Here is a 57671-nt window from a genome sequence, read left to right as displayed (position 1 = left end):
GCGAGCGGCATTCGACCGCGCCGTCGGCGAGCAGTTGCGCGGTGAGCCCCGGGAACAGTTCCTCGAGGATCTGCCGCCCGCGGGCCAGCAGCGCGTGGACATGTCTGCCCTGGGGGACTCCCTGCCGGTCTCCCGGGGCGGACAGATCGTCGCGTTCGATCACCACGACCTCGGCGAAGCTCTCACTGAGCACCCGGGCGGCCAGCAGGCCGCCCATACTGGCGCCCAGCACCACGGCCCGCCCGCGCCCCGGCGGTCGAGCTGCCGCATATCCGGTCATTTTCGCCTCCGACATCGTTGTCCAGCGGTCTCGGTACCTCGGGGCCAAGCCGCGGTACTGAGACTTTTTGCAAAATTAGTCTCAGTACCGGTGGTGTGGCAAGCCGGTGCGACCGCGGGGTAGAAAGGGCCATGAGTTTCTCGACCCGGTCATCGGACGCGCTGCTGGACGCCGCGGTCGAGCTGATCGGCGAGAGCGGTCTCGACGGCCTCACCCACACCGCGGTCGCCGCCCGGGCCGGTGTCTCCCGGGCCACCGCCTACCGGGAATTCGGGGACAAGGACGGGCTCGTCTCCGCGGTCGGGCGGCACGAGGTGGCGAAAATGGTCGCCGCCGCGTTCACCGAGCTCGACCTCGATGCCGGCGTCGGCGAGACAGCCCGCGCCGCCACGTTGTTCGCGCTGCGCTACCTCCGGGAACACCGCGCCTTCAACTATCTGCGGGTACACGAACCCGCCTGGTTGCTCACCGTGGCCATCGCACACGGCGGTGCGCACCTGAACCTGGTCGAATCCGTGGCCGCGGTCGCCGAACCGCTGATCGCCGGCCGCGACGACGGGCGCCTGGCGCTACCGCCGCGCCTGGCGGCCGAGGTCGTGGTCCGGACCGTGCTCTCGCACGCGCTCATCCAGGACAGCGGTCTCACCGACGCGGAAATCGCCGCGACCGTGGTCCGTGCCGTCACCCGCGCGCCGCGCTGATGGTCGCCGCTCTACTCCGGTTGCACCAGCAGTCCGACGGACGCGGCGAACGCCGGGGCGAGGTCGAGCAATTGGTCCGGGGTGACGATCGCACCGCGCAGGGCGGTGAACCCTTCGGCGACGCGCAGTGCCTGCGCCCCGCGGAAGTCCACTTTCGTCAACCGCGCGTCGCGGACCATTAGGGCCGAGATCTCCGAACCCGCGAAATCGACCTCGTTCAGTGTCGCGCCGCCGAAATCGACATGCCGGAGCACACAGTCGACGAACCGGACCTTCGTCAGGGCCGCCAGTTCCCGCGGCATGGCACCCTCACGAGATCGCAATAGACGAACGCGGTGGACCTCCGAGACACTACACCCGCGGACGCGGCCCTCAGCGCCGTGCCGCGGTCACCGCCGGCGCGTGATCGGGTCGTGCCGACGCGAAATGGCCGCGCAGTGTGCTCGATTCGTACTCGTCGCGGTACAGCCCCCGGGCACGCAGCAGCGGGATCACCTCGTCGGCGATCACCTCCAGGCTGTCGAGCAGCACATCGGGCTGCAGATTGAAACCGTCGCAGGCGTATTCGCGGTACCACTGCTCGATCCGGTCGGCCAGCTGCTCGGGGGTGCCGACGAAACCGCCGTGCCCGGACCCGGAGTAGCGCGTCTGACGCAGATACTCCCGCACGGTGGGCCGGGTCTGGCGGATCTGCTCGAGAATGGATTCGCGGAAGCCGATACTGCCGGTGAACAGCTCCGGATCCGCCGGGCCGCGCAGTACCTCGTCCGGGAACGGCTCGTCCGGGTCCAGGGCGCTCACATCGACGCCGATGGCATGGGACAGCCAGGCGGCCGCGTACACGCTCGGGCTCGACTCGTACAGCTCGTCGACCCGTCGCCGCGCCTCTTCCTCGGTGGAACCGAGGGTCAGCAGCAGACCGGGCATGATGGCGACCGCGCCGGGGTCGCGTCCGGCCCGCACCGCGCCGTCCTTCACCGTCCGATAGTGCTCGCGGGCGGTCTCCCGGGTGATCTCGGCGGTGAAGACACCGTCGGCGTACCGGGAGGCGATATCCCGGCCGCCCGGCGACCCGCCGGCCTGGAAGAGCACGGGCAGACCCTGCGGTGAGGCGGGTGCGCGGAATTCGTCGTCGTAATGGAAGTGGGTGCCGTGGTGGGTGACCCGCTGCCCGGTACCGGCCGCCGACCACAGCGCGCGGGCCAGTTCGGCGAATTCGGCACCCCGTTCGTACCGCTGGGTCCGCGGTACCACGCGGTCGAGTCCGAAGTTCGCCGCCGAACGGTCGTCGCGGGTGGTCACCAGATTCCAGCCGGCGCGCCCGTTGGAGACCTGGTCCAGGGTCAGGATGCGGGCGGCGAGGTCCACCGGATCGTTGAAGGTGGTGGAGGCGGTGGCGATGAGTCCGACGCGTTCGGTGGCCCGGGCGACGCGACCCCAGACGACGAACGGATCGAGCCGGATGGGATTGGCATCGTAGGCCGGGTCGCCGAGGCCCAGCGCGTCGGCGAGGAACACCGCGTCGAGCCGGGCCCGCTCGGCCAGCCGGCCGATCCGCTCCCAGTATTCCGGGGCCAGGAAATCCCGGGCGCCGAACAGTGGCGTCCGCCAGGCCGCCGGGATGTACCCGTAGACCAGCACATTGACACCCAGCAGGACATGGCCGGAGCGTGGTTCGGGCATCGCGTCACGCCCCCTGACCCTGCGGGCGCAGGAAGGAGTTGGACCCGCCCGGCGGCGGTGTGCCGTTGACGTAGTAGTCGCCGAGCACCCGTTCCTTGAACACCCGGGGGTTGTGCGAGGCCAGGGTGCGGGCATTGCGCCAGTGCCGGTCCAGACCCGCGGAAACGGCGGTCGCCGAGGCGCCCAGGGCGTCGAAGACGGTGGTGGTGACCTCCAGCGCGGCCTCGATCACCACCGATTGCGCCTCGTGGGTGCGCACGGTCGCGGTGACCAGCGCCTGCTGCTCTGCCTGTTCGTCGCCCCGGAGGTGGGCCCGGGCGACGGTGTCCAGGGTCGCGGACTGTTTCTCCAGGGCGGCCTCGGCCTGGAACACGCGGGTGGCGAGCAGGCCGATGCGCTGCTGGAGCAGGGCGTCCTGCGCGGGGACCTCGTCGGTGCCCAGCGGATAGTTGCGGGTGCGCCGACCCAGCGCCCGGGCGCCGTCGCGGAACGCCGCCCGGGCGATACCGACCAGCACCGACAGGAGCGCGGTCTGATAGAAGAGACCCTGGTAGGCGAAACGTTCCTCGGCCGGGAAGATTCCGTGTTCGTCGACCACCGCGTCCCGATACCGCGCGGAACCGCTCGCGGTGGTCTGCTGTCCGAAACCCTCCCAGTCGTCGACCAGGGTGACGCCCGGCTGGTCGCGCGCGACGAGCGCGGTGATCAGCCGATCGTTCTCGTCCCGGCCGATGACGTCGAGCCAGTCCGCGTAGAGGCTGCCGGTCGCGTAGTACTTCTCCCCGGTGAGCCGGGTGGTCCCGGCGGAGGTGGTGAGCCGCGTGCCGATATCGCCGAACTTGGCGTTGTTGGCCTCGGTCCACCCGCCGCCGACGAACTCACCCCGGCGGAAGCGCTCCAGCCAGATATCGGTGGCGGGATGATCCGGCGAGTTCAGCCGGTCCTCGACGAAGGCGAGATGGTTGCGGAAGATATGGGCGACGTTGGGATCGGCGGAGCCGAGTTCGGCCAGCAGCAGGAACACCTGCTGTAGTGTCGCGCCGTCACCGCCGTGCGCCCGCGGGATCCGCAGCCGGGAGAATCCCGCGTCCACGAGCAGCCGGACCTCGTCGTACGGGAACTCCCGGGCCCGCTCGCGAGCCGGGTTGCCCGCGGCGATCCGGTCGAAGAGCGGACGGTAGGTCGCGGCGAGGGTGTCGTAGTCGGCGTCGGGGTGGGCCAGCAGCGACCTCAGATCGGCCGATGTGGGGGCTGCCATGGGAATCCCTTCGATGTCGGGTGGAACGGAGGCGCGGTGGTCAGCGGTACACGCCCGGGGATGGGGCGGGAAACGCCGCGGTCGCGTCGGACAACAGGTCGCGGGGCGGCGGTAGACCGAGGGTGTCCCGCAGTGTCGTGTCGCCGGGGACCACCGCGCCGGGGAACCGCACCGCGAGGTCGGTACCCAGCAGGCGTGCGGCGGTTTCGGCGGGGGTGCCCGGACCGGTGGTGCGTAGCAGGAGCCCGTGGGCGCCTGCCCGCAGCAGCTCGGCGGCCGTCTCGAGGTCCCGGACGGAGGCCTCGGCCAGGACGGGTGCGCGCCCCGGCTGTCCGGCCGCCGACTCGACGGTCGCTCGATCGGGAAGCCCGCCCAGGACGGTGAGGTCGGTGATATCGGGGGTGTGCGCTCGGATATCGGGGCCGGTCCCGTACCACCCGAGCACCGGGGTGCCCTGCGGCGACGTGGGAATGCTCAGCGGCCCGGCGGTTCTGGTGACGCCACGGTGCCCGACGCGGCGGATGCGCTCGGAGTGCACCAGGATGCCGGACTCCTTGTCGCCGGCGATGCTGTCGAGGGGCCAGCTCTGCCACAGGCCGAGGACCGCGTGGGCGGTATCGGCGGTGGTCGCCGGGCCGAGCTCGGCGGCCGCGGCGAGACCCGCTCCACTCCAGGCGTTCCCGGTGCGTCCGCGTGGGTCGCGGCTGCCGAGCAGGAGGCCGGACCGGCCCCGGGTGAGGTGGTCCAGCGACAGCGTGCGGCGGGCGAGGTTGTAGGGGAGATCGATATGGGCGGTCGCGGCGACGACGATCGCGGGGCCGCCGTACACCGCCAGCGCCGTGGCCAGGACGCTGGGGTCGAGATCGCCTGCGGCCGGCACCGATTCGGTCGGGGCGCCCGGAAGCCGGTCGATACCGAACACGGTGAACGCGGCCCGATGGTGGGTCCACCGCCCGCGCAGCGCCGGGTCGGCGAGTACCGCGGCGGCTTCGGCGGTGGTCAGCGCCGTGGCGATGACGGGACGGCCCGGATCCGGAGAGGTCATGAACGCTGCACCTTCCTGGTGCCGAGATCGGCGTCGAGCAGAGCCCGGGTCGCGGGGGAGCGGGCGCTGTCGTAGAGGTGTTCGGTGGCGAATTCGTCGACCAGCCGGCCGTCCGACAACACTCCGATACGATCGCTCACCCATTCGACGAGACCGAGATCGTGCCCGATGAACACACAGGTGAGATTCAATCGTTCCCGCAGTTCCAGCAGCAGATCGATGATCTCGGCCTGGGTGGAGACATCGAGGGAGGAGGTCGGCTCGTCGAGGATGAGCAGCTCGGGTTCCAGCGCCAGTGCGCGCGCCATACCGACCCGCTGGGCCTGGCCGCCGGAGAGGGCGTGCGGATAGCGCTCGGCGAAACCGGCGGGCAGCCCGACGAGTTCGAGAGCCCGCGCCACCGCGTCGGCGGTCGCCTTCCGGTTCGGCGCCCGGCCGAACCGCCGCAGCGGCCGGGCGATCTGCTCGCCGATCCGGATACCGGGATTGAGGGAACCGACCGGGTCCTGGAAGACGTACTGCAACCGGGAACGCAGCGCACGCAATGCCGCGGGCCGGGCGCCGGCCAGCGATGCGCCGTCGAAGACGACCGAACCACCGGTCGCGGGCAACAGCCCGCCCATCACGCGGCCGAGCGTGGACTTCCCGGAGCCGGACGGACCGATCAGGCCGTAGATCTCGCCCGGCCGCACCGCGACCGAGATATCGTCCACCGCCAGGAGTTCGCGTTTGTCCAGCCCGGTACCGATACCTCCGACGGTGAATCGTTTGGTGACCGCCTCGAGCCGGAGCAGCGCCGCGGCGGTGTCGTCCCGGACCGGCGGTACGGACTGCTGCGGGACGGATCCGGCGGACGACAGTCGGCGCACGCCGTGCCAGTGCGGTAGCGCGGCCCGCTTGCCCAGCCGCGGTACGGCGTCGAGCAGGTCGCGGGTGTAGGGGTGCTCGGGCGTGGTGAGTACCTCGTCGCGGGGCCCCTGCTCGACGATCCGGCCCCGGGACAGCACCGCCACGGTATCGGCCATATGCGCGACCACATCGAAGTCGTGGGTGATCAGCAGGAGCGCGGACCCCGTGGCCCGGGTGATATCGCGCAGCAGGTCCAGGATCTGGCGCTGGACCACGGTATCGAGCGCGGTGGTGGGTTCGTCGGCGATGAGGACGACGGGTTCGGACAGCGCGGCCAGTGCCAGTGCCACCCGCTGGCGCATACCACCGCTGAGCTCGTGCGGGTAGGCGGCCAGCACCCGGTCCGGGGCGTCGAATCCGACCTTCGCGAGCCACTGCGCCGCCAGCTCCCGCCGCGCGGCGCGCGGGGTGTCCGGCCGGTGCCGGACGAGTACTTCGTCGAGCTGGGCGATGATCCGGTGTGCGGGATCCAGTGCGCCCAGCGGGTTCTGGAACACCATGCCGATACCCGCACCGCGGTAGGCGGCGAGCCGGCGCTCGGGGAGCTCGGTCAGATCGACCGGGGTGTCCGAACCGTGCCGGAACCGCACCGCGCCGCCGGTGATCCGGGCCGACCGGGGCAGCAGGCCGATGATCGCGGCCGCGGTGAGGCTCTTCCCCGAACCCGATTCCCCGACCAGGGCGAGGACCTCGCCGGCGGCCAGGGCGAAGGAGATACCGGAGACGGTCGGGGCGTCGGCTTCGTCGCCGGGGAAGGCGATGCTCAGGTCGACGACCTCGAGGACCGCGGCGGCCGCCGGCCGGACCTCCGCCGCGTGGGCGCTGTGCGCGGACACCGCGGTCATCGGCCGGTTCCCCGGGTGCGCGGGCTCGCCAGATCGTGCAGGGCGTCACCGAGCCAGTTGAAGGCCAGGGCCACGAGCACCACGGTGAGCCCGGGGATCACCGCCACGTACATATGCCCGGAGAGCACCACTTCGGCGCCGGAGGCGATCATCTGTCCCCAGTCGGGGGTGGGCGGCTGGACGCCGATCCCCACCGCGCTCAGGCTCGCGGAGAACACCACCATGGTCGCGACCAGTCCGGTGGCGTAGACGACGATCTGACCGGTCACATTGGGCAGTACCTCGCGCACCATCAGCGACCAGCGGGTCGCGCCCAGGGCTGTCGCGGCTTCCACGTATTCCCGCCTCGTATGTTGTTTGACCTCGGTGAAGACCACTCGGGTGACATAGGGGACGACATAGAACACGATCGCCACCACCACGACGGGAGCCCCGGGGCTCAGCACCGCGGCCAGTGCGACGGCGACCAGGATCACCGGGAACGCGAACAGCATGTCCACCAGCCGCATGACCACGCCGCTCACCCGCGGTCCGGCGAAGCCGGCCAGCAGCGCCGCGACGGATCCGACGGCGGTGGCGCCGGCCACCGAGATCACGGCCAGCAGCAGGGAGGTGCGGCCACCCCACAGCAGCCGGCTCAGCAGGTCGCGGCCCAGATCGTCGGTGCCGAGGAGATGCCCGTCGCTGCCCGGGGGCAGGAATTTGGCGGACGGGTCGGTCGCCAGCGGATCGTAGGGCGCGAGCAGGGGCGCGAACAGGGAGACGAGTACCACGCCACCGATGAGGACACCGGCCGTGACGAGCTGCGCGTGCTGCCGGCGGGGCGAGGTGTGCCCGGTGACCGAGGCGCGTGGTACGGCGAGAACCATCATGCCCCCCGTAGTCGCGGATCGAGGGCGTCCACGATCACGTCGGTGATCAGATCGACCAGCAGATAGCACAGCGCCACCAGCACGATGCCGCCCTGGATGACCGGGTAATCCTTGCCGTTGACGGCATTGACCAGCTGGGTGCCGATACCGGGCCAGTTGAACACGATCTCGACGAAGAACACGCCGGTGATCAGGGTGCCGATCTCGAGCCCGGTGACATTGACGATGCTGGGCGCGATATTGCGGAAGATATTGCGCCCGTAGATGGTGCGCAACGGCACACCCTGGGACCGGAACGTGCGCACGTAATCGGTGGCCGCTTCGCGGATCACCCCGATCCGGACGAAACGCGCCAGCACCAGCATGGAGATCAGCGCGGCCGAGACAGCGGGCAGCACCAGATGTTCGAGCAGATCGGCGAACCCGCCGCCGCCCCGCGATTGCATACCGCCGACCGGGAGCCAGCCCAGCCGCAGCGAGAACACGCTGATCAGCACGAGCCCGAACCAGTACACCGAAAGATTGCTGCCGATCTGGGCGAGCAGCATCACCGAGCGGTCGATCCAGGTGCCGTGGAAGATCCCGGCCACCGCGCCGATCAGGGTGCCGAATACCACGCAGACGAAGGCTCCCGCCACGGTGAGTATCACCGTATTGAGGAACGGCGGTACCAGCATGTCGAACACCGGCGTGCCCAGCGTCAGCGACAGTCCGCCGCCGTCGGCGACGAGATTCTGCAACCAGACGAAGTACTGCTCCCACAGCGGCCGGTCCAGACCGTAGATCGCGCGCAGTTCGTCGAGTTGTTCGGGGGTGTAGCGCGAGGCGAACTGGGACTCCACCGGATCGCCCGGAGTGAGCGCACCCAGCAGGAACGCCAGGATCGAGACGAGAACCAGGAGGGGGACCACGTTGAGGACGCGGAACCCGATATGGCGCACCTGCTTCATCGGGAACCCGACAACCAGACCGGTGCGAGGTCGTACCAGTTCGTGGACGCGTAGACGAAGCCTTCGACGTTCGGCCCGGTCGCGTAGTACCGGTTCAGATTTACCGCCGGGATCACCAGCGCGTTGGCGCGCAGCTTCGCCTCCGCCTGCTGCCACAGGCCGATCCGCGCATCCGGGTCGGCGGTACGCAGGGCCGTATCGATGGCCGCCGTCACCTCCGGGTACTTCGCCGGGTCCAGACCGCGGTTCTTCAGGCCGTTGTACCCGTTGTACAGCCATTCGGCATTCGTCTCGCCGAACTCGTCGATGCTGAGGCCGTCGCCGGGCTGCGGGTTGTACACCCGCGCCGAATAGTTGACCCGGTCCAGGCTCACGATGTCCACTTCGACTCCGATGCCCTTCAAATGGGCCTGCAGCCACTGTCCGAGGTTCTCGTTGGCCACATCGATGACGAGGTTGAACCTGAGTTCGCCCGGGTCGTAACCGGCTTCGGCGAGCAGTTTCCGGGCGAGGTCGGGATCGTAGGGGAAATCGCGGACCGCCGGATCGTAGGCCTCGTTACCAGGTGGCAGGAACGAGTACTGCGGTGAGGCGTAGCCGTTGTAGACCTCTTTCGCCAGCGCTTCCCGGTCCAGCCCGTGGATGAGCGCCTTGCGTACCCGGTCGTCCTCGAAGACGGGATTGCGGCGATTGAAGGAGAAGTACACCAGTTCCGCGGCGGTGCCCTCGGGTACGTCGAAACCGGCGTTCTCCAGCGACTCGACATCGTCGGGCGGCACATAGCCGATGAGGTCGACCTCGCCGTTGAGCAGCGAGGCCACGCGCGTCTGGTTGTTGGGAATGACGCGGAAGGTCAGCGTGTCCAGGCGGGGCCGCTGCCCCCAGTAGTCCGGGTTGCGCTGCAGCACGATCCGGTCGCCGATCGCGCGCGAGGCGAACCGGTAGGGGCCGGTGCCCTCGGGATGCCGGGCGAATTCGTTGTTGCCGTACTTCTCCCAGACCGCCGGATTGCCGACCGGGAGCGTGTACATCGACTGGGCGAGGATGCGCGGGAAGCCGAGGAACGGTTTGTCGAATTCGAAGGTGTAGGAGTGGTCGCCGGTGGGCCGGGCAGCGCGCAGGTTGCCGAACCAGACCTTCACCCGGCCGGCGCTCTCCTCGTCGAAGAACTGGTAGGAGCGGTCCCATACCCGGCGGACATTCTTGTGCAACGCGGCCGCGTCGAACGGTGAGCCGTCGTGAAAGGTCACTCCGTCACGGAGCTGGAACGTCCAGACGCGCCCGTCCTCGCTGTGGTCCCATTTCGTGGCGAGGACCGGAACCAGGGCGGGGACACCGGAGCCGGTGGTCAGATCCTCCCCGACCAGGGGCTCGAAGATATTGCGCGAGACGCGGTAGGTCTCCCAGTACACCTGCCGGTGCGGGTCCAGCCCGCGCGGTTCCAGGTACAGGCCGGTGATGAACTCGCCACCGTCGACGGGCAGACCGTTGTCGTTCCCGGATGAGCAACCGGTGAGCAGCACCATGGCGGCCATCCCGATCGCGACGATCGCACTGCGCTTGTTTCTTCGCACTTCAGTCGCACACTTTCCGTCCGGCAACGAACCCTCCGAGCACGCAACGTATCCCGGTGCGCGCCGGTGTTCACGGCATGAAATCAGCGCGATTCCTTTTCGGGACTGCGCACGCGGCGGCCCGCCGACGGCGTCCGGACGGGCGTTGCCGGAGCCGCGCTGCCCGGCCCGACCTGTTCGGCCGGGCGTTCGCCGATATTGCCGGACCTGCTCATTTCCTTATCGGAGAATGCTATTCTCCCAAGTGGGTAGTGAGGCGCCTACCGCAGGATTCCAGGCGCCGGAAGGGGTCGATCGACCTTGCCTCCGACTGTCCGCGTCTATCCTTATAAAGATTGCAATACTTATTGCGCTTGCCTGGATGGGGCGTTAGATTCCTTACAAGTCCTCGACATCGAGGCGGAACAGCGCTATCGGCCGGGTCGGTTGGGAGTCAGTCGGAATGTTGCAGCAAGAGGCGCGCTTTCAGGGCGGCCAGTCGATCGGGCTCGCGGCGGGATGGCAGCAGCGTCGCGTCACGGCGCCGAGCCGGCTGTTCGGAGCCAACGGGCTGCGCACCGGTCCCGACGGCCGGATCTATATCGCGCAGGTCACCGGTAGTCAGATCAGCGCGCTCGATATCGATACCGGCGCAATCGAAACCATCAGCGCCAAAGGCGGCGATATCGTCGCGCCCGACGACTGCGCCTTCCATCCGGACGGCACCCTCTACGCCACCGAGGTGATGGATGGCCGGGTCAGCGCCCGGCACACCGATGGCACCACCCGGCTGCTGCGCGCAGATCTGCCCAGTGCCAACGGCATCACCGTCCATCAGGGCAGATTGTTCGTCAACGAATGCCGGCCGGGTGGCCGGTTGATGGAACTCCCGCTCGACGGCGGCGCTCCGCGCATCCTGCTGGAGAACATCGAACAGCCCAATGCGATGGAGGTCGGCCCCGACGGGTTGCTCTATTACCCCGTGATGGGCACCAACGAGATCTGGCGCATCCATCCCGACGGCGGTGCACCCGAACGCGTCGCGGGCGATCTCGGGGTACCCGACTCGGTGAAGTTCGACCCGGACGGTTTCATCGTCTCCACCCAGGTGGCGTCGGGTCAGGTCCTGCGGATCAACCCGCGCAACGGGGAGAAAACCCTGCTGGCCCAGCTGAACCCCGGCCTGGACAATTGCACCCTGGTGAACGGGCGCCTGTTCGTCTCCAATTTCACCGGTGAGATCACCGAGATCCTCGCCGGCGGGGAAACCAGGACCACGCTGCCCGGCGGCCTGAACTGGCCGCTGGATCTGACGGTAGGCCCCGACGGCACCCTCTTCGTCGCCGACGGCACCTACTTCTATGCCGTCGGCGCGGACGGACTGGAAACCCAGGGCATGCTGTTCAGCCCGGGCTACCCCGGCTTCACGCGCGGAGTAACCGCCACCGGGCCGGGGGAATTCGTCGTCGCCACCGCGGGCGGGCAGATCGCCCGCTGGCGGCCGGGCACCGGGGAGTGCGAGTTCCTGGCCGGTGCGGAAACTCCGTTCGATCAGCTCTACGGCGTCGAGGTCGGTCCCGGCGGGCTCATCGTGACCACCGAGTTCGGCACCGGGCGGGTACTGGGCGTGAACAGCGGGGGCGGCGTCGATGTGCTCGCGTCGGGGCTGCGGAAACCGCTCGGTGTCGCGTTCACCACCGGCGGCACCCTGCTGGTGGCCGAATCGGGTGCGGGCCGGGTCGTCTCGGTCACCCCGGCCGGGGTGGACACTGTCGTCGACGGCCTCGACACCCCCCAGGGCATTCTGGTGCGCGGCTCGCAACTGCTGGTCGTCGACTCCGGGGCCAAGAATCTGGTCTCCGTCGACCTGGAGACGAAGGCGCGTGAGGTCCTGGCCTGGAACCTGCCGGTCGGCGCGCCGCCGGGAGTGACCCCGAAACCGCTGCTCGGTATGCCGCCGTTCTCGGGGCCGCAGGGTCCGTTCGCCGGTATCACCGCCGCCGCCGACGGCACCGTCTATATCGCCGCCGATGCCGAGGGCAGTGTGCTCGCGTTCCGGAAGGACGGGTGAGGAATCCATGACGAACGACTTCTTCGGGCTCGACGGACGCGTGGTGATCGTGTCCGGCGCGGGCGGCGGCGGTATCGGGACCGCGGTGACCAGGCTGATCGCCCGGGCCGGAGCCACCGTGCTGGGGGTGAGCCGGGGCGCCGAGAATCTCGCGAAGCATGTGGAACCCCTGGCGGGGGAGGGCCTGAAGGTGATTCCGGTGCAGGCCGACGCCGCCACCGACGAAGGAGTCGCCACCGTCCTGGACGCGGCCCGGCAGGCCGAGGGGGAGCTCTACGGCCTGGTGAACATCGCCGGCGGCGCCGCGCCCGCCACCTGGATGCCCGCCACCCGGGTGACGCGGGAGGACTGGCGGGCGCTGTTCCACCAGAACCTCGAGTCCATGTTCTTCATGAGCCAGGCCGTGGCCGCGGAGATCAAAGGAGAGGGCCGGCCGGGGTCGATCGTCTCACTGTCGTCCATCAGCGGGTTGAACACCGCCCCGTTCCATATCGCCTACGGCACGGCGAAAGCCGCCCTGGTGGCGGCGACCCGGACGCTGGCGGTCGAACTGGCGCTCAGCGATATCCGGGTGAACGCGATCGCGCCCGGCGTCACCGAGACCCCGGCCTCGGGGACCTACGTGGACGAGGACCCCGGACGCGACCGGACGGCCATCGCCATGGGCCGTCGCGGCCGGCCCGAGGAACAGGCCGGCGCGGTGCTGTTCCTGCTCTCGCGGCTGTCGTCCTACATCACCGGCCAGACGCTGCTGGTGGACGGCGGACTGAACCTGAAATGGACCCATCTGGGCGCCGACAACACCTCCCTGTTCCTGAAGGACGAGGGATTTCGCGCCGCGATCACCAGCTGACCACCGATATGCACTGCACCGACACCGACTGTCCCCGGACCCGGGGTGGGAGAACGCCATGAGCGAGCGTAGCGAGCGATCAATGGACACAGCCGAGCCCTCGCTCGTGCCGGAGCGAAGCGGAGGCATGAGCGAGACCGTCGACGATATCGCCACGAACACCGAACCGCTGTCCGCGCCGATGACGATCGGAGTGGAGGCCTACCTCAGTCCCGACTACGTGAAGGCCGAACGCGACAAGCTGTGGCGCAAGGTGTGGCAGCAGGTGGGGCGGGTCGAGGAGATTCCGAAGGTCGGCGATTACCTGACCTACGAGATCCTCGACGATTCGATCATCGTCGTACGCACTGCCGAGGACACGATCCGCGCCTACCACAATGTGTGCGCGCACCGCGGCCGCCGCCTGGTGGACACCCCGGCGGGGGCGCGCAACGCGAAGGGACGCAAGAAGCAGTTCGTCTGCGGTTTCCACGGGTGGCGCTACGACCTCGAGGGCCGCAACACCTTCGTCCCCGAACGCGAGGACTGGCCGTGCGGGCTCACCGAACGCAACGACGGTCTGGTCGGCGTACACGTCGACACCTGGGGTGGCTGGATCTGGATCAACCTGGACCGGAACCCGTCGGAGACGCTGCTGGAATACCTGGAACCGGCCGCCACCCTGCTCGATCCGTTCCGGCTGGAGAACATGCGCTACCGGTGGCGGCGCTGGCTGGTGTTCGACTGCAATTGGAAGGTCGCGCTGGAGGCCTTCATGGAGACCTACCACGTGCCCTACACCCATCCGGAGTTCATGAATTTCGGCATGTTCCTGGGCTGGGCGCGGGCACAGGGCAAACACAGCAATATCGGCTACGACGCGCCGAAGGGGCAGGAGGAGAGCCAGGGCAAGATCCGCCTCGGCCACGGACCCGACGCCCGTAAATCCACCATCGAGTTACAGAACTTCACCTGGGAGAACGCCAATACCAACACCACCTGGACCATGGTGGAAGCGGCGCGCCGGCTCACCGAGGAACTCCCCGAGGGCACCCCGGCGCCGGAGGTCATGGCGCACTGGCTCGCCTCGGCCCGCGCCGCCGACGAGTTGCGCGGTGTCGTCTGGCCGACCGTCACCCCGGCCGAGGTCGCGGCCGCGGGTACCGCGTGGCAGATCTTCCCGAACTTCCAGATCGGGCACGCCGTGAACAATATGCTCTGCTACAGCGCCCACCCCTACGGCTACGACCCCGATAAATGCATATTCGAGGCCGCGGTCTACGAGCTGTTTCCCGAAGGCGAAGCACCGGAGACGGAATGGGTGCACACCCCACAGGACGATCCGGGTTGGCGCACCGTCCTCCCGCAGGACTTCGACAATATGGCCGCGGTCCAGCAGGGCATGAAGACCCTGGGTTTCTCCGGCCCGAAGCCGAATCCGTATCGCGAGCGCAGTGTCGTGAACCTGCACCACAACCTCGCGAAGTACATGGGCACCGGCGCACCGCGTGACCTCACCTGACCCCGGCGCCGCCGGCCCGATCCACCCCATCGAGGAATCCGAATGAACAACTGCGCACCCACGCAGACCCCCGAGATCGACCATGCCGCGCTGCGGGCCAAGTACCTGGCCGAACGCGATAAGCGGCTGCGGCCCGAGGGGCAGAAGCAATACGTGGTGACCGAGGACGGGTTCACCGACTTCTTCGAAGGCGATCCCTACACCCCGGTGACGCCGCGGGATCCGCTGACAGAGGAGATCGATGTCGCGGTCCTCGGCGGCGGCTGGGCCGGGCTCACCGCGGGCGCGCGGCTGACCCAGGCCGGGGTGGAGGATTTCCGGATCATCGAACTCGCCGGCGATTTCGGTGGCGCCTGGTACTGGAACCGGTATCCGGGCATCCAATGTGATTCCGATGCCTATTGTTATCTGCCGCTGCTGGAAGAGACCGGGTACATCCCGACCCAGAAATACGCCTACGGCGACGAATGTTTCGAGCACGCACAGCGGATCGGCAAACACTTCGGGCTGTACGAGAAGGCCATCTTCTCCACGATGGTGAAGTCCCTGGAATGGGACGAGTCCGGCCGGCGGTGGCGGATCGGTACCAATCGCGACGACGATGTCCGCGCCCGGTTCGTGGTGATGGCGCAGGGACCGTTCAACAAGCCCAAGCTGCCCGGCATCCCGGGGCTGAACGATTTCACCGGCCATACATTCCATTCCGCCCGCTGGGACTACGCCTACACCGGCGGCGATATGCGGGGCGGCCTCACCGGCCTCGAGGACAAGAAAGTCGCGGTAATCGGTACCGGAGCCAGCGGGATCCAGGTGATCCCGCATATCGCTCGTTCGGCCGAGCACCTGTATGTCTTCCAGCGCACCCCGTCCTATATCAACGAGCGCGGCAACGTGCCCACCGATCCGGAATGGGTGAAAACGCTGCAACCGGGCTGGCAGTTGCAGCGCCGCCGCAATTTCCACACCGCCGCCTTCGAAGCGTTCGCTCCCGGGCAGCCGGATCTGGTGTGCGACGGCTGGACCGAGGTCAGCCGCAATGTGCAGTCCTATCTCGACGAGAACAATCTCTGGGCGGAGGTCACGCCGGAGAAGTTCATGGAAATCCGGGAGCACCAGGACTACCGGGCGATGGAACGGGTCCGGCAGCGGGTCGACCAGATCGTCACGGATCCGGAGACCGCCGCGGCGCTCAAACCGTATTACCGGTTCCTGTGCAAGCGTCCCTGTTTCAACGATGAATATCTGCCGACCTACAACCGCGACAATGTGACCCTGATCGATGTGTCGGCCACCAAAGGTGTCGAACGGATCACCGCGAAAGGGATCATCGCCGCCGGGGTGGAACACGAGGTCGACTGCATCGTCTTCGCCAGCGGATTCGAGATCACCACCGAGCTCGACCGCCGCTACGGTATCCATCCGTTCGCCGGCCGCGACGGGCTCTCCCTCTACGAACACTGGGCGGACGGCTACCGCACCCTGCACGGCCTCACCAGCAACGGATTCCCGAATCTGTTCTTCACCGGCTTCATCCAGGGCGGTATCACCGCGAGTACCACCGATATGTTCGATCAGCAGGCGACCCACGCCGCCTACATCATCGGCGAGGCGCTGAACCGGGGCGCCCGGACAGTGGAACCGACTCCCGAGGCCGTGGCCGGCTGGTGCGCCACCATCCGGGAGACCGCGGTGGACAACAGCAACTTCCAGCGCGAATGCACCCCCGGCTACTACAACAACGAGGGCGAGCGGAACATCCGCTCGCATCTGGGCGAACCGTACTGGCCGGGCTTCTACGCCCTCGAGGACATCCTGCAGAGCTGGCGTGAAACCGGCCGCCTGGAGGGTTTGGCGCTCGGCGAATGACACGCCGCGGCGAAACGTTAGGAGAAGCGTTGTCCGAGATGCGGTTCGACGAACGGGTCGCGGTGGTGACCGGCGCCGGTCGCGGCCTCGGCCGGGCCTACGCCCTGCTGCTGGCCGCTCGGGGCGCCCAGGTCGTGGTGAACGATGTGGGCGGCGGTATCCCGGGTGGCGACAGCGATACCGGGGTCGCCGGTGCGGTGGCCGACGAAATCGCGGCCGCCGGTGGGCAGGCGGTCGCGAATACCGATTCGGTCGCCACCCCGGACGGTGGCCGGGCGATCGTGAACACCGCCCTCGACACCTACGGCCGGATCGATGTGCTCGTCCACAATGCGGGCAATGTGCGCTATGCCCCGCTCACCGAAATGAGCTACGCGGATTTCGATTCCGTCCTCGACGTGCATCTGCGCGGTGCGTTCCACGTCGTACGCGCCGCCTTTCCGGCGATGCGCGAGGCCGGGTACGGGCGAGTCGTACTGACCTCCTCGATCGGTGGTCTCTACGGTAACCAGAACGTCGCCAACTACGCCGTCGCCAAGGCGGGCGTGATCGGGCTGTCGAATGTGGTGGCGCTCGAGGGCGCCGAATTCGGGGTGAAATCCAATGTGATCGTGCCGGCGGCGGTCACCCGGCTCGCCGACGGTATCGATACCTCGAAGTATCCGCCGATGGAACCCGAACTGGTGGCGCCGGCGGTGGGCTGGCTGGCGCACGAATCCTGTTCGATCAGTGGCGAAATGCTCGTGGCGCTGGCGGGCCGGGTGGCGCGGGCCTATATCGCGGAGACCCCCGGGGTGTATCGGCCGCAGTGGTCCATCGAGGACGTCGGGGCCCGTATCGACGAAATACGTGACATCAAGGATTCATGGTTGCTGCCGGTCGTTCCGTCGGCCCACAGCGACCATATCGGCCGGAGTTTCGCAATGGCCATGGGAGGTAAGTGAGTATGGCGGTCAAAGTCTACGAACGGATTCTGGATCTCTTCGAAGCCGAAGGTATCGACACCGTCTTCGGCATCCCGGACCCGAATTTCGTGCACCTGTTCCACCTCGCCGACGAGCGTGGCTGGAACGTGGTGTCCCCGCACCATGAGGAATCGGCGGGGTTCATGGCCGAGGCCGTCTCCCGGATGACCGGAAAAGCCGCCCTGTGCATCGGCACCCTCGGGCCCGGCGTCGCCAACCTCGCGGGCGCCATGATGTGCGCCAAGGTGGAGAATTCGCCGGTGATCTTCCTGGGCGGGCAGCGCGCCCGGATCACCGAACAGCGGGTACGCCGCGGCCGGATCCAGTTCGTGAAACAGTCCGGGCTGTTCGAGCCCTCGGTCAAGTACGCCGCCAGTATCGAGTACGCCGACCAGACCGACGAGGTGATCCGGGAAGGACTGCGCAAGGCGCTTTCCGGAACCCCGGGCCCGGTCTACATCGAATATCCCTCCCATGTGATCCAGGCGGAACTCGACGTCGCCGCGCCGCTACCGCCGCACCGGTACCGCCTGGTGGATCAAACCGCCGGGCAGGACAAGGTGGACGCGGCCGCCGATCTCGTTCGGCAGGCCAAGCAGCCGATCCTGCTGGTCGGGCACGGTGTGCACACCACCCGGGCCGGCGCCTCGGTGAAGGCGCTGGCCGACCTGCTGGCCTGCCCGGTCATCCAGACCTCGGGCGGCACCTCGTTCATCGCCGGACTCGAGGACCGCACCTTCCCCTACGGCTTCTCACCCTCGGCGGTGGACGCTGTCGTGAAATCCGATCTGTGCCTGGCCATCGGCACCGAACTCGGCGAACCCGTGCACTACGGGCGCGGCCGGCACTGGGTCGCGGGGGAGGACGCGCGGAAATGGATCCTCGTCGAACAGGACCCCACCGCCATCGGAGTGAACCGGCCGATCGACGTACCGCTGGTCGGTGATCTGCGCGCGGTTGTCCCGCAACTCACCGAGGCCTTGAAGAACACCCCGCGCACCCCGACCCCCGAACTCGCGCAGTGGATCGAACAGGATGCCTCCCGGCTCGCCGAACTCGCCGAGAACGCGCCCACCGGTGGCACTCCGGTGCACCCCGCCCGGCTGGTCGTGGAGGCCACCAAGGATTTCCCGGCGGACGGCATCCTTGTGCGCGACGGCGGCGCCACCACCATCTTCGGCTGGACCTACACCCAGTGCAAACCACACGACGTGATCTGGAACCAGAATTTCGGGCACCTCGGCACCGGTCTGCCGTACGCGGTGGGTGCCTCGGTCGCCGACGGCGGGAAACGCCCGGTGCTGATGATCACCGGCGACTCCTCGTTCCAGTTCCAGATCGCCGAACTCGAAACCGCGGCGCGGCTGAACCTGCCACTGGTCTGCGTGGTCGCCGTGGACTACGCGTGGGGTCTCGAGGTGGGTGTCTACAAGCGCACCTTCGGGCACGGCTCCCGCGAAACCGCGGTGCACTGGAGCAAGGACACCCGGTTGGACAAGGTCGCCGAGGGCTTCGGCTGCTACGGCGAATACGTCGAATCCGACGCCGATATCGCCCCCGCCATCAAACGCGCCTTCGCCAGCGGTAAGCCCGGCGTCATCCACGTCGCCGTGGACCCGAAGGCCAACTCCGAGGAAATGCCCAGCTACGACGAGTTCCGCACCTGGTACGCGGAAGGGATGCAGTGATGCGCGAATACCGGAAGTTCTATATCGGTGGCGGCTGGGTCGACCCCGCGGGCGAGCAGACCTTCGAGGTGATCAATCCCGCCACCGAGGAAGTCTGCGGGACCGTCGCGCTCGGCACGGCCGCGGATGTGGACGCCGCCGTCGCCGCGGCCCGCGCCGCGTTCCCCGCGTGGGCCGCGAGCACTGTCGCCGAGCGGCTGGACCTGTTCGGTGCCCTCGGCGCGGAGTACCAGAAGCGCGCCGGTGACCTGGCGGCGGCACTCACCGAGGAGATGGGCGCTCCCGCGGGGCTGGCCAACGGATTCCAGGTCGATCTCGCCGCCGGCCATCTGGAGACCGCGACCGAGATACTGCGGAACTACCGCTTCGAGGAGCAGCGGGGGGCGACCCTTTTCGTCAAGGAACCCATCGGTGTCTGCGGCCTCATCACCCCGTGGAACTGGCCGATGAACCAGATCGCGGTGAAGGTTTTCCCGGCCCTGGCCACCGGCTGCACCATGGTGCTCAAGCCTTCCGAACGGTCCCCGTTCACCGGGCAGATCTTCGCCGAAGTGCTGGCCGCGGCCGGGGTTCCGGCGGGGGTGTTCAACCTGGTGCAGGGTGACGGACCGAGCGTCGGCGTCCCGCTGTCGTCGCATCCGGAGGTCGATATGATCTCCTTCACCGGGTCGACCCGGGCCGGGATAGAGATCGCCCGTAATGCGGCCGCCACCGTGAAGCGGGTCACCCAGGAACTCGGCGGCAAGGGCCCCAACATCATCCTCGACGACGAGGATTTCGCCACCAATGTCGGCCAGGGCGTGGCGAACCTGATGGGTAACTCCGGCCAGACGTGTAGCGCGCCGTCGCGAATGCTGGTCCCGTCGGCCCGGATGGAAGAAGCCGTGGCGGCCGCGCGGGCCGCCACGGAGGGCATCACCGTCGGTGATCCCACCGGAGAGGTCGCGCTCGGCCCGGTGGTCGCGGGTTCCCAGTGGGATCGGATCCAGTCCCTGATCCAGAAGGGGATCGAGGAGGGGGCGACCGTCGTCGCCGGTGGTCCCGGCCGGCCCGATGGCCTGGAAAAGGGTTTCTTCGTCAAACCGACGGTGTTCGCGGAGGTGACCAATACGATGACCGTCGCCCGCGAGGAGATCTTCGGTCCGGTTCTGGTGATCATCGGCTATCGCGATATCGACGACGCCGTCGCCATCGCCAATGACACCGAGTACGGCCTGGCCGGTTTCGTCGCGGGTCGTGATCTGGATCAGGCCCGTGCCGTGGCCCGCAGACTCCGGGCCGGCTCGATCGGCATCAACGGCGGATTCGATTTCGCCGCTCCCTTCGGCGGCTACAAGAAGAGCGGTAACGGTCGCGAATGGGGCGAAGCCGGTTTCGAGGAATACCTCGAGGTCAAAGGTATTCTCGGGTACGCGCCCGACGCGGCCCCGGCGTAGGTCGTGGTCGGCGAGATGGGCGAAGATCGGGTGGCCGTGTCACCGGTGCCGGTATCGCCCGGCGAACACGAACTCCCCGGAACGTACCTCGACCGGCTCGAGCGGCGTCACGGCGAATGGCGGATCGCGCTGCGCACCGATGTCGTCGAGTGGTCGGGCGCGGTCCCGGCCCTGCCGCTCCCGTTCACCGGCGTGGCGGACCTGTTCGCCAACGGCGTGGATACGTGACCGTCGAATCGACAAGGAGATGGAGATGGAGCGGAAACCCCCGCTGAACCCCGGGGACTGGCCGCCGGAACTCCGGAAATTCTTCGCGGACTTCCGGTCCCGGGTGCACCACGGCGGTCCGGCACCGGAGAACACTCGATCGGGAGTCAACCTGCTGGGCACGCTGGCCCGCTATCCGGAATTCACGATGGCCTTCCTCCGGTCGTGTTTCGCGACAGGGATATTCGGAACAGCGAGGATTCGGAGCAGCAATGAGCGAAGTACCGTCCGGCTACCGGCAGCGTCCCGACTACCGGGTGGACCTGCTGGCCCGCACCAATTCCTTCACCGCGACCGTCGGTGCCCGGCGGCTGGCGTCCAGTGACGCCTGTTTGCTGGTGGACGAACAGGATCACGGTCTGGTCGTGTACTTTCCGCCCGCCGCGGTGGACGCCGCGCAGCTGGAACCCATCGATCTGCACACCGTATGCCCTTTCAAAGGTGAAGCGTCCTATTGGACCCTGCGCGGCAGCGATCGGCCCTGGATCGCCTGGACCTATCCGCGGCCCCATCCGCCCGTGGCGCAGCTGGCCGGATACATCGCGTTCGACCAGAGCGTCGTCGCCGTCACGATCGGCGCGGGTCGTTACACCGGGGTCCGATCATGACCGGGCGACCGGCGCCGGAGCTGCCCGAGCGGAGCTCGGAGTCCTCGATGGCGCGGATGGTCGAGATCTTCGATGTGCGAGCCGACCCCGCCGCCCCCGGGTGCTTCGTCGGCGACAGCGACGGCGGCACCAGAAGGGTGGTGGACGGCAGTCAGATACTCGGGCAGAGCATCGTCGCCGCGGCCAGGGCCCTGCCCGGCCGGACGGTGCGCACCGCGCATGCGCTGTTCGTCTCGGCGGCCGACCCCGATGTGCCGCTGGAGTTCACCGTCACCCCGGTCAGGGCGGGCCGGAGTTTCGCAAGTGCCACGATCGGCGTGCGGCAGGGGGAGAAGATACGGACCCACTGCACCGTCCTGCTGGACGCTCCGCAACCGGATCTGGTCCGCTGGGATACGCCCGCCGGACAGGTCGCCGGCCCCGAGACCGCCGGTCCGGAGGCGAGCCTGGCGCTGCCGGGCCGCGAGGTGCGCATCATCGACTGTGCCGATATCAACGACCCGGACGAGGTGGGTCCACCCGTGGTCGACGCCTGGCTGCGCTACGACGAGGTGCCCGCCGCCGATGACCTCCGTCGCGCGATGCTCGCCCATTTCACCGGCCATCTCGGAATCTCCACCGCGTTACGGCCGCATCCGGGACTCGGTACGGCGCAGGCCCATCACACCCTGTCGACCGCGCCCATGGGTATCGGGATCACCTTCCACGACCCGGTGCGCTGGGACGGCTGGTTGCGCTACCACCACGAAGCGACCTTCGTCGGTGCGGGAACAGCCCATATCCGGGGGCAGATCAGCACCCGCGCCGAATCGCTGATCGCGTCGTTCACGCAGGACGCCATGATCCGTGCCTTCGATACCGGACCGGTGAACGAGATCCCCAGCGCGGCGCGGCTGTAGTCAGCGCCGGCCCGAACCGGACCGGATCGCCTGCTGGGCCAGCGTCGACGACGCGTTGACGATGCCGTCGTCGAACCGTTCCAGCAGCAGTGCCTGGGTGGCGGCCAGATGCGCGCACGCCATGTGCTCGGCCGCCGACGCCTGCCCGGCGGCGATATCGTCGACGATCTTCTGGTGGGTGCGTACCGCGGCCCGGGCCTGCTCCGGCGACGGATACTCGCCCCGGCCGGTCAGGGCTTCGGCCCAGGCCTCCTCCTGCGCCGACCACAGGGCGACCAGACTGCTCACCACGTAGCGCACCGTCGCGTTCGGGGTGAAGGACACCACGAGATCGTGGAATTCGCGGGCGGTCTGGGTGAAGGCCACCCCGTCGTCGATCACTTCCGCGGATTTCTCGATATTCGCGGTGAGCACCGGAATCACTACCTCGAGCCGGTCCTCGCGGCGCGCGCATTCCGCGGCGCACATGGGTTCGAGCATCTGCAGGCCGGTGGCCAGATCCCGCAGCGTCACCCGGCCGCCCTGCAGGGCCAGCCCGAGATGGTAGGCGGCCGAGGTCTCGTCGGGCCGGTGGACTTCCGCGCCGCCGACGTTTCCGCGCCGCACGGTGACCAGGCCCTCGGTTTCCAGGATGCGGATGGCCTCCCGGATCGAGGGATAGGAGACACCGAACTCCTGGACCAGTTGATCCTGGGTCGGCAACCGGTAGTCGTCGGTGCCGTTGAGGATGCGGGTCCGGAGTTCGGCCGCCACGGTCTGGGCCACCCGATGCTGGGGGACCCGTCCCCGCCGTGGGGCCGTCACGAGGACCGCTGCCGGTCGCGAAGATGCACCATGGCGCGAGTTTATCAGTGAACCTATTAGCTCTTAAAAGATTGCAATAGTTGTAAAGATACGCTCAGGTGCTGTCCGCCTTGAACTGGTTGACCGGGCCCTTGTCCATCCGTACCTCCACCCGCCCGTCCGGTTGCAGGACGGCGGCGGGCCGGTGCTCGGAGAAACGCCGGCTGTAGAGTTCGAGCCGCTCGATCAGCACACCCTCCGGACGGTTGTAGACGATGCCCGGCACACAGGTGAAGATCCAGCTGGATTTCTTGGCCTGATCGGCGGCAATGGACACACTGTCGGCGCCGTTCTCGATCGACAGGGTCACCCGGTACTTGTGGAACGATCCGGTGCCGTTGTTGATCGCCGAATACGCCACCGGGATCACCGCCACGATCTCGGGAGCGAGCCGTACCTCGATGATCTCCTCCGTGTGCCCGCCGCCGCGCTGGATATCACCGCGGCCGCGATCCCCGAGATGGCGCACCAGATCGCCGTACCGGGGATTCGCCGGAATGCCGGCGGCCGGGAACGTCGCGACGTGCACGATGTTCCCGTCGGCCAGGACGACCAGCGCGTAGGCCTCGTAGTCGGTCCCGCTGGCCCAGGCCACCCGCAGCCGGACCAGCGGCGCCTTCTCCAGGAGCACCGGCGGCGCCCCCTTGGTGAGAGTGACGGCGCCCTTGGAGAAGTTCACCCCGGGTGCCGGCGGGGGCGTGGGTGGGGGATACGGGGCGGGGCCCGGCGCCGGCGGGGCGAATTGTGCCGCGGGCGGGACCGGAGGCTGTGCCGAGGGTGTGGACGGCGGAGGTGCAACGGGTGGCGGTGTGTATCCGGATGCCGGAGCGGTGTGAGACGCCACCGGCGGCGGTGCGGCGACCTGCGTGGGAGCCGGGGCCGGTGCGTCGTCGTCCACGGTGATACCGAAATCGGTGGCCAGACCGGCCAGCCCGCTGGCGTATCCCTGACCCACATTGCGGATCTTCCAGGCGCCGGTCCGCCGGTACACCTCGGCGAGAACGACGGTCGTCTCGGTGCCGAGCCCGGTGATGGGCAGATCGTAGGTCTCGCCGTCGCGCTCGGCGATCGCGACGTTCAAGGCGATACCGCCGAAGGATCCGGTGTCCACCGAGGCGGCGACCACGAGCCGGTCCGTACTCGCGGCGACCCGCGGCAGGTCGATCTCGATCGCGGCACCGGCCAGCCGGACGGCGCCATCCGGGGAGACCGGCTGGTTGTAGAAGACGAAATCGTCGTCGCCGCCGACCTTGCCGTCCGCGCGCAGACAGAGCACGGTCAGGTCGATACCGGCCGGCGCCGCGGTGATCCGCAACGGGCCGCCCGCGACGGCGACGTTGCCGCCTTTGCTGATCACTCGGGACATCTGCACTCCGGTCGCTCGACTCGGTTGTCCCGTCCAGCCTAGGTCCCGGCGCTCGCGCCGGCCCGGGCCGCACGGCACCGGGCCCGCGGGCGCTCACCGCTGTGCGCGTACGCACCCGCCCGCCGGCAATCATTTCCACCACGGAGAATTCATTTATTGCCGACCCGGAATCGAAATGGATAATCCTTCGGTACGCCGAAACGGGGGTCGATAGTGGAGAAGAGCTTTTATATCGTGTCAGTTCTGTTCGAGCGTTGACCCGAGTGGGTCCGAAATCTCCGTCGTTTCGCGGGCGGACATCTGCGGCGAATGCATGGTGGCGGCGTGGGAAGTATTGCGCTGCATTGCTTTACGTAATTCTGATTTTTCCGGGTGGCGTCGGAGCCGTGGCGATGGCCGCCGAACCCGGGCGGGCGGGCCCTGCGCTCTCCCGTATGGACGGTCTTGCCTGGACAGGGGTGGTGGACTCGGATGGCGTCGCCCTGGCCGACTACCCGTTCCTGGTCGACCGCGGCGGACTGTCGAACCCGGGCGCCACCGTCCTGTGGACGCTGATCGGCCTGGAATTCGTCGGCTATATGGTTATCGTGACGACGGCGATATGGTTCGTCGGATATTCGTTGAGTTTTCGTTGGCTGGACCTGTTTTCGACGGCGCTGCACGGTGTCGGCGAGGCGCTTTCCCGGCAACTCGCCGATCCGGTGATATCGCTCACCGCGGCGACTGTCGGCGCATTTATAGTGGCGTGGTTCATAATTCGCGGAAGTCCGGGCAGAGCAGCCCGGCAAGTCGTGACAATGGTCGCGGTCGCCGTGCTGGGCGGGCTGCTGGTGTTCGGTCCCGGGGCGGAGCTGTTGTCCGCGGACGGGTTGCCGACCCGCGGGCGTGATGTGGGGATGTCGATCGTGGCGGGCCTGAACGGTGCGCGCACCGAACCCGATCGGCTCGTCGAGACGCTGTCGGCGAGTATGTCCGACGATTTCGCCCGGCACCCGGTGCAGGTCTGGAATTTCGGGCATGTGCTCGACGACCGGTGCGATGCGGTGTGGAGCGCCGGCGTCATCGCCGGAGATATCGAGGCCCTGCAATCCGGTATCGCGGGGTGCGGCGATCCCGCCGCCGCGGAACGGATCGCGCGGCCTACGCTGGGCCAGCTCGGCGCGGGTCTGCTACTGCTCGTCTGTGCCACCGTGCTGCTGGTGTTCGCCGCCTATCTGGCCGGGCTCGTACTCCGGTGCGCGCTGGACGCGATCTACCACGGGTTCCTGGCGATCTTCGGGTTCGCCGCCGGCGGCTACGTCTACGGGCCCACCCAGACCTTTCTCGTCCGCAACCTCGTCACCTGCGGTTTCGCGGCGGTCCGGATGTGTGCGTTCACGGTGTTCCTCGGCGTCTATCTGCTCTTCCTGGGGAACCTCTTCCACCGGGCACCGGGGCAGGTGATCCCGGTGCTCGTCCTCGCGGCGCTCGTCGAGATCGTGGCGATCTCGCAACTGTCGCGGCTCAGCCGTGGCCTCTCCCGCGGCTCCGTCCGGGTGACCGAGCGGATCGGCGCCGCCCTCGGAGGTCACGCCACACCCGGGCCGGCCGGTGCTGTGGTCGGGCGATCCGGTGGATCGCAGCCCGGAATCATCAGGGCAGTCGAGGACCTGAACACCCTCGACAATTCGCCCCTCGTGGCGTGGGCGGCGGCCGGCACCGTACGCCCGTTCGACCCGCTGGCGCGGGGACTCAGAACGGTACAGCGGGCGGCCATCTCCTCCAGCGCGAGCATGGAGGAATCCTTCCGGTGGAGTCATCTGGCCCGGCACAACTGGCGCCTGGTGGCGCTGCGGGAAGCGGAGCGGTTCGGTGGCACCGGCAGTGAGATGGGGGTGGCGCGGACACTGAAGATGATGCGCGACAACCGGATCCCGGACTCCCAGCTGGCCCCGGTGCTGCGGGCGATCGGCGCACCCGATCACCTGGTCACCGGTGCGCTGGTCGCGTTCTCGGTGCAGGAGGCGACCAGATCGCAGGGACCGTACGGATTCCTGCCCCTGCAGAAGACCGTGGCCGCCGCGTACGCGGCGTACAACCGTGCGGGAGAACCGGGCGCGCGGGCGTTCGCGGCGCAGGCGGTGGTGGCGGCGGAGGGATTCGCCCGGCACAGCAACACACCCGCCCCCACGGCCGTTCTGGACCGGGATTTCATCCGCCGGGTCGAGCGGAACTGGGATTCCGGGCGCGCGCTGCGCGCCGCGATCTCGCCCCGCGAATGGAATACCGTGGGACGCGCTACCCGATGGTCGATCGGCAGCCGGCTCTCGGCGGACCATCTCGTGGTGGCGCAGGCATACTACGACGACCCCACGGAGATCAACCGCGCTCGGCTCCTGCGTTCGGCCATGCGGGTCGCCAACCTGGATCACATCGATCCCGCGGAAGGGCTGGATCCGTGGCATTCCTGACCACATCCTCTTGCCGCAGGCGATCCCCATCTCGGGTGCCCGCGACAGGGCGGCCCGCCCGGCCCCTCACGCCGTGCCGGGCAGGCCGCCGTGGCCCGATCAGGAGGCGACGACGCCGCTGATCTCGTTGGGAGTCTGCGCCAGGGTCACCGAGGCGGTCACCGTGCCGGAGGCCAGATCGATCCGGTGGATCTGTTTGGTCGCCGTATCGCTCACATAGGCGATGCCGTCCCGGACGAACAGCGCCGGGCGGGGCTGCTGCCAGTCGATGGGTTCCTGCCACGGGTCGAGGACATCGATCGTCCTGACGACCTTGCCCGTCACCGGGTCGATCACCCGCAGCCCGCCGTCGGTGCCCAGGACGAGCGCCTCACCCTCGGGCCCGCGGGCCAGCGACCGGAAGGTGTAGCTGGTGCCGATATCGACCAGGCGGATGGTGCCGGCTTCGGTATCGATCAGCGAGATCTGTTCGGGGCGTTCCAGTTCCGCATGCTCGTCCTTCTTGTAGTCACCGAGTACGATCGGCGACCCGTCGCTACCGGCCTGGTTGCCGATCCGCCCGTAGGAGTCCGGGCTGGTGATCTTGGTGAGTTTGCCGTCGCGGTAGACCAGGACCCCGTTCTCGCAGCCGACGACCAGCGTATCGCCGGCCGCGGTGGCCTCGCCGTGCACTCCCGGGCACTGCTCGCTGCGGGTGATCTCCGAGCGGGCGGCATCCAGGATCGCCAGCCCGACCCGCTCCTCCTCGGTACCGAGCGTGACGGCCAGTTCGCCGCTCTCCAGTTCCACCGCCACCCCGTGATGGGCCTGGGCGGCGCGGTATTCGCTGGTCTGCGGGGCGCCCTCGGCGAGGTCGGCCGGGTCGAACGAGGTCACGGTGCCGGTACCGTCGGCGAACAGGACCGTGCGACCGGCGTGTCGCACCACGTGTCCCGGTTTCGGGCCGGGGAACTCGATATCGGTGAACTGTCCGCCCACGGCGTCGAACACCCGGAAGCCCGCGGAGGTCGACACGATGATGTGCCGGTCGTCGCCGGCCGGATTGATCCGGTTGAATCCCGCGAGTTCTACTCCGCCGCCGCGCACCAGGGTGTTGCCGTCCAGGAGATGGATACCACCGTCGTAGGTCACGGCCAACGGATCGGCGATCGCCGTCTCCGCGGTGGTGTCGGTACCACAGCCGCTCGCGGCGACGACCGCCGTGAGCAGGCCGGTCAGGGCCGCGGCCCGGATCGGGCCGGTCCGAATGTGCATAACGCTCCCTCATTCTTTTCTGCTGGCTGCGGGATATCGCAGCGTTCCCGGTTACGCGGAGGCCAGACCTTCGACCATCGCGGTCGTGTTGGCGCGCATCATTTCCAGGTAGGTGGCCGCGCCGGCACCGGGCGCGGTCAGTGATTCCGAGTGCAGGCCGACGATTCGCACCTGCACACCCGCCTGCTCGGCGAGGGCGCGGGCCAGCCGATCCGGCCGGGCGGAATCCACGAAGATCGCCGGTACACCGGTGGTGCGCACGGCCGCGGCCAGCTCCGCGAGATCGGCGGCGCTCGGCGAGGCGAGGGTGGTCCCGCCGGGGATGACGGCGCCCACCACCTCGAAGTCGAACCGGGCGGCGAGATAACCGAACACGTGATGATTGGTGACCAGTTTGCGGCGCTCGGGTGCGATACCGGCGAACCGGTCCGACATCCACTGCTGCAATCGGTCGAGTTCGGTGAGGTAGCGGTCCGCGTTGGCGCGCACGGTCTCGGCGTCGATCCCGGGAACCGTATCGATCACCCGGTCGCGGATCACCTCGACCGCGCGGTGCACCCGCTGCGGGTCGGTCCAGAAATGCGGGTCGGGCTGCCCCGCGGCGTCTCCGCCGCGATAAGGGAGGGGATCGATCTCGGCGCCCACCGGCAGGGTCGCGACGCCGGCGTCCGCGGCCGCCGTCACATGACGGGCCAATCCTTCTTCCAGGCCCAGGCCGTTCTCGACGATGAGGTCGGCGTCGTCGAGGACGGCGGCCTCCTGGGCCGAGAGGGCGAAGGAGTGCGGGTCGGAATTCGGCGGCATCAGGACCGTGACCGCTGCCGCGTCACCGACCACCGTCCGGGTGATATCGCCGAGAATATCGGTGGTGACGACGATTCCGCCGCCACCGGAGTTGGTGACGCCGCATCCGGCGGCGGGCAGTATCGCGACGAGCAGTGCTACACAGAGTCGGAGTGCGGTGTTCATCGTCCGGTCTCCACCATCAGGTCGGGGGTGATGTCGAGATCGAAGGTGCGGGCGATCCGCAGTCCGTCGGCGTAGTCGATCTCGTGGATCCGCCGGCCGGCCGGATCGTTGACGTAGGCCCGTTCCGCGTCGACCAGCAGGACCGGTGGCTTCGCCGGGTCCACGGGCCCCGAGGGGAGTGCCCGGTGCGCGGTCTCGGCCCCGGTCTCCGGATCGTAGGAGTGCAGGACCCCACCGGCGTCCAGGGTCAGGACATCGGTGCCCGCCCCTGCCGTGGTCGCCGCGACGACGGGTCCGGGGCCGATCGGTAGCCAGGCGCGGTGGGCGATATCGAGCACCAGCACCCGCGAATCCCGTACGGCCACCAGGACGTCGCTGCCGCGCCGGTGGAAGAACTGCCCCGTACTGCCGGTCGTTCCCGCCGGGTACGGCACCTTCGCCGCGGTGAACCGGTCGTCACGCTCGGTGACCACCAGCGCGCCGTCCGCGCAGGAGAACACGGCGCCGCGGCGGGTCACCGTCTGCCCGCCCGGCCGATCGCATCCCGGCTCCAGGGTCTGCACGGGCGCGTTCTCCCGGTCGCGCACCTGGATTCGGCCGACGTCCGCGACGAGGAGGTGGCCACCGTAAGGGAGGGCGGGCCCATCGAGCACCGGGCCGAGGGTGAGAGTGCCCTCGTCGAGTGCCGACCGGTCCGCGAGCGCGGTCGAACGGTCGTCCAGCACCGCCGCGGCGACGGCGGTATCGCTGTGCGCGGACCGGACGGATCCCGGCAGTGCGCCGATCCGGCGCGGCGCGGCGCGGTAGTAGTGCACATGGTCGCCGTGATCGACCACCCAGCTGCCGCTGTCCAGGACCGTGGTCGCACCGCTCGCCGCGAGGTAGGCGTAGCGGCCGTCGTCGGCGATCTGCGCGAGGCCCGGCACCGGGTCCCGCGTGATGACCTCCTCGGTGACGAGGTCGAGGATGCGCACCGCGCCCGAGGACCGGTCGGCGAGTACCAGTCGCGGTTGCGCGCTCGCGCTCTCCTCCGCGCCCGCGACATAGCCGTGGGGGACTGGTTCGGCCGGCGTCTCGCCGGTTTCGCCACCGCAGGCCGCGACGGGAACGAGCAGGAGCGCGGCGGCGATCACCCCGACTGCCCGGCCGGCCCGCTTCCTCGTGCCGCGGAACAGGCCGGAGGCGCGGCCGGTGCCCGTTCCGCCGCGCGACCCACCGCGCAGCGCGGCACGCAGCCGGGCCCCGGCCGCGGCGGCGAAGAAGATCGCCACCGCCGTCGCGGCGATGGTCGCCCCCGCCGCGGTACCCGCGTGCCAGGAGATGACCAGGCCGGCGACGGTGGCCACGGCTCCGAAAACGGCTGCCAGCAGCATGATCCGTGGGATCCGGTGGGTGCAGTAGGTGGCGGCCGCGGGGGGCGCGACCAGTAATCCGAAGACCAGCAGGGTTCCCACGACATGGAACGACGCGGCGATCGCCAGGGTCAGCAGGGCGAGCAGCGCGATCTGCGCGCGCCGCGGGTGCAGTCCGAGGGTGTGCGCGGTGCGCGGATCGAAGGCGAGGGCGAGGAAGGCCCGGTGCCCGAGGACCGTGAGTACGAGGGCCACGACCAGGGCCACCAGCAGGAAGAGGAGATCGCGGGGACGGGTCGCGAGCACGTCGCCGAAGAGGAATCCGGTCAGATCCACCGCGAAGGACCTGGAACGCGATATCAGGATCACCCCGATCGCGAGCATGCCCACGAACAGCAGCCCGATTCCGGTATCGGTGGACAGCCGGCGGTTGCGGCTCAGTACCGAGACCCCGGCCGCCATGGCGGAGGCGCTCACCACCGCGCCCAGCAGCAGGTTGCCGCCGAGCAGGGCGGCGACGGCGACCCCGGGCAGCATGCCGTGCGCCATGGCCTCACCGAGGAAAGCCATGCCGCGCACCACAACCCAGGTTCCGGCCAGCGCGCACAGACAGGAGACCAGCAGTCCGCCCCACAAAGCTCGTTGTACGAAGGTGACTTCGAACGGGGCGATCAGCCAATCCATGAAAAGAAACATTAAACTGATAACGATTGTCATTACAAGCTGTTGGCGGGAGTCACGGAATGCGCACGGCGGGAATCGAGATCACCGGGTTGTCCGCGGGTTATCCGGGGAACCCGGTATTGCACGAGGTCACGGCGGTGGTACCGGGCGGGCAGGTCACCGCGCTGCTTGGCCCCAACGGCTCCGGGAAATCCACCCTGCTCGGCGTCCTCGGCGGTATCGTCGCGCCGACCGCCGGCACGGTCACCGGGATCGGTGGGTCTCGTCCGGCGCTGGTCATCCAGCAGCAGGCGGTCCCGGCCACGCTGCCCATCACGGTCGGTGAAACAGTCGCCATGGGGCGCTGGGCGCACCGGGGTCTGTGGCGCCGGATCACCCGGGCCGATCGGGCGATCGTGGCGGACTGCCTTACCCGGATGGATATCACCGATCTGGCCGGGCGTCGCCTGGACACCCTGTCCGGCGGGCAGCGGCAGCGGGTACTGCTCGCCCGCGCGCTGGCGCAGCAGTCCGAGCTGCTGCTGCTGGACGAACCCGGTACCGGGTTGGACGCCGCCGCGCGCGCGGCGATCGGCGCGGCGATCCGGGAGGCCGCCGACGCCGGCGTCACGGTGGTGCACGCCACGCACGATCCGGCCGCGGCCCGGGACGCCGATTACTGCGTGCTGCTGCGGGACGGACGAGTGGTGGAAGAAGGGGAACCCGTGGCAGTCCTGGCCGCAGCCGCCTGATCCCCGGCCCCGCCGTGGATGCCCGGCGGTTCTCGCCTCGGCGCCGGTGTTCGGTGCCGCCGCCTCGTGTGCGGTGGCACCGAACACGAGCCAACCGGCGGACAATGCAGTGGACAGGCCGCGCGTACCCACCTCGCTCCCCGGCGCCGTACGCGCACGGGCCGATTCCTGGTGCGACGATGAGAACATCCTCTACTGTTTGTCTCACCGCTCGCCTGTAGCGACGACAAGGAGGTCGGGTCGTGGTCGCTCGTCAAGCCTCTGCGCTGTCCCTGTCCCGCCGAGCCGCAACCGACCGAGGGGAGCCGTAGTGCAGAACCGCCCGACCGCAGCCGAGCTGCTGGAATCACTCGCCGAGCTGCTGGAGGACACGCTGCTGCCCGCCCTCCCGCCCGACCTGCAGCACCGCGCGCGGGTCGGCGCGAATCTGGCCCGCATCCTCGGCCGCGAAGCCGAACTCGGGCCCGCGGCGGCGGCCCGGGAACAAGAACTGCTCGCGGCGGTCCCGGTCGGCGACGACGACGCGCTGTGGCAGGCGCTCACCGAGGTGGTTCGCGCCGACCTCGCCATAGCCAAACCCGGCTACGACAGCTGGGAGGGCGAATGAGCGCCGATCCGGTCGAGGGACTGACCGACTATCTGACCGGCGCGCTCGGCGGTCCGGTCACGATCACCGATTTCCAGTTCCTCTCCGCCGGCGCGCGCCGCCGCAATATCGCCTTCACCGCCACCGTCGCGCGGACGCCGCGGCGGCTGGTGGCGACCATCGTGCCGCCGGCCGTCGAATTGATGCCGGTCGACGGCGAGGCCGGGGTCCGCGAACTGGCCCGCGCGCACGGCGTACCGGTACCCGCGGTGGTCGCGGTCTGCTCCGATACGCGCTACGTCGGCGAACCGTTCGTCGTCTCCGAGCACATCGACGGAGAAACGGTGCCGCGCAAGGTGCTACGAACGCTCGCCGCGTCCGGCAACGCGGCGCGGACCGCCCGCCAGTGGGGCGCGGCCATGGCCCGGTTGCACGGGATCGACCCCGCCGCCGCACCGGAATCGGTACCGGCCGCCGGCGCCGACCCGGCCGCCGGACACCTGGCCGAGGTCGAGGCCGCCGCCCGCGCGCTGCTCGCCGACCGTCCCGTCTTCTCCCTGGCCCTGCGCTGGCTGGAGAAACGATTGCCCGGACCGCCGCCGGCGCCCGCGCTCGTCCACACCGATATGCGCAACGGCAACCTGATCGTCGACGCCGACGGATTACGCGCGGTCCTGGACTGGGAGGGAACCCAGCGGTTCGGCGACCCCATGCGGGACGTCGCCTGGCCCGCGCTGCGGATGTGGCGCTTCCGGGAGGACGCGCGGGAGTTCGGCGGTTTCGCCGACCGCGAGACCTTCGTCGGCGCCTACGAGGAGGCGGGCGGGACCTTCGATCTCGACCGGTTCCGCTGGTGGAAGGTCATGGGCACGCTGTACTGGGGGGTGGGGCTGGCCCAGCAGGCGGCCGCCCACCTCGACGGCACCGTCCGCGACATCGTCATGGCCGCCAGCGGGCGCCGTGTATCGGAAATCGAATGGGATCTGCTCATGCAGATCCGTCCCCGCGTGAACGCATAGGAGAGACCGTGGATTTCGAGTTGCCCGCCGATCTGTCGGCCTATCTCACCGAACTCGACGAGTTCATCGAACGCGAGATCCGGCCGCTCGAACAGGCCGACGACAACATCCGGTTCTTCGACCATCGCCGCGAGGACGCCCGCACCGATTGGGAGCGCGGCGGCCTGCCCACCGAGGACTGGGAGGCGCTGCTGGCCGAATCCCGCCGCCGGGCCGACGCCGCCGGCCATTACCGCTACGCCTTCCCGAAGGAGTTCGGCGGCCGCGACGGCACCAATCTCGGGATGGCCGTCATCCGCGAACATCTGGCCCGCCGCGGTCTCGGCCTGCACTGCGATCTGCAGAACGAGCACGCGATCGTCGCGAACAATGTCGGCCTGCTGCTGATGCTGGAGTACGGCACCGCGGAGCAGAAGGCGCAGTGGGTGGACGGTCTGGCCGCCGGCACCCGGTTCTTCGCCTTCGGTATCACCGAACCCGAACACGGCTCCGACGCCACCCATATGGAGACGACCGCCGTCCGCGACGGCGACGACTGGGTCATCAACGGCACCAAGACCTGGAACACCGGCGTGCACCTCGCCGACGCCGACCTCATCTTCGCCCGCACCTCCGGCGCCGCGGGCGACGGCCGGGGGATCACGGCGTTCCTGGTGCCCACCGATACCGCGGGATTCCGGGTCGAGGAGTACCTGTGGACCTTCAATATGCCCACCGACCACGCCCGCGTCTCGCTCACCGACGTGCGCGTCCCGGATTCGGCGATCTTCGGGCGGGAGGGCCGCGGGCTGGCCGTGGTCCAGCATTTCTTCAACGAGAACCGTATCCGGCAGGCCGCGTCCAGCCTCGGTGCCGCCCAGTACTGCGTGGATCGCGCGGTGGCCTACGCCAACGAGCGCAAACCGTTCGGCACACCGCTGTCGTCGAATCAGGCCATCCAGTTCCAGCTGGTGGAACTGCACACCCAGTGCGAGATGCTGCGGGCGCTGGTGCACAAGACCGCCTGGTCCATGGACACCTACGGGACGTTCGCGGTGTCGGAGCAGGTGTCGATGTGCAACTACTGGGCGAACCGGCTGTGCTGTGAGGCCGCCGACCGCGCCATGCAGGTGCACGGCGGACTCGGGTATTCGCGCTACACCCCGTTCGAGCACATCTACCGTCATCATCGCCGGTACCGCATCACCGAGGGCGCGGAGGAGATCCAGATGCGGCGGGTGGCGGGCTACCTGTTCGGATTCATGGACCGTGCCGTGGTGAAAGGCGTCGGAGCCGGGCAGTCCGAACGAGGATGACGAGGCGGGTACCCGGTGGTGGAGGTGCTGCCCGCCGGCGAGTGCCGAGGCCGTGTGGGTGACGGTGCGCTCCTATCGGCATCAGACGGACGCTACGGGTCGACGGCCGCGGCGCGTTCCGGGGCCGAGAGCAGCTCGGTGAGCCGCGCGCTCATGGCGCGTCCCGCGGCCAGCAGCGGTTCGGTGGACCGCAGGGTGCGGCTCAGGACGAAAGCCCCTTCGAGTGCGGTGACGATACCGAGGATCAGCTCGCGCGCGGTCTCCGGCGGTAGTCCGCGCTCGGTGAAATACGCGGTCCCGCGCGTGATCCAGTCGTCGATGATCTCGGCGAGGACCTCCCGTAGCGCGGGCTCGGCGTCGGCGATCTCCCCGGCGACCGTCCCCACCGGGCACATATTGATCCACCCGGTCTGCTCGATCTGCTCGGCCGCCGCGGCGAAAGCCGCCGGGAGGGCGTCACGCAGATCCGGGTAGGGGGTGAGCAGCAGCGGGATCAATTCGCCGTAGGCGGTGCCGGCCGCCCGCAGCGCGGCGGCGGCGAGTTCGGGCTTACCGCCGGGGAAGTGATGGTAGAGCGAGCCCATCGGCACACCCGCCGACACGGTGATCTGCTTGACGCCGGTTGCGCTGTAGCCGCGGGTGCGCAGCAGTTCGGCGGTCGCGGTGATCAACCGGTCACGGGTGCTGGTTGACAGCTTGTCGGTCACGGTTCCAGACTAGAGCAATTACTCTAGAGCGATCGCTCGAAAGGGGTCAGCGGATGCCGACGGTACAGATTCCCGCAGGTCGTGTGCACTATGTGGAGCAGGGGGAGGGGCCGCCGGTGGTATTCCTGCACGGGCTGCTGATGAACCACACCGTATGGGACCCGGTGCTGGACCTGCTCCCACCCGGTTTCCGGTACATCCGGCCCGACCTACCCCTGGGCGCGCATCCGATTCCGCTCGAACCGGGGACCGACCTGAGCCTGCGCGGGCTGAACCGGCTCGTCGCCGACTTCCTCGCGGCACTGGATCTCGACGAGGTGGTCCTGGTGCACAGCGACTGGGGCGGAGCCTTGTTCCTCACCGCCTACGGTCTGGACGAACGGGTCGGCCGCCTGATCGTGCTGCCCTGCGAAGCGTTCGACAACTTCCCGCCCGGACTGCCGGGTAAGGCGTCGATGGTCGCGACTCGTCTGCCCGGTGGCGTCGTCCTCGCCCTGCGGCAGCTGCGGATCCGTCGGCTGCGTAACCTGCCGCCGCTCTTCGGCTGGATGGCTCGTGAACCGCTGCCGGACGAACTCGTCCGCGGCTGGACCGAGCCGGGCCTGCGGGACCGTCGCATCCGCCGGGACCTGCTCGCCTATACGCGGTCCGGTTTCCACGCCCGCGAACTGATCGCGAACACCGAGGCGCTGCGCCGGTTCACCGGCGACGCCCTGATCCTCTGGTCGTCGGCCGGCAAGGTCATGCCCCGCGAGCACGGCCGCCGCCTCGCCGAACTCATCCCCCGCGCCCGGCTGGTCGAGATATCCGACGCCTATGTGCTGTCCATGCTGGACCGGCCCGAGGCCGTCGCCGCGGCAATGGCCGATTTCCTCACCGCCGACCGGGCGGGCAGCGAGCGGTGACCGGTGCCGGCCGGCCCGCTCAGACCGTGATCCGCGGCGCCACCTCGCCGCCGACCCGCTCACCGCTGCCGCGGTGGGGCCGGCGTGTCCGCCCCGGTGACCGGACCGCGTACCCATTTCGCGAGCAGCGGGAACAGCAGCACCGTGGGCCGGATCGGTTCCCGGACCGGCGCGCTGTGGCGCCGGTCCGGGCGGTCTCGGGTCAGACCCGTTCGGGCCGCCAGGTGGCGATGGCCCAGATGATCACGATATCGATGGCGATGATCAGGATCGACCACAGCGGATACCACGGGATCCACAGGAAGTTGACGATGATGGACAGAGCGGCCAGGCCGATCGCGACGATCCGCGCCCACAGCGCCCCGGTCATCAGCGCCAGGCCGGCCAGGATCAACAGGACGCCGAAGACGATATGGATCCAGCCCCAGCTGGTCAGGTCCAGTTCGTAGACGTAGTTGGGCCCGGCGACGAATACGTCGTCTTCGGCGGCCGCCGAGATGCCCTGGAACAGGGTGATGAATCCGGCGACGAGCAGCAGCACTGCCGCCCCGATGGAGGTGCCGGTCGCGACGGCCTGTTTGGTGGAATTATCGGCGGTCGATACCGCATGGGCCCCGGTGGTGCCGGGCCTTCCGGACGTCGGTGCTGCGGGGTCGGTGGTCATAACAACTCCCTTCGGATGGGAGGGGCCACACCGGACCTCGAGAACTGATCGCCGGTGACGCCCTCATACGCCACACTTCGATTCCTTTGTCCTGATCGAAAAGTATGCCACCGGCCGGCGCGTTCGAACCGGTTCGACGACGAAACGGAACCGAGTCGCGACTTTCGGCTAAAAAAAATCCGGCGGGTTGTCGATTCCCCGACCACCCTGTTCGACCTATGGGTGAGAGGGTCCAGGAGGGGCCCCAGAGACAAGGAGACCGACCGTGAAATACATGCTGATCATGCGCGCCACCGACGAAGCCTTCGCCGCGATGGGCGATATCGACTTCACCGACATGCTGGAGACGATCGGCAAGTTCAACGACGAACTGATCCGGGCCGGGGTGCTGCTCGCCGCGGAAGGCCTCGAAGACGCCGCCGAGGGGGTCGTCGTCGACTATTCGTCGGCCGATCCGGTGGTGACCGACGGGCCGTACGGGGAGACCAAGGAGCTGTTCAACGGGTACTACATCCTGAACGTCGCGTCCAAGGAAGAGGCCGTGGAATGGGCCAAACGGATGCCGATGACGGGCGCGGGTTTCAAGACCGAGATCCGCCGGGTCCCCACCATCGACGAATTTCCCCAGGACAATATCTGGATCCAGAAGGAGCGGGCCTGGCGTGAAGCCACCGGCCAGCTCTGACCGGCGGCCGTGACAGTGCACGAGGGCCGGGCCGCGGTGGCCGCGGTGTGGCGGATCGAATCGGCGCGGATCGTCGGCGCGCTCGCCCGCTACACCGGTGATTTCGGCCTCGCCGAGGACCTCGCCCAGGAAGCCCTGGCCGAGGCCCTGGTGACCTGGCCGCGTGACGGGGTGCCCCGCAATCCCGCGGGCTGGCTCCTCACCGTCGGCCGCCGGCGCGCTGTCGACGGATTCCGGCGCCGCGCCGCCCTCGACGATCGGTACGCCGCTCTCGCCCGGGACCTGGGTGAGGGCGGCGTCGCCGCGGGCGGCGATCCGGCGGACCCGGCGTGGGGCGAGCAGATCCTGTGGGATCCGGATCGCATCGACGACGATGTGCTCGCCCTGATGTTCGTCGCCTGCCATCCGGTGCTCTCCCCGGAGGCACGGGTGGCGCTCACCCTCCGGGTGATCGGTGGTCTGACCAGCGACGAGATCGCCCGCGCCTTCCTGGTCCCGACGGCCACGGTCCAGGCGCGGATCACCCGGGCCAAGAAAACCCTGGCCGCGGCGCGGGTCCCGTTCGAGATCCCGCCGGCCGCCGACCGCGCGGCCCGCCTGGTCTCGGTGCTGCGGGTGATCTACGTGATCTTCACGGAAGGATCGTCGGCCAGTTCCGGTACCGATCTCATCCGGTTCGACCTGGCCGCCGAGGCCCAGCGGCTGGCCCGCGTGCTGAGCCGGTTGGTCCCGGATGAGCCGGAGGCGCACAGCCTGCTGGCGCTGCTGGAGCTGACCGCGGCCCGTTTCCCGGCGCGCACCGGACCGGGCGGGGAGCCGGTGCTACTGGAGGACCAGGATCGCCGGCGTTGGGACCGGTCGGCGATCCGCCGCGGGCGGGCCGCCCTGGCCCGCGCCGAACGGGCCCGGCGCGGGCTGGGCTTCTACGGGTTGCAGGCCGCGATCGCCGAGTGCCACGCGGTCGCGCTGTCGGTCGGGGACACCGATTGGGATCGGATCGTCCTGCTCTACGAAGCACTGGGCCGCCTGGCGCCTTCGCCGGTCGTCGAGGTGAACCGCGCGGTGGCGGTCGCCATGGCGCGGGGGCCGGCGGCGGCCCTCCCGATCGTGGACGACCTGGAGGCGGCGGGCGAACTCGCGAACACCCATCTGCTGCCCAGCGTGCGCGGCGAACTGCTCATCCGGCTGGGCCGGAACACCGAGGCACGCGCCGAACTGGAGCGGGCGGTGGCGCGCTGCGCCAATGCGGGCGAACGCCTCGTGCTCGAACGCAAGATCGAGTCGCTCGACTGATGCGGTGAGTAGTTTCCCGGTTCCGCCGGCCCGCACTACGCGACGATGATGGACCCCGTACCGGCGCGCGGGACGCGGCGGCAGCGAGTGACGGGGTGGATATGGAGAAGCGAGCCGGGCGGCCCAGAGGTCTCGGTAAACGGGCGTGGGTGACCACGAAACTGGTTCGGCGGGTCCTGCGGGCACTGGCGTGGTCGAAGTTCGTCCACGTCACCGTGATCGGGCGGGAACTGGTACCCCGCACCGGTCCGGTGATCGTGGCGAGTAACCACATCTCCATGCTGGACGCGGTCTTCCTGTGGGGCGCGCTGCGCCGGCGGGCAGTGGCGATCGCCATGGCCGAACTCTGGTCGTGGCCGGTCGTGGGGTGGTTGGTACGGCGACTGGGGCAGATCCCGGTGGTGCGCCGCGACAGCGCGTCCGGACAGTCCGCGCTGGCCCAGGGTGAGCAGATCCTGCGCCACGGGGGAGTTCTGCTCATCTACCCGGAGGGCCGGCTGGTCGCGCCGGGCGAGGTGGAACCGTACAAGCCCGGCGTGGCGAAATTGGCGCTGGCGACCGGGGTCCCGGTCGTGCCGGTGGGGACCGTCGGCACGGACGAGGTCATGCCGATGCGGCGGCTGCGCGGCGACCGTCCGGCCTTCGACCGGCGCCGGCGGGTGACCGTCCGTTTCGGAACCCCGCTCGATCCCGCAGGATTCGCGGACCCGGCGCAGTTCCTCGAACAGTTGCGGGAGCGGATCGAGCAGTTGCGCGCCGCATCGGAGCCGGGGTAGTCAGGCGCGGGCCGGTGGCGACCCCTCGCGGACCTTCTCCGCCAGCTGGGCGGGCATCGGGTCGTGCCGGAGATATTCGCGGGTGAACTGGGCGACCCCGTGGGTGAGCGAGCGCAGTTCGGTGGCATAGCGGACGAGTTCGGATTCCGGTACCTGGGCGCGGATCAGTGTGCGTCCCGGATCGGCCGGTTCGGTGCCCAGTATCCGGGCGCGGCGCACCGACAGATCGGTCAGGGCCGTGCCCAGGTGGTCGTCGGGAACCCGGACCTCCACCAGCGCAATGGGTTCGAGCAGCGCCATCCGGCTGCCCGCCGCCGCGTCGCGCAGGGCCAGGGCTCCGGCGGTCTGGAAGGCGGCGTCGGAGGAGTCGACCGAATGCGCTTTACCGTCGAGCAGGGTGACCCGTACATCGACCAGCGGATTATCGCTGCTCACCCCGCGTTCGGCCTGGGCGCGCACGCCTTTCTCCACCGAGGTGATGAACTGCCGCGGCACCGCGCCGCCGATGACCTTGTCCACGAATTCGATCCCGGATCCCTCGGTGAGCGGTTCCACCTGGATCTCACAGACCGCGTACTGGCCGTGCCCGCCGGACTGTTTCACATGCCGCCCACGCCCACCGGCCTTCTCCGCGAATGTTTCCCGCAACGGGACGCGGGTCTCCTCCACATCGACCTCGACGCCGAATCGGCTGCGCAACCGTTCCAGTGCGACATCGCGTTGGGCTTCTCCCAACGACCACAGCACCAGCTGATGCGTTCGTTCGTTGTTCTCCACCCGCAGGGCGGGATCTTCGGCGACCAGCCGCGCCAGCCCCTGCGGGAGTTTGTCCTCGTCGGTCTTACCGTGGGCGCGGATGGCCGTGGGCAGGAGTGGTTCCGGCATCGGCCAGGGATCGATGAGCAGCGGGTCGCCGGTAGCGGAGAGGGTATCCCCGGTCCGGGCGTGGCCGAGTTTGGTCACGTAGGCGATATCACCGGCCACTGCCTCGCTCATCGGCCGCTGTTCCCGGCCGAACGGGGCAGTGAGTCCGCCGATCCGTTCGTCGTCGTCGTGCTCGGCGCCCGAGCCGTGCCCGCAGATGTGGACGGTGTCGTCGGCGCGCAGCGTGCCGGAGAAAACGCGGACCAGCGAGACCCGGCCGACGTATGGGTCCGACGATGTCCGGACCACCTCGGCGGCCAGCTCGGCCGCGGGATCACAGCGCAGGGTGATCGCTGTGGCCCCGCCGGCGAGCCGCCGGGCCGGTACCGCGTGCTCGGCCGGGCCGGGGAACCCAGCGGTGATCAGGTCGAGCAGTTCGAGGGTGCCCAGGCCGTGCCGCCCGTCGGCAGCGGCCGGCGCCGCGAACAGAACCGGATGGAAGCTACCCCGTGCCACCGCGCGCTCCAGGTCGGTGACCAGGGTGGCGAGCTCGATCGGCTCGCCGTCCAGATAGCGATCCATGAGGGTCTCGTCCTCGCTCTCGGCGATGATGCCCTCGATGAGCCGCTCCCGGGCCTGTTCGGCGAGGGCCCGATCGGCGGGCGCCGGATCGACCCAGGTCCGCTCGCCGCCCGAGTAGTCGGCCACCCGCTGTTCGAGAAGTTCCATCAGGCCGGTGGCCGGGCGGTGCCCGTCGGCGCCCGCCGGCCCGTACACGGGCAGATGGAGTGCCAGCACGTTCTCCGCCGACTCGCCGCCGAGCACCGCCTGGCAGGTGCGGCGCAGCTCCTCGAAATCCGCGCGCGCGGTGTCCAGATGGGTCAGCACGATCGCCCGCGGCATTCCGACGCTCGCACATTCTTCCCACAACGCCCGGGTCGCCCCGCCGACGCCTTCCACGCCGTCGGCCGCCGACACCACGAACAGTGCGGCGTCGGCCGCCCGCAGTCCGGCGCGTAGTTCGCCGACGAAATCCGCGTAGCCCGGTGTGTCGAGGAGGTTGATCTTCTTTCCGTTCCACCGGACCGGCACCACCGACAGCTGCACGGACCGGTGTTTTCGCTGTTCGATCTCGTCGTAGTCCGACAGCGAGGTCCCGTCCTCGACCCGGCCCGCCCGGTTGACCGCGCCGGTGGCCAGCGCCAGCGCCTCCACCAGAGTGGTCTTACCCGATCCGCTACTTCCGACGAGCACCACGTTCCGGATGTTCTCCGGGCTCGTCACCCCGTTCACTCTGACACCCATGACTCACCGTCCTCGGCAATCGGCATGCGGTCATCTATGAGCTTCCCACCGGTGCCGCCCGTGGTCCACGGTCTCTTCCGCTCGGCTCTTCCCGCGATGCCCGCGGGGTCCCTCGGGGTGGTCGGCAGCGGGCTGCGGGAGCGGGCCCTCAGCGGCCCGAGAACGGGATTTTGAGCAGTACAAATAGCTATGTAACATCAATTTGTCCAAATGTGATTCACCTCCTGGTGGTGCGCCGGCCGTCCCCCCCGCCCCGAGGAGTTCACATTGATCGAACCGCCCGGCGAGCACCGGCGCCGCTCCGGGATATCCCCGTCACCGGCGTACCGGCAGGACCCGGACGCCGGGCCCGCGCCCGCCGGCCGCCGGTCCCCGCATGGGCGGGCCCGATGGCCGTGGGTCGCCGCCGGGCTCGTCGTGATGATCCTCTGTCTGGTCGGAGGGTGCGTCGCGGTGGTGGCCGGGCCCGCGAACGAGGTCGGCGAGGACGCCGACCGCGAGGTCGCGGTGAGCTACGAGGTCGAGGGCACGGCCGGCGAGGTCTCGATCACCTATCTCGGCCACGACCTCGGCATGGCCCGGGAAACGACGGCCGGACTGCCGTGGCGGCGGGATGTGCTCATCGACAGTTTCGGCACGATGGTCTCGTTGATCGCGGTCAACGACGCCGACGGTGGGGAAGTGACCTGCCGGATCCGGATCGGTGGCCGGCTCGTCTCCGAACAGACCTCCACTGGTCCGCACGCGTCGGCGGGGTGTTCGGGAAACGCCGGGGGAGGGTAGCGCAGCGCGGGCGGTCGGTCACCGTGTCGAACCGCCGGCGATCGGTAAGCCGAACTGTTATGCGCGGCAGCGCTTCTGTTGACGACCGACGTTCTTTTGCGGCAAGCTCCGGAGAAGGCACTGGGGGCGGGTTTGCGCGACGCGTACGCCCAGGGGCGGACGAGGCGTCGAAGGGCATATCGATGAATGCGGTGAACACCGACCCGTCCGAGGCCCCGCGTCGGGTCGGTGACGTGGTCCGCGATGTGATCGCGCAGGTCGCCCCGGAAGAACTCCCCCTGGTGGACCGCCTGCGTCCGCTCGGTGACCGCGCGGCGGTGCGAATGCTGTCCCGCCGCAAGCACACCCGCGATCTGCTCGCCTTCGGTATCGACGAGATCGTCGTGCTGGCGAGCCCGGTGGTGTGGATCGTGGTGAGCGAGGCGGTCGCGCACTTCACCGACCGCGCGATCACCGGCGGCGGCCGGGCGGCCCGGTCGGGCCTGCGCAGACTCTTCCGCCGCGGCCCGGTGGATCAGGAGATCCCCCCGCTGGACCGCGAGCAGATCGCCGGAATCCGCGCCCAGGTCCTGGATTCGGCGCTGCGCAGCGGTATGGACGCCGACCGCGCCGCGATCGTCGCCGACGCCGTGGCGGGCCGCCTCGCTCTCGCGGCACCCGTCGATCCGGAGGGACCTCCGGCAGAGCCCGGCGGCCCGGCCGGACCTGCGGTACACGGTTCGGAAGAGGGCAGCGCTACGCCGAGCTGATCGGCTCGTGCGGGAAGGGGGGTGCCATGGCTGCCGAGACCGGGACGAACGCGGTACCGGTGCAGGCCAGAGCCTTCACCGCGGGGACCGCGATCCGGTTCGCGCTGTTGCTGGCGTTCGTCGTGGTGGACAGTCTGTCGTTGCTGTCCGCGGTCACCTCGCAGTTACGTTCCCACGATCAGAGCTGGTACGGGCCCTGCCGGCTCGCCGTCGGCTACGACCCGTGGCAGAGTTCCTACATCCCCGCCGCGGCGCTCACCCATGCCGAGTTCATCCGGTCCTGCGAGGACTCCCATGGTGTCGCCCGCGCTCCGGTGGAGTGGATGATCGCCGGATCGGTGGCGGTATTGCTCGTCGCGGCGGTGATCTACCTGGGATCGCCGGTGTGGCGGTGCCGGCCGGGGCGGCTGCTGCCGGTGGACACGAGCGGGCCCGACGAATTGGCCGCCCGGCTGCGCGAACTGGTCGCGGTGGCCGATCTGCGCCGGACGCCGGAATTCGTGATCGACCCGCGGGCCGAGACCGTCGGCGCCGTCGTCTTCGGGCGGCTGGGCCGGTACACGGTATGCCTGGACGGCGGGCTGGTCGCCCGCAGTGGTAGCGCACCCGAGGTGTTGCGGGATGTGGTCCTGCACGAACTCGCGCATCTTCGTAACCGTGATGTCGACATCACCTACGCCACGGTTGCCCTGTGGCGGGCCTTCCTCGTCTGCGCGCTGGTTCCCTACCTGATCGGGCAGGGAATTTCGGTGGCCGCGGACCCGGAGCTGTGGTGGGCCGAATGGCAGGTGTCGCTGCGCGGCATCCTCCGGGTGGCGGTGCTGGTGGCACTGACCTACCTGGTGCGGGCCGATATCCTGCGGACCCGGGAGGTCCATGCCGACCTGGAGGCCGCCCACCGGGCCGGTGCGGACGCATTCGCCTGGCAGGACGACGGGACTGCGCCGAAACACCCTCGGTGGGACCGGTTCCTCGGGTTGTGGCGTACTCATCCGGGCCGGCCGGAACGGCTCGGAGCGCTGCACGGTTCCGGGTCGCTGTTCGGTGTCACGGCACTCATGATGTTCCTCACCGGGGTCACCGCGCAGGTGGCGAACCTGGCCGTCCCCCTTGCGGCCGACGGCTTCGGCGTCGCGGTGAACACGGGACTCGGCGGCCTGCTGTCCACCTGGGCGACCGCCGGGCTCGTGGTCGGCATCGCGGGTTACGCCCTCTGGCGAGCGGTGGGGCACGCTGTCGTCACCGGCGTCCCGGTGCCTTCCGGCCGGCGTGCCGGGATCTGGCTCGGCGCCGGGATGGCGGTGGGCGAGCTGATGTCCTTCCGCTCGGCCGGACCCCGGCTGCTGCCCGAGGACCCCGCGATCCTGCTCGTCTTCGTACTCGCCGGTGCGGTGTTCACCTGGTGGCTGACCCACTGCGCGGAACTGTGGATACGAGGATGCCGGGGCCACTCGATCCGCACGGTGCGGCTGCTCGGGCTCGGTGCCGCCCTCGTCGTCTTCGGCACCTGGTACGGCTACTGGATGAGCGGGCCGTTCCTGTTCCTGCGCGGACCGTTTCACTCCGCTGAGTTGTCACTGCCCGGTCTGCCCTTCTGGTACGGGTTCATCGCGGATCTCGCCAACCGGCCGCTGGTCCTCATCGGCGCAACCTGTCTGTGGTTGTTCCCGTTGCTGGCGCTGGTGCGCAGACCGCCGTCCCGGACACCGGCCTGGATCGAGCGAATGGGCGCCGGCGATCTCGGAGAAAGGGCGTTATCCCTCGCCGCCGTATCGCTGCGACCTGCCGTCGTCGGTGCCGTCCTCGGCGGGCTGCTGTCCGGCGGGGCCGTAGCGCTGGTGATGTACCGACTGCACCCGGGCCGCCCTGCCGGCGGGCTCACTCCGGAGTTCATCAACGCCTACCCGATGTGGTTGACCGCCGGGCTGGGTACCGCTGCCGTGCTGACGGCCGGCGCGGTCGCCGCGGTCGCCGGCCGGTACCGGTCGGTGATGGCGCCGGCCGCGGCGGCCGGGGCCGGTCTGTTCGGGTTGCTCGGCCTGTTCTTCTTCGCCGCCACCGACGGCTGCCTGGAGTCGATGCAGGTCATGGCCTACACCTGCGCGTGGCGTCCGGACGCGGCACGCCTGCTGGTGCTGCTCCAGGTACCGTTCGTCCTGGGCATCGGGATACACCTCGCCGCGGCGGCGGCATTGATCGCTGCGCTCGCCGCCGACGGTGTCCGGCGGATCGCCGCACGGCATCGCACGACCCCGCCGCCGGACACGGTGACCTCGCGGAAACCCGGATCGCTGTCGCGCCGCAGAGCGCTGGTGGCCGTCGTCTGTGCCGTGGCAATCGCCCTGGTCATCGACACCGGCCTGAACTACTACAACCGGGCCGACGTGGAGGAAGTCGCCGGGTCCGTCGGCTACGAGCCGGCCCGCACGGAGGAGACGACCGCTCGATTCGTGCAGAGCTGGTGGCACGTCGGCGGCGATGCGAAGGTCTCGGCTCTGCACGCGTCCTTCGGGCGGATGAAGGCCGCCGTCACCGACGCGCTCCGCGTGAGCGAGGCCGCGGGTCTGCCGACGGTTCCGCTCGAGCGTGCGGTTTTCGTGCCGGTCTGCACCGAGATGATTCGCGTCGCCGAGGATGCGGCGGCATTTGTCCCGATACCCGACGAGCGTGCGCAAACCGACTGGGCGGCCACACTCGCCGCCACCGCGCGGGCGGGCGCCGACTGCCGCGACAGTTTCGAAAACGACGGCGGCAACGCCCGGTTCGACGCGTCGATGGCCGAGAGCAGCGCTGCCGTCACCGCCTACAATTCGCTCGTTCAGCGCCTCGAGGCGCTCGGAGCCCAGGCGAACGAGGGTGACCGGGGCAGGGCTCGTGCGCCGGGTCAGCACCTCGCCTGGAACGGGTAGCAGACCGGCGGGGGCGCGGGGCGCGGCGGCGGTTGCGGGACCCCCGCCGCGGGCTGCGGTGGGGCAGCGGGTACCTCCGCGACGGAGCTGGTCTGTTGGTGATTCCCGGTTTCCCGGGGTGCGGGAGCGTCGCCCCCGCCGCGGGCCACCAGCCACAACCCGCCGCCGAGAACGGCGATCACCGCGAATGCCGCCGCGGTCTGCCAGTGCGCCCGGCGCCCAGCGGTGGAGGCCGGCTCCGGGAGCGGTTCGGTCGCCGGCCGGGGCTGCGGTTGCGGTTCGAGCGGCGGCGGTGGTGGTGGGGCAGCCGGTGGTTCCGGCGACGGAGCGGGGTCGGCCGGGGCCGCCGCGGACGGGCTGTCTGCCTCGACCGCGCGCGGCGGAACCGCGTCGCGGGCCGGCGCGGACAGCGGCGGCGCGACGGCACGGGCCGGGGCCGGTACCGGGTCCGGTGCGGAAGGCGGAAGCGGAATCGGTTCGATGGCGGGAAGGGCCGAATCCAGCGGGAAGCCTTCGTCGGCCAGTTCGGCGATGGTGGTGCGGTCACCGTATTCGAGCGCTTCGATCACCGCGTAGGCCTGCTCCGCGGTCCAGACGACGGCGCTGCGGTGATGGGCGCGATGGAACCAGGCGCGCAGCGGATTCTGGGTGTTGCACAGCAGCACATCGCAACCCGGCGGCGGTGCCGACTTCTTCTCGAGCCGCATGGTCGATCCGCGCGGCGGTAGCACCACCACGAGACCGGTGACGAACGCGCTGCCGCCCACCTGCCCGGCGGCGGCCTTCAGTTTGAACACCCCGTCGCGAACCTGGTCGTAGGGGGTGGTGTCGTTGTCCCGCACACTGACCGGGTCGCCCGCGGAGCCCGGAACCCGCCAGCGGCTGTTGGTGGTGCACTGCAGGACGCTGCCGGTGACCTCCGGGTCGACACCTTTGACCTCCCCGACCACGGTCGTGTACGGGGTGATGATGACCAGGTCCACCTCCTGCCCGGAGATGAAGCAGTTCGTGATCGCGACTCCGGGAACCCGGTAGTCCCCCTCCCATTTCCGGAGCCAGCCGACAACCCGTCTCTCCGCGCCCGATCTGAGCTTGTCGGTAATGACGAGCATCCCGATCACCCCTCCCTGTCGCCGGTGATGTGGACACGATATCGGTAGTCGCACCGCCGGACGCGAAACCCTTTGCCACAGACAGTCTTCATCCTCGGCCGCGCCCGCACGGCCGGGCCTCCTACCTGCATCATCGGCGCAGGCTATTGCGGGGGCGGCCCGACGTACGGTATTCGACTTGTGGGAGCGCCGACGGTGGCGGCACCGATTCGGCCGCCCGTCGTCGCGGCGTTCGCCGCGCTGCACCGCAGCCGATACGAGAACGCACGGAGGACCGCATGCTGTTCGACAAACCCCTGAACAGGAGTTCTTCCGTTCCACCACGGCGAAATTCCTGACCACCCGGGCACCGGTGGATCAGCTTCGCCGGCTCCGCGACGACGACAACGGGTTCACCGCCGATTACTGGCGCCGCGGCGCCGAACTCGGACCCTACCGCGCCGAAGCCACCGCCGGGCTGCGCAAGGTCGCGCGGGAGGAGGAACTCGCGGCCGTCGCCTACGACCGGCAACTCCAGCGCGCTTTCTACGAGGCCGGATTCGTCGGTATCGCGATCCCGGTCGAATACGGCGGCCGCGGACTCACCGCCGAACACCAGCGGGCGTTCACCGGCGAACTGGCCGGCTACGAGATCCGTCCCGCTTCCAGGTGCCGACCCTGTCGCCGTGCGCGGCGGTCCTGCTCGATTTCGGTACCGAGGAGCAGAAGCGCCGCCATATCCCGGCCATGTTGCGGGGTGAGGAGATCTGGATGCAGTTCCTCTCCGAACCCAGCGGCGGTTCCGATGTCGCGGGTGCGGTGACGACCGCCGTCCGCGACGGCGACGACTGATCCTCAACGGCGCCAAGATCTGGACCACCGGCGCCTGGTATTCCGACTGGGCGCTGTGCCTGGCCCGGACCCCGGAACCACGGTACGTGTGACCTGCGGGCCGGAGGCGGGCACCTTAGGCTCGACCCATGGGACTCGATGTGTACGCGGTCCGGCCCAGCCAGGACCGGGTGATCGACAACGCGGCCTTCCAGCGGTTACAGGAGATGCCCCCGGAGGAACGCGGCGAGTTCGGCTGGCTGCGCCCGGCGGAACTCGAACCCTTCCGCGAGCTGCCGCGCGAGTTCACGACCGGTGGACTGTTCTGGCCCTCCGACGGCGACCCGACCGGTTTCCGGGGACAGGTGTACGACGAGTGGGTGTCCGACGAATTCGGAGTCGGTCTGTACGACCTGGTCGACCCCGAGGAGGTGCGGGGCCTGCTGAAACGACTCGACGAATGGCTTGTCCGGGCGGAGAGCGGCGCGGTGCCGGTGCCGCTGTTCGGCCACGACAGCGATGACGGGTACGCGCTGGCCCGGGTACGGTCGCTGGCCGCGTTTCTGCGGGCGGTCGCGGCACAGAACCTCTGGCTCTTCCCCGACTACTGATCGGCCACGGCGACCGGCGCGCCGATCTCCGGTAGTAGCGCCAGGCGGCTGGCTGTGCGCCGGATATCGGGCGGCAGGTGGTCACCGGTCAGGCATTCGGTGAGCGGCGCGGCGGCGACGAGATACAGGCGGCGGTCCCGGTCGCACAGCACGTCCACCAGATTGGCGAAACGTTGCGCGGCGTCGCGGCCGGTGGTGGCCGGCGCGGGCAGACCCGACAGCGTCCAGTCCCGGAACCGGTCGGCCAGGCTCAGGTAGTCGATGGTCGAGTACGGACCGTCGCAGAGATCGGTGAAGTCGAACCAGACCGCATCGCCGCGCACCGCCCGGGCGGTCACCGCGCGCGCACCGATCCGAACGCGCTGCCGTTCGGCCGGGGCCGGCGGCGCCAGGCCGGCTCGCGCCAGCTGGGCGTCGGTACCGGGCCAGAGGTATCCGCCGCGTTCGAACTCGGCGGCGGGTGTTCCCGGCCGGCGGGCCCGCCGGTAGTCGCGGGGACCCGCGACCTCGACAACATCCAGTGAGTTCTGCAGGGTCGCGGCCAGCGGTTCGATCAGATGATGGAACAGCGGGTTCGGCAGCAGACCGGTGGGCGGATAGTTCGAGGTGGCGACCAGTGTGATCCGCTGGGCGAGCAGCGATTGCACGACTCGGGCCATGATGGTGGCGTCGCCGGGATCATGGACGTGGAATTCGTCGAAACACACCAGCCGGGAGTCGCCGAGTAGTTCGCGGACCGCGCGGTCACCGGCATGTTTCTCGTGGCGGTGGGTGGCGTAGCGGGTGTGGAATTCGCGGAAGAACTCGTGGAAGTGCATGCGCCGTTTCCCGGTGATGGGCACCGCCGAGTAGAAGGTATCGGTCAGCCAGCTCTTACCGCGCCCCACCGGCCCCCAGACGTACACGCCGCGCGGCGCCGAGCCGAAGAGTCCACGGCGGCGCACTATCTCGTGGCCGAGCTGTACCAGCCGGGCGGCCGCCGCGGACTGTGACGCGTCCAGTTCGAAACCGGCTGTCCGGGCGGCCGCCTCGAAAACCTCCGGCGTCCAACCGCGATGTATTCCGGCCACCGTCGCCACCTCCTCGATCCCGGAGGTCAGCCTGGCAGGACGGACGCCCTCGGCCCAGAGATCAGGAGCACATGTGAGGATGATCGCCCGACGCACCCGGCGTCATGCCGCGGGTGTCAGCGTGTAATCCCGTGGGTCGAGTTTGCGGACGCGGCGGCGGTACCGGGTGACCGTACCCGGCCAGTTGTTGGTGATCTTGCCGGCCGCGTTGCGGTACCAGCTCGAGCAGAAATTCCATGGCGTGCGTTCGAGGCGTTTCTGCAGGGCGTCGTTGAACGCGCGCTCGGTGTCGGCGCGGACCTCGAGGACATGGCCGGGTGTGCCGGCCAGCAGCTCGACCGCCTGCCGGATGTAGCGGGACTGCGATTCGATCATGTAGATGATCGATCCGACGCCCAGATTCGTATTGGGTCCGTACACCATGAACAGGTTCGGGAATTCGGGCACCGTGATCCCGTAGTAGGCGTGCGCGCCCGCGGACCACACCTCGGCCAGCTCGCGCCCGTCGCGGCCGGTGATACGCATCGGCCACAGGAACTCGGTGCCCTTGAACCCGGTGCCGTAGATGATCACATCGACTTCGTGCAGGGTGCCGTCGGCGGTCCGCACACCCTGCGGGGTGATCTCGGTGATATCCGAGGTGGTCACTTCCACATTGGGCCGGGTGAGCGCCGGATAGTAGTCGCTGGAGAACAGGACGCGTTTACAGGCGATCGGATAGTCGGGGGTGAGTGCGGCCCGCAGATCGGGATCGTCCACGTTCTCCGTCAGGTTCCGGGCGGCGATGCGTGAGACGAGACGGCTGATGATCGGCAGTTCCACCAGACCCAGCGAGGAGATCTCGGCGGTGAGCCACCAGCCGAGCCGTTCCACCAGCAGCATGCCGGGGATCTTGGCGAAGAGCTTGTGCTGGATCGGGGAGTAGTCGGTATCGAACTTGGGCAGCACCCAGGCCGCGGTGCGCTGGAACAGGGTCAGCTGCTCGACCACGGGCTGGATCTGTGGAACGTACTGGATGGCACTCGCGCCGGTGCCGATGCAGGCCACCCGTTTCCCGGTGAGGTCGACCTCGTGATCCCACAGGGCCGAATGGAAGGCGGGGCCGGCGAAACTGCCGACGCCCGGGATGGCGGGCAGTTGCGGGCGCGACAGCTGGCCCACGGCGGAGATCAGCACCTGTGCGGTCCGCCGGCCGCCGTCGGCGGTCTGCACCGTCCAGCTCCCGGTCTGCTCGTCGAACACCGCGCCGGTGACCGCGACGCCGAACTCGATCCGCTCCAGCAGGCCGTGCCGGCGGGTTACGCCGCGCAGATAGTCGTGGATGGCGGCCTGACCGGAGTACCGCTGTGGCCAATCGGGCTTCTGCTCGAAGGAGTAGGAGTACAGCGGAGACGGCACATCGCAGGCCGCGCCGGGGTAGGTGTTCTCCCGCCACACGCCGCCGAGGTCGTCGGCCTTTTCGAGGATGGTGATGTCGTCGAATCCGTGCCGGCGCAGCTCGATCGCCACGCCGATACCACCGAATCCGGCGCCGATGATCAGGATCGACACCGGGCGTCGCGCACTCATACCAACTCCTGTCGCCGCTGTGGTCTACCTCACTGTAGGACGGCGCCCGGGGTCCGGATCGGCACTTCCGGCCAAACGTTCCCGGGCCGACACCGCGCCGCCCGCGGCCGCGCGGGCCCGCCGCGCGGCGCCGGGCTCCGGGCGGGTGCGCATCCGCCACCGCCGGAAAATAGATTGCCCGCCGGCCGGGTTGCCGATAAATTGTCGCGGTTTGTCCATCCCGACTGTCGAAGGAGATGCAGTGTCATGGAACCCCTGACCGAACGCGAGATCAGAGCGTCGTTCGTCAATTGCTCGAAGGGCGACGCCAAACGTCTGGCGATACCCACCGACCTGGCGGACCGTCCCTGGGACGACCTGGACTTCCTGGGGTGGTCCGATCCCGGAGCAGCCGGGCGCGCCTATCTCGTGATCCCCGAGGAGCACGGCCCGGCCGGTATCGCACTGCGGTACGAAACCGGTGGACCACGGCGTTCGCAGATGTGCACGATCTGCTCCACCACGCACTCCAACGGCGGTGTGGTGCTGATGACGGCACGGAAGGCGGGCGAGGCCGGTCGGCGCGGCAACTCGACCGGGACCTATATGTGTGACGATCTGGCGTGTTCGCTGTACGCCCGCCGGAAGAAAACGCCCGCGATGGGCCGTGCCTACCGCGACGATTTCGATCCCGAGTTCCGGATCGAGCAGATCCGGGAGAACATCACCGCGTTCCTGACCCGGGTCCGCGGCTGATCATCGCGGTGGATCCGCTCGACGAGAAAGAGGTAGTGGCTGTGCGCCGATACTCGAGACCCGGCCCGGGAAGTGTTCCGGATCCCGCACCACGACAGCGGAATCCGGAGCTTCCCGCATCCTCCCCGGCCGAGGCGGCCCGGCCGTGCCGGACCGCCTCGGCCGGGGAGGATGCGCCCGGGGACATCAGCCCGGGTCGATGGTTTCGCTCCGGTCGCCGAGGCCACCGAGCAGTCGGGCGATCGCCGCGTGCCCGTCCTGTATCGATGTCTCCCCGCCCTGTCCCTGGTCCCCGTAATGCAATGTGATCACGTCGGTGCCGTCACCGGCGGGGCGGCGGTGCACGCTGTACTCCCGATCGGGTCCGGCCCACTGCTCCGCGAGCAGTGCGACCGGGTCGGCGGACGCGAGGCGGGTCGCGATGGCCAGGGGAGTGCGACCCCGCGCGTCCGCGCGAGCCGGATCCGCGCCGTGGGCCAGCAGTGACCGCACGATCCCGTAGCGTCCGCCCTGGGCGGCGATCGTCAGCGGGGTGCCCGGAATCTCGGGATCGGCTCCCGCTGCCAGCAAGAGTTCCACTGTTTCGCGGTGCCCGTTGCGGACGGCCCACAGCAGCGGTGGCGTTCCCGGCCCGGTCTGTTGTGGATGCGGTGGCTCGGGTGTATCCGGGTCGGCTCCGGCGGCCAGCAGCGCCGCGACGACGCCGGTGTGGTTCCAGCACGCGGCGGCGCACAACGGCAGTCCTTCGTCGTCGCCCCCGCCGCAGCGTTGCGGGTCGGCGCCGTGTGCCAGCAGCAGGCGGACCGCTTCGGTGGCACCCTGTACCGACGCCCGGTACAGGGGAGTGGTTCCGTATTCGTCCGGCTCGTCGGGGTCCGCCCCGGCTTCCAGTAGTTCTCGCACGCGCCTCGTGCCCGCCTCCGAGACGGCCCCGACCAGATCTGTCACGTATCCATTAGAGCCAGTGGGTCAACCGGATATCGCGGCTCGAGCCGGCCCGGGATCGGGCCGGCCACGACGGTGACGGTTAGCCTGGGCGGTATGACCGATCGACGCCGAGGAGTGTGCCGCGTAACCGGACGCTTCCCCCGCGACCTGTGACCGAACCCGGCTCGGCGGTGCCTTCCCGGACGGTACCGGTCGAGGTCCGGCCGTATCTGACCGAACTGGTCCGGCGGACCCACGCCGTCTACGCCGATCGGCTCCTCAGTGTGTTCGCGGTGGGGTCCCTGGCGCTCGGGGATTACCGGCACGGTCGCAGCGATATCGATATCACGGTGGTCGTGGCCCCCGGCGGGCCCGAGCGGTTGGTCCACGACCTCGCCGAAGTATTGGCCCACCCGGCGTTCGATTGCCCCGCCGCCGGACTGGAGCTGGTGGTCTACGACGCGGATTTCGCCGTGTCGGGGTCGCCGGAACCCGGCTATCTGCTGAACCTGAACACCGGCCCGCTGCTGCCCGCCGTCGCGGATTTCGATTCCGCGGGGGCACCGGCGTTCTGGTACGTGATCGATCGCGCGGTCGCCCACCAGAGTGGGCTGCCGCTGTGCGGACGGCCGGTGCGCGAGGTTCTCGCCGCGCCGCGCCGGCTCGATCTGCTTGCCGCGGTGGCGGCGTCCGTCGACGAGCACACGTCCGGTGCCGGGCACCTCGCCGACAATCGGGTGCTCAACGGCTGCCGGGCCGTGTACTTCTGCCGCACCGGCCGCTGGGTGGCCAAACGGGAAGCCGGCCGGGCGACGGTGGCGGCCGGGGACGGGTTCGGTGCGCTCGTGGGCGAGGCGCTGCGGAGTTTCGAGCGGCCGCGGGCGCGGGCGGCGGAGCTGCCCGCGGCGCAGGTCGGCGAATTCTCGGCCTGGGTGGGCCGGACGGTGGCCGCGACGGTGCGACGTGAGGCCGCCGCGAGGCCCGTAGAACACTGAGCCTAATATGCCTTGACAGGAATATTCCTCTAGGGAAATATGTCTCGGGTGGTACGCGATGTCTTCGAGGTACTGGCCGATCCCACCCGGCGGCGGATTCTCGATCTGCTGCGCGACGGTGAGCGCACCGTCGGTGAGCTGGTGGGTGCGCTCGGTGCGGCCCAGCCCAATGTGTCGAAACATCTGCGCATGCTCGACGCGGCGGCGCTGGTGCGCGTCCGGGTGGACGGTCCGCGCCGGCATTACGGTCTCGCGCCCGCCCGGCTGCGGGAGATCGATCTGTGGCTGGCGCCGTTCCGGGAGATCTGGGCCGACCGCCTCGACGAATTCGAGCGGTATCTGGACACGGTGCCCGACGACGAAGGACCCGACGAACCAAAGGAGTGACATGACCGACGCGACCCGGCGTCTCGGTGAAGTCCTGCGCGACGGTGATCGCGTGGGCACCCGCTACGAACGCATCCTGGCGCATCCACCGGAGAAGGTCTGGCGGGCGCTCACCGAATCCGAACATCTGCGGCACTGGTTTCCCGCGGACATCATCGGTGAGCGCCGCCCGGGTGCCGAGGTGCGTTTCCGCTTCTGGCCGGAGGCGGTCGAGCGGGCGGGCGAAGAACTGACCGAAGCGGGAGTCGCACCGGAGGACCCGGTACTGCCGGGTCGCATCCTGACCTGGGAACCGCCGCGTCTCTTCGAATTCCGCTGGGACGACGAGCATCTGCTGTTCGAGATCGTGCCCGACGGTGCCGGGTCCCGGCTGCTGTGCACGGTCTGGTTCGGTACCCCGGGGCCGCACGGGATATCGGGTACCGCCGCCGGATACCACGTCTGCCTGGACGCGCTGGTGGATTCGCTCGATACCGGCTCGGGTGGCGAGCCGGACCGGGCGCTGATCCTCGCGCTCGAGCGCCGATACGCCGAGATCATCGGCTGAATCGGGGCCGGCCGCCGGGTATCCGGCGGCGGGACGTCAGACCCGCAGCATGGTGCGGCCGAGCGCGGAGCGGTTCTCGATGGCGGCGTGGGCCGCGGCGGCGTCGGCGAGTGGGAAGGTCTGTCCGATGACGACCTCGAGCTGCTCGGTGGCGAGCAGTTCGAGGATCCGGGTGGCGTAGCGGGCCCGGCTGTCGTTGCCGATGTTCAGGTCGTACAGGCTCAGGACCTCCACACCCCGCGCGCGGGCGTTGTCGGCTCCCGCGGCGGCGAATTCACCGGCCGCGGCTCCGTATCCGATGAAGAGACCGCCGCCGGGCACGATCCGTAGCGCGGCATCGCCCAGGTCGCCGCCCGCGCCGTCGAACACCACATCGGGTCCCTGGCCGCCGGTCGCGGCCAGGGCCCGGTCGGTCCAGCCGGTCTCGGCGTAATCGATCGCGATCTCGGCGCCCAGCCGCCGGGTGAGCGCGAGTTTCGTTTCCCCGCGGGCGGCGGCGATCACCTGCGCTCCCGCCCGGTGGGCCAGCTGGGTGAGCAAGGTGCCGAGACCGCCGGCCGCGGCCGTGATCAGCACCCGCTGCCCGGGCCGGATACCGGCGCGTTCGAAGGCCGCGAGCGCGGTATGGCCGTCGTGGACCACCGCCGTCGCCTGGTCGATGCCCACGCCGTCCGGTATCCGGTTCAGTTGCTCGGCGCCGGCGAGCGCGTATTCGGCGTAGCCGCCGATGGGCAGACCGCCGCCGACGCCGCTGGCCACGGTCCGTGCGGTCACCCGGGTGCCCGGCAGCGCGGGGTCGACGCCCGATCCCACGGCCGTGACGACACCGCCGACAGCGCCGCCGGGTACATAGGGCGGCTGTACGGCGAAGTAGTCGGTGCCCCATCCCGACCGCAGCCGGGTATCGAGGAACATCACATCCGCCGCGGCGACGCGTATCAGGACCTGACCGGCTCCCGGTTCGGGGACCGGGAGCTCCCGCAGCTCGAGGACCTCGGGTCCGCCGAATTCCTTTGCCTGTACTGCCTGCACGATGTCACTCCTCGGGTTCGACAACCGGTGAACTCGACCAGTCTGAAACCTCCATATAGGTTCAGGTCAAGCGGAGTCGCGGATCGGCGGAGCCGGGCGCGCGGCCGGGAACGACGAAACCGGGACATCCGCGTCCGGCTGCCCGGTCCGGCGCCCTCGGACAGGCAGGATCGGGGTATGCGAGTACTGCTGACCGGCGCGGCCGGATTCATCGGTTCCCATATCCACGCCGCGTTGCGGGCCCGGGGCCACGACGTGGTGGCGCTCGACCTGATGCTGCCCGCGGCGCACGGCCCCGGGGCGCAGCCGCCGGAGGGGGTGCGGCGGGTGGATGTCCGCGATGCCGCCGGGCTCGACCTGCTGTTACCCGGCGTCGACGTGGTGTGTCATCAGGCCGCCGTGGTGGGCGCCGGTGTCGATGCCCAGGACGCGCCCGCCTATGCCGGGCACAACGATTACGGCACCGCGGTACTGCTGGCCGCGATGGACCGTGCCGGGTGTGGCCGGCTCGTCCTGGCTTCCTCGATGGTGGTGTACGGCGAGGGGCTCTACCGGGGGCCGGACGGGATTGTGGAAGTGGCGGGGCGCCGGTCCGAAGACCTCGCGGCCGGCCGGTTCGAACACCGGCGGCACGGCGTAGCACTCACCTGGGCTCCGGTTCCCGAGGACACGCCGGCGCGGCCCCGGAGTCTGTACGCGGCGAGCAAGGTGGCGCAGGAGCACTACGCGACCGCCTGGGCCGCGGCCACCGGCGGCACGGTCACCGCACTGCGCTACCACAATGCGTACGGCGCCGGAATGCCGAGGGACACACCGTATTCCGGCGTCGCGGCGATCTTCCGGTCGGCCCTCGCGGCGGGGCGGGCGCCGCAGGTGTTCGAGGACGGCCGGCAGATGCGGGATTTCGTGCACGTCACCGATATCGCCGCGGCGAATGTGGCCGCCGTCGAGGCCGCGCTGCCGGGGGTCGAGCCGTTGAACATCTGTTCGGGACAGCCGATCACCATCGGTGACGTCGCGCGGACCCTGGCCGCCGCCCACGGCGGGCCGGAGCCCGTGGTCACCGGTGCGGTGCGCTCGGGAGATGTGCGCCATATCGTCGCCGACCCCACGCGCGCCCGGCAGGTGCTCGGCTTCACCGCGCGCATCGACCCGGCCGCCGGGCTGGCGGAATTCGCCTCCGCCCCATTGCGTCCGGCCGCGGCGGGCGTCACGATCGGCTGACGACCGGGCTCGCGCCCAGGCGCAGCTGAATCAGCCTCGCCGGCCGGCGGTCGCACTGCCGGTGCTGCTCCGCGGAAAGACGGCAGAGCCGCTGGCCGAGCTACGCATCGAAGTCGCCGGTCTGTTCATGATCTTGCGGATCGACAAGCGCGGTCCCCATGTGATCGTTCAGCTTTACCAGCCGGAAATGATCGCCGCGAAGTCCGCGATCAA

General features: G+C 69.4%; 53 protein-coding genes and 1 pseudogene (2 of these 54 only partly in view). 31 read left to right on the top strand and 23 right to left on the bottom strand.

Going from position 1 to position 57671, the window contains the following annotated elements:
• Positions 1 to 280, bottom strand: partial view of a 2Fe-2S iron-sulfur cluster-binding protein gene (locus tag NF4_RS26500; RefSeq protein ID WP_198165494.1) — the 5' portion only. Its footprint begins 2234 nt before the window's first position; 280 of the gene's 2514 nt are visible here — the first part of the coding sequence; its start codon is at positions 278 to 280; its stop codon lies off the left edge, out of view.
• 131 nt (positions 281 to 411) lie between these two features.
• Between NF4_RS26500 and NF4_RS26495 the strand changes: the two genes are divergently transcribed.
• Positions 412 to 981 (top strand): TetR/AcrR family transcriptional regulator, encoded by a 570-nt coding sequence (locus NF4_RS26495; protein WP_063130097.1) that lies wholly within the window; start codon positions 412 to 414, stop codon positions 979 to 981.
• Between the two features lie 11 nt (positions 982 to 992).
• On the opposite strand, the gene NF4_RS26490 is transcribed toward NF4_RS26495, so the two are convergent.
• From NF4_RS26490 to NF4_RS26455, 8 genes are all read right to left on the bottom strand, one after another.
• Positions 993 to 1283: a pentapeptide repeat-containing protein gene (locus NF4_RS26490; RefSeq protein ID WP_063130096.1), complete on the bottom strand. Its 291-nt coding sequence runs from the start codon at positions 1281 to 1283 to the stop codon at positions 993 to 995.
• Positions 1284 to 1353: 70 nt separating this feature from the next.
• A complete protein-coding gene (locus NF4_RS26485; protein ID WP_063130095.1) occupies positions 1354 to 2664 on the bottom strand; it encodes an LLM class flavin-dependent oxidoreductase in 1311 nt (436 codons plus the stop codon).
• 4 nt (positions 2665 to 2668) lie between these two features.
• A complete protein-coding gene (locus tag NF4_RS26480) occupies positions 2669 to 3922 on the bottom strand; it encodes an acyl-CoA dehydrogenase family protein (RefSeq protein WP_063130094.1) in 1254 nt (417 codons plus the stop codon).
• Positions 3923 to 3962: 40 nt separating this feature from the next.
• Positions 3963 to 4967: an LLM class oxidoreductase gene (locus tag NF4_RS26475; protein ID WP_063130093.1), complete on the bottom strand. Its 1005-nt coding sequence runs from the start codon at positions 4965 to 4967 to the stop codon at positions 3963 to 3965.
• Positions 4964 to 6721 (bottom strand): ATP-binding cassette domain-containing protein, encoded by a 1758-nt coding sequence (locus NF4_RS26470; RefSeq protein WP_063130092.1) that lies wholly within the window; start codon positions 6719 to 6721, stop codon positions 4964 to 4966. Before NF4_RS26470 ends, NF4_RS26475 begins: the two co-directional genes overlap by 4 nt.
• Positions 6718 to 7593, bottom strand: a complete 876-nt coding sequence (locus NF4_RS26465; protein WP_063130091.1) for an ABC transporter permease — start codon at positions 7591 to 7593, stop codon at positions 6718 to 6720. The genes NF4_RS26470 and NF4_RS26465 overlap by 4 nt, the downstream gene beginning before the upstream one ends.
• Positions 7590 to 8543 (bottom strand): ABC transporter permease, encoded by a 954-nt coding sequence (locus tag NF4_RS26460; protein ID WP_063130090.1) that lies wholly within the window; start codon positions 8541 to 8543, stop codon positions 7590 to 7592. The genes NF4_RS26465 and NF4_RS26460 overlap by 4 nt, the downstream gene beginning before the upstream one ends.
• Complete coding sequence (locus tag NF4_RS26455; protein ID WP_063130089.1) at positions 8540 to 10117, bottom strand: ABC transporter substrate-binding protein; 1578 nt, start codon at positions 10115 to 10117, stop codon at positions 8540 to 8542. Before NF4_RS26455 ends, NF4_RS26460 begins: the two co-directional genes overlap by 4 nt.
• A 442-nt stretch (positions 10118 to 10559) precedes the next feature.
• On the opposite strand from NF4_RS26455, the gene NF4_RS26450 reads away from it, so the two are divergent.
• The 10 genes from NF4_RS26450 (at position 10560) to NF4_RS26405 (ending at position 22250) form a co-directional block, all read left to right on the top strand.
• The gene (locus tag NF4_RS26450) at positions 10560 to 12167 is read left to right on the top strand and encodes an SMP-30/gluconolactonase/LRE family protein (RefSeq protein WP_063130088.1); all 1608 of its coding nucleotides are present in this window, start codon (positions 10560 to 10562) and stop codon (positions 12165 to 12167) included.
• A gap of 7 nt (positions 12168 to 12174) precedes the next feature.
• A complete protein-coding gene (locus tag NF4_RS26445; protein ID WP_063130087.1) occupies positions 12175 to 13020 on the top strand; it encodes an SDR family NAD(P)-dependent oxidoreductase in 846 nt (281 codons plus the stop codon).
• A gap of 127 nt (positions 13021 to 13147) precedes the next feature.
• On the top strand, positions 13148 to 14521 hold the full coding sequence (locus NF4_RS26440; protein WP_063130086.1) for an aromatic ring-hydroxylating oxygenase subunit alpha: 1374 nt from the start codon (positions 13148 to 13150) through the stop codon (positions 14519 to 14521).
• Between the two features lie 42 nt (positions 14522 to 14563).
• Positions 14564 to 16387, top strand: a complete 1824-nt coding sequence (locus tag NF4_RS26435) for a flavin-containing monooxygenase (protein ID WP_063130085.1) — start codon at positions 14564 to 14566, stop codon at positions 16385 to 16387.
• A 29-nt stretch (positions 16388 to 16416) separates the two neighbouring features.
• On the top strand, positions 16417 to 17331 hold the full coding sequence (locus NF4_RS26430; protein ID WP_063130171.1) for an SDR family NAD(P)-dependent oxidoreductase: 915 nt from the start codon (positions 16417 to 16419) through the stop codon (positions 17329 to 17331).
• 2 nt (positions 17332 to 17333) lie between these two features.
• A complete protein-coding gene (locus tag NF4_RS26425; RefSeq protein ID WP_063130084.1) occupies positions 17334 to 19040 on the top strand; it encodes a thiamine pyrophosphate-binding protein in 1707 nt (568 codons plus the stop codon).
• A complete protein-coding gene (locus NF4_RS26420) occupies positions 19040 to 20476 on the top strand; it encodes an aldehyde dehydrogenase family protein (RefSeq protein ID WP_063130170.1) in 1437 nt (478 codons plus the stop codon). The genes NF4_RS26425 and NF4_RS26420 overlap by 1 nt, the downstream gene beginning before the upstream one ends.
• Before the next feature lie 15 nt (positions 20477 to 20491).
• Positions 20492 to 20704 carry a hypothetical protein gene (locus NF4_RS38805; RefSeq protein WP_198165493.1) on the top strand — a complete coding sequence of 71 codons (213 nt, stop codon included), beginning with the start codon at positions 20492 to 20494 and terminating at the stop codon, positions 20702 to 20704.
• A gap of 251 nt (positions 20705 to 20955) precedes the next feature.
• Positions 20956 to 21351, top strand: a complete 396-nt coding sequence (locus NF4_RS26410) for a DUF427 domain-containing protein (RefSeq protein WP_063130082.1) — start codon at positions 20956 to 20958, stop codon at positions 21349 to 21351.
• Complete coding sequence (locus NF4_RS26405; RefSeq protein ID WP_063130081.1) at positions 21348 to 22250, top strand: acyl-CoA thioesterase; 903 nt, start codon at positions 21348 to 21350, stop codon at positions 22248 to 22250. Before NF4_RS26410 ends, NF4_RS26405 begins: the two co-directional genes overlap by 4 nt.
• Here the strand turns inward: NF4_RS26405 and NF4_RS26400 are convergent, their stop codons facing one another.
• On the bottom strand, positions 22251 to 23054 hold the full coding sequence (locus NF4_RS26400) for a FadR/GntR family transcriptional regulator (protein ID WP_063130080.1): 804 nt from the start codon (positions 23052 to 23054) through the stop codon (positions 22251 to 22253).
• Between the two features lie 94 nt (positions 23055 to 23148).
• A complete protein-coding gene (locus NF4_RS26395; RefSeq protein ID WP_084533478.1) occupies positions 23149 to 24459 on the bottom strand; it encodes a TerD family protein in 1311 nt (436 codons plus the stop codon).
• Positions 24460 to 24851: 392 nt separating this feature from the next.
• On the opposite strand from NF4_RS26395, the gene NF4_RS26390 reads away from it, so the two are divergent.
• Entirely contained in the window at positions 24852 to 26909 is a 2058-nt protein-coding gene (locus NF4_RS26390) for a hypothetical protein (RefSeq protein WP_157120606.1), read from the top strand.
• 99 nt (positions 26910 to 27008) lie between these two features.
• Here the strand turns inward: NF4_RS26390 and aztD are convergent, their stop codons facing one another.
• Genes aztD through aztB form a run of 3 tightly spaced genes read right to left on the bottom strand, consistent with a single transcriptional unit; the run spans position 27009 to position 31168 of the window.
• Positions 27009 to 28163, bottom strand: coding sequence for a zinc metallochaperone AztD (gene aztD, locus NF4_RS26385; RefSeq protein WP_063130077.1), 1155 nt, complete (start codon positions 28161 to 28163; stop codon positions 27009 to 27011).
• Positions 28164 to 28214: 51 nt separating this feature from the next.
• Positions 28215 to 29132: a zinc ABC transporter substrate-binding protein AztC gene (aztC, locus tag NF4_RS26380; protein ID WP_063130076.1), complete on the bottom strand. Its 918-nt coding sequence runs from the start codon at positions 29130 to 29132 to the stop codon at positions 28215 to 28217.
• The gene (gene aztB / locus NF4_RS38085; RefSeq protein ID WP_063130075.1) at positions 29129 to 31168 is read right to left on the bottom strand and encodes a zinc ABC transporter permease AztB; all 2040 of its coding nucleotides are present in this window, start codon (positions 31166 to 31168) and stop codon (positions 29129 to 29131) included. Before aztB ends, aztC begins: the two co-directional genes overlap by 4 nt.
• Positions 31169 to 31227: 59 nt before the next feature.
• On the opposite strand from aztB, the gene aztA reads away from it, so the two are divergent.
• From aztA to NF4_RS26355, 4 genes are all read left to right on the top strand, one after another.
• A complete protein-coding gene (gene aztA / locus NF4_RS26370) occupies positions 31228 to 31899 on the top strand; it encodes a zinc ABC transporter ATP-binding protein AztA (RefSeq protein ID WP_063130074.1) in 672 nt (223 codons plus the stop codon).
• Positions 31900 to 32209: 310 nt separating this feature from the next.
• Entirely contained in the window at positions 32210 to 32506 is a 297-nt protein-coding gene (locus NF4_RS26365; protein ID WP_063059055.1) for a DUF6285 domain-containing protein, read from the top strand.
• On the top strand, positions 32503 to 33504 hold the full coding sequence (locus NF4_RS26360; RefSeq protein WP_063130073.1) for a phosphotransferase family protein: 1002 nt from the start codon (positions 32503 to 32505) through the stop codon (positions 33502 to 33504). Before NF4_RS26365 ends, NF4_RS26360 begins: the two co-directional genes overlap by 4 nt.
• Before the next feature lie 8 nt (positions 33505 to 33512).
• Positions 33513 to 34799, top strand: coding sequence for an acyl-CoA dehydrogenase family protein (locus tag NF4_RS26355; protein WP_063130072.1), 1287 nt, complete (start codon positions 33513 to 33515; stop codon positions 34797 to 34799).
• 92 nt (positions 34800 to 34891) lie between these two features.
• Here the strand turns inward: NF4_RS26355 and NF4_RS26350 are convergent, their stop codons facing one another.
• On the bottom strand, positions 34892 to 35506 hold the full coding sequence (locus NF4_RS26350) for a TetR/AcrR family transcriptional regulator (RefSeq protein WP_084533476.1): 615 nt from the start codon (positions 35504 to 35506) through the stop codon (positions 34892 to 34894).
• 53 nt (positions 35507 to 35559) lie between these two features.
• Here NF4_RS26350 and NF4_RS26345 point away from each other — a divergent pair, with 53 nt between their 5' ends.
• Complete coding sequence (locus NF4_RS26345; protein ID WP_063130071.1) at positions 35560 to 36411, top strand: alpha/beta fold hydrolase; 852 nt, start codon at positions 35560 to 35562, stop codon at positions 36409 to 36411.
• 202 nt (positions 36412 to 36613) lie between these two features.
• On the opposite strand, the gene NF4_RS26340 is transcribed toward NF4_RS26345, so the two are convergent.
• Complete coding sequence (locus tag NF4_RS26340; protein ID WP_232330657.1) at positions 36614 to 37075, bottom strand: DUF7144 family membrane protein; 462 nt, start codon at positions 37073 to 37075, stop codon at positions 36614 to 36616.
• A 265-nt stretch (positions 37076 to 37340) separates the two neighbouring features.
• Between NF4_RS26340 and NF4_RS26335 the strand changes: the two genes are divergently transcribed.
• The 3 genes from NF4_RS26335 to NF4_RS26325 all read left to right on the top strand — a co-directional run bounded on the left by NF4_RS26335 (position 37341) and on the right by NF4_RS26325 (position 39829).
• Entirely contained in the window at positions 37341 to 37760 is a 420-nt protein-coding gene (locus NF4_RS26335) for a YciI family protein (RefSeq protein WP_030520953.1), read from the top strand.
• A gap of 9 nt (positions 37761 to 37769) precedes the next feature.
• Positions 37770 to 39053, top strand: coding sequence for an RNA polymerase sigma factor (locus tag NF4_RS26330; protein WP_063130070.1), 1284 nt, complete (start codon positions 37770 to 37772; stop codon positions 39051 to 39053).
• Between the two features lie 149 nt (positions 39054 to 39202).
• On the top strand, positions 39203 to 39829 hold the full coding sequence (locus NF4_RS26325; protein ID WP_232330656.1) for a lysophospholipid acyltransferase family protein: 627 nt from the start codon (positions 39203 to 39205) through the stop codon (positions 39827 to 39829).
• Here NF4_RS26325 and NF4_RS26320 read toward each other — a convergent pair whose 3' ends face one another.
• Entirely contained in the window at positions 39830 to 41998 is a 2169-nt protein-coding gene (locus NF4_RS26320) for an elongation factor G-like protein EF-G2 (RefSeq protein ID WP_063130069.1), read from the bottom strand.
• 267 nt (positions 41999 to 42265) lie between these two features.
• Here NF4_RS26320 and NF4_RS26315 point away from each other — a divergent pair, with 267 nt between their 5' ends.
• The 3 genes from NF4_RS26315 to NF4_RS26305 all read left to right on the top strand — a co-directional run bounded on the left by NF4_RS26315 (position 42266) and on the right by NF4_RS26305 (position 46439).
• Positions 42266 to 42781, top strand: a complete 516-nt coding sequence (locus NF4_RS26315) for an MmpS family transport accessory protein (protein ID WP_063130068.1) — start codon at positions 42266 to 42268, stop codon at positions 42779 to 42781.
• 182 nt (positions 42782 to 42963) lie between these two features.
• A complete protein-coding gene (locus NF4_RS38080; RefSeq protein WP_063130067.1) occupies positions 42964 to 43530 on the top strand; it encodes a hypothetical protein in 567 nt (188 codons plus the stop codon).
• 26 nt (positions 43531 to 43556) lie between these two features.
• Positions 43557 to 46439 (top strand): M48 family metalloprotease, encoded by a 2883-nt coding sequence (locus tag NF4_RS26305; RefSeq protein WP_063130066.1) that lies wholly within the window; start codon positions 43557 to 43559, stop codon positions 46437 to 46439.
• Here the strand turns inward: NF4_RS26305 and NF4_RS26300 are convergent.
• Complete coding sequence (locus NF4_RS26300) at positions 46415 to 47551, bottom strand: nuclease-related domain-containing protein (RefSeq protein WP_157120605.1); 1137 nt, start codon at positions 47549 to 47551, stop codon at positions 46415 to 46417. The genes NF4_RS26305 and NF4_RS26300 overlap by 25 nt on opposite strands.
• A gap of 352 nt (positions 47552 to 47903) precedes the next feature.
• Between NF4_RS26300 and NF4_RS40155 the strand changes: the two are divergent.
• From NF4_RS40155 to NF4_RS26290, 3 genes and pseudogenes are all read left to right on the top strand, one after another.
• A pseudogene (locus tag NF4_RS40155) lies at positions 47904 to 48113 on the top strand (hypothetical protein); the annotation flags it as partial.
• An 86-nt stretch (positions 48114 to 48199) separates the two neighbouring features.
• Complete coding sequence (locus NF4_RS40150) at positions 48200 to 48382, top strand: hypothetical protein (RefSeq protein WP_369690952.1); 183 nt, start codon at positions 48200 to 48202, stop codon at positions 48380 to 48382.
• 128 nt (positions 48383 to 48510) lie between these two features.
• The gene (locus NF4_RS26290; RefSeq protein WP_063130064.1) at positions 48511 to 48972 is read left to right on the top strand and encodes a hypothetical protein; all 462 of its coding nucleotides are present in this window, start codon (positions 48511 to 48513) and stop codon (positions 48970 to 48972) included.
• Here NF4_RS26290 and zapE read toward each other — a convergent pair.
• Both zapE and NF4_RS26280 read right to left on the bottom strand, forming a co-directional pair.
• Positions 48966 to 50042 (bottom strand): cell division protein ZapE, encoded by a 1077-nt coding sequence (gene zapE, locus NF4_RS26285; protein WP_198165492.1) that lies wholly within the window; start codon positions 50040 to 50042, stop codon positions 48966 to 48968. The two genes, NF4_RS26290 and zapE, sit on opposite strands and share 7 nt — an antisense overlap.
• A 102-nt stretch (positions 50043 to 50144) precedes the next feature.
• Positions 50145 to 51611 (bottom strand): flavin-containing monooxygenase, encoded by a 1467-nt coding sequence (locus NF4_RS26280; protein WP_063130063.1) that lies wholly within the window; start codon positions 51609 to 51611, stop codon positions 50145 to 50147.
• A 246-nt stretch (positions 51612 to 51857) separates the two neighbouring features.
• On the opposite strand from NF4_RS26280, the gene NF4_RS26275 reads away from it, so the two are divergent.
• Entirely contained in the window at positions 51858 to 52346 is a 489-nt protein-coding gene (locus NF4_RS26275) for an FBP domain-containing protein (protein ID WP_063130062.1), read from the top strand.
• 186 nt (positions 52347 to 52532) lie between these two features.
• Here NF4_RS26275 and NF4_RS26270 read toward each other — a convergent pair whose 3' ends face one another.
• The gene (locus tag NF4_RS26270) at positions 52533 to 53294 is read right to left on the bottom strand and encodes an ankyrin repeat domain-containing protein (protein WP_063814717.1); all 762 of its coding nucleotides are present in this window, start codon (positions 53292 to 53294) and stop codon (positions 52533 to 52535) included.
• Between the two features lie 149 nt (positions 53295 to 53443).
• Here NF4_RS26270 and NF4_RS26265 point away from each other — a divergent pair, with 149 nt between their 5' ends.
• Genes NF4_RS26265 through NF4_RS26255 form a run of 3 tightly spaced genes read left to right on the top strand, consistent with a single transcriptional unit; the run spans position 53444 to position 55202 of the window.
• On the top strand, positions 53444 to 54268 hold the full coding sequence (locus NF4_RS26265) for a nucleotidyltransferase domain-containing protein (RefSeq protein WP_063130060.1): 825 nt from the start codon (positions 53444 to 53446) through the stop codon (positions 54266 to 54268).
• 39 nt (positions 54269 to 54307) lie between these two features.
• Complete coding sequence (locus NF4_RS26260; protein ID WP_063130059.1) at positions 54308 to 54655, top strand: ArsR/SmtB family transcription factor; 348 nt, start codon at positions 54308 to 54310, stop codon at positions 54653 to 54655.
• Between the two features lies 1 nt (position 54656).
• Entirely contained in the window at positions 54657 to 55202 is a 546-nt protein-coding gene (locus tag NF4_RS26255) for an SRPBCC domain-containing protein (RefSeq protein WP_063130058.1), read from the top strand.
• 36 nt (positions 55203 to 55238) lie between these two features.
• On the opposite strand, the gene NF4_RS26250 is transcribed toward NF4_RS26255, so the two are convergent.
• The gene (locus NF4_RS26250; RefSeq protein WP_063130057.1) at positions 55239 to 56234 is read right to left on the bottom strand and encodes a zinc-binding dehydrogenase; all 996 of its coding nucleotides are present in this window, start codon (positions 56232 to 56234) and stop codon (positions 55239 to 55241) included.
• A gap of 177 nt (positions 56235 to 56411) precedes the next feature.
• Here NF4_RS26250 and NF4_RS26245 point away from each other — a divergent pair, with 177 nt between their 5' ends.
• Positions 56412 to 57458, top strand: a complete 1047-nt coding sequence (locus NF4_RS26245) for an NAD-dependent epimerase/dehydratase family protein (protein WP_063130056.1) — start codon at positions 56412 to 56414, stop codon at positions 57456 to 57458.
• A 100-nt stretch (positions 57459 to 57558) separates the two neighbouring features.
• On the opposite strand, the gene NF4_RS26240 is transcribed toward NF4_RS26245, so the two are convergent.
• Positions 57559 to 57671, bottom strand: partial view of a histidine phosphatase family protein gene (locus NF4_RS26240; protein WP_063130055.1) — the end only. The gene runs 391 nt beyond the window's last position; 113 of the gene's 504 nt are visible here — the last part of the coding sequence; the start codon falls outside the window, past its right edge — the gene reads right to left on this strand; its stop codon occupies positions 57559 to 57561.

It is taken from the genome of Nocardia fusca NBRC 14340 (assembly GCF_001618425.1).
Classification (GTDB): Bacteria; Actinomycetota; Actinomycetes; order Mycobacteriales; family Mycobacteriaceae; genus Nocardia; species Nocardia fusca.
Note: the sequence above shows the minus strand (reverse complement) of the source record. Positions and strands in the feature narration are given on the sequence as shown.

Coding starts and splice junctions, on each gene's coding strand:
- NF4_RS26475 (WP_063130093.1), bottom strand. CDS start 4,967: ATGACCTCTCCGGATCCGGGCCGTCCCGTCATCGCCACGGCGCTGACC.
- aztC (WP_063130076.1), bottom strand. CDS start 29,132: ATGAACACCGCACTCCGACTCTGTGTAGCACTGCTCGTCGCGATACTG.
- NF4_RS26245 (WP_063130056.1), top strand. CDS start 56,412: ATGCGAGTACTGCTGACCGGCGCGGCCGGATTCATCGGTTCCCATATC.
- NF4_RS26445 (WP_063130087.1), top strand. CDS start 12,175: ATGACGAACGACTTCTTCGGGCTCGACGGACGCGTGGTGATCGTGTCC.
- NF4_RS26405 (WP_063130081.1), top strand. CDS start 21,348: ATGACCGGGCGACCGGCGCCGGAGCTGCCCGAGCGGAGCTCGGAGTCC.
- NF4_RS26290 (WP_063130064.1), top strand. CDS start 48,511: ATGGGACTCGATGTGTACGCGGTCCGGCCCAGCCAGGACCGGGTGATC.
- NF4_RS26435 (WP_063130085.1), top strand. CDS start 14,564: ATGAACAACTGCGCACCCACGCAGACCCCCGAGATCGACCATGCCGCG.
- NF4_RS26485 (WP_063130095.1), bottom strand. CDS start 2,664: ATGCCCGAACCACGCTCCGGCCATGTCCTGCTGGGTGTCAATGTGCTG.
- NF4_RS26460 (WP_063130090.1), bottom strand. CDS start 8,543: ATGAAGCAGGTGCGCCATATCGGGTTCCGCGTCCTCAACGTGGTCCCC.
- NF4_RS26345 (WP_063130071.1), top strand. CDS start 35,560: ATGCCGACGGTACAGATTCCCGCAGGTCGTGTGCACTATGTGGAGCAG.
- NF4_RS26420 (WP_063130170.1), top strand. CDS start 19,040: ATGCGCGAATACCGGAAGTTCTATATCGGTGGCGGCTGGGTCGACCCC.
- NF4_RS26360 (WP_063130073.1), top strand. CDS start 32,503: ATGAGCGCCGATCCGGTCGAGGGACTGACCGACTATCTGACCGGCGCG.
- NF4_RS38080 (WP_063130067.1), top strand. CDS start 42,964: ATGAATGCGGTGAACACCGACCCGTCCGAGGCCCCGCGTCGGGTCGGT.
- NF4_RS26260 (WP_063130059.1), top strand. CDS start 54,308: ATGTCTCGGGTGGTACGCGATGTCTTCGAGGTACTGGCCGATCCCACC.
- NF4_RS26305 (WP_063130066.1), top strand. CDS start 43,557: ATGGCTGCCGAGACCGGGACGAACGCGGTACCGGTGCAGGCCAGAGCC.
- aztB (WP_063130075.1), bottom strand. CDS start 31,168: ATGGATTGGCTGATCGCCCCGTTCGAAGTCACCTTCGTACAACGAGCT.
- NF4_RS26255 (WP_063130058.1), top strand. CDS start 54,657: ATGACCGACGCGACCCGGCGTCTCGGTGAAGTCCTGCGCGACGGTGAT.
- NF4_RS26465 (WP_063130091.1), bottom strand. CDS start 7,593: ATGATGGTTCTCGCCGTACCACGCGCCTCGGTCACCGGGCACACCTCG.
- NF4_RS26275 (WP_063130062.1), top strand. CDS start 51,858: ATGGAACCCCTGACCGAACGCGAGATCAGAGCGTCGTTCGTCAATTGC.
- NF4_RS26410 (WP_063130082.1), top strand. CDS start 20,956: ATGAGCGAAGTACCGTCCGGCTACCGGCAGCGTCCCGACTACCGGGTG.
- NF4_RS26300 (WP_157120605.1), bottom strand. CDS start 47,551: ATGCTCGTCATTACCGACAAGCTCAGATCGGGCGCGGAGAGACGGGTT.
- NF4_RS38805 (WP_198165493.1), top strand. CDS start 20,492: ATGGGCGAAGATCGGGTGGCCGTGTCACCGGTGCCGGTATCGCCCGGC.
- NF4_RS26490 (WP_063130096.1), bottom strand. CDS start 1,283: ATGCCGCGGGAACTGGCGGCCCTGACGAAGGTCCGGTTCGTCGACTGT.
- NF4_RS26395 (WP_084533478.1), bottom strand. CDS start 24,459: ATGTCCCGAGTGATCAGCAAAGGCGGCAACGTCGCCGTCGCGGGCGGC.
- NF4_RS26425 (WP_063130084.1), top strand. CDS start 17,334: ATGGCGGTCAAAGTCTACGAACGGATTCTGGATCTCTTCGAAGCCGAA.
- NF4_RS26450 (WP_063130088.1), top strand. CDS start 10,560: ATGTTGCAGCAAGAGGCGCGCTTTCAGGGCGGCCAGTCGATCGGGCTC.
- NF4_RS26390 (WP_157120606.1), top strand. CDS start 24,852: ATGGCCGCCGAACCCGGGCGGGCGGGCCCTGCGCTCTCCCGTATGGAC.
- aztD (WP_063130077.1), bottom strand. CDS start 28,163: ATGCACATTCGGACCGGCCCGATCCGGGCCGCGGCCCTGACCGGCCTG.
- NF4_RS26480 (WP_063130094.1), bottom strand. CDS start 3,922: ATGGCAGCCCCCACATCGGCCGATCTGAGGTCGCTGCTGGCCCACCCC.
- NF4_RS26440 (WP_063130086.1), top strand. CDS start 13,148: ATGAGCGAGACCGTCGACGATATCGCCACGAACACCGAACCGCTGTCC.
- NF4_RS26280 (WP_063130063.1), bottom strand. CDS start 51,611: ATGAGTGCGCGACGCCCGGTGTCGATCCTGATCATCGGCGCCGGATTC.
- NF4_RS26495 (WP_063130097.1), top strand. CDS start 412: ATGAGTTTCTCGACCCGGTCATCGGACGCGCTGCTGGACGCCGCGGTC.
- NF4_RS26470 (WP_063130092.1), bottom strand. CDS start 6,721: ATGACCGCGGTGTCCGCGCACAGCGCCCACGCGGCGGAGGTCCGGCCG.
- NF4_RS26340 (WP_232330657.1), bottom strand. CDS start 37,075: ATGACCACCGACCCCGCAGCACCGACGTCCGGAAGGCCCGGCACCACC.
- NF4_RS26320 (WP_063130069.1), bottom strand. CDS start 41,998: ATGGGTGTCAGAGTGAACGGGGTGACGAGCCCGGAGAACATCCGGAAC.
- aztA (WP_063130074.1), top strand. CDS start 31,228: ATGCGCACGGCGGGAATCGAGATCACCGGGTTGTCCGCGGGTTATCCG.